Consider the following 57,671-nt stretch of genomic DNA (forward strand, 5'->3'; position numbering starts at 1 on the left):
TCCCCACCCTGCCCCCTGCCGTGGGCGACGCACTCGCCGCCGGGGGCCTCGATGCCGCGCTGCATTATTCCCGCCGCAGCGCGGCCGTCGCGCTCGCGCTCGCGGATGGATCGGGGCACGGCGGAGCTTTCCGCCGCCTGAGGCATTACTGCCTGTCTGTTGATGTCGCGTTCCCCCTGGAAGCCGCCGGCATCGCGGTCCATTTCGTCGCGGCACGGCCGCGGGAAACGGACCTGCTCGATGCCCTCGCGCCACGCTTCGGTGGCGGCGCGCGGTGACAGCGGGACAGAGCCGCCGTATCTCGCCCTCGCGCCCGGTGCCGCCGCGGTGCTACGGGGGCGCGGCGACGCCGAAGAGTTGGAGGACTTGCCCGTGACGCCACCACCCAGCGACGCCGACAAGCCCGGAGCCGGCGGTCCGAAGCCGGGCGGCGCTCCGTCCACGCCTGCGCAACCCGATCCGGGCCGGACCGAGTCCAGGCCCGGTGCGAAGTCCCCCGCCCCCGCGGTGGGCGGGGCCAAGCCCGCGCAGGGCGCACCGAATCAGCTGGGTACACCCGGCACGGGATCTCCGGCGGCCGCCCCGCCCAAGCCGGCGACCGACCCGGTCTCGGCCGCCAAGCCGGGCAGCCCCGGCGCGGCCGACGGCAAGCCAGAAGCCGGCAAACCACTTGGCGACGGCGCCAAGCCGGGCGCCGCTGCAACGGATCGCCCCGGCGAGGCCAAGCCTGCGGCGTCGCAGCCGGGCGCCACGGCCTCGTCGGGCTCAGAATCCGCCAAGATGGCTTCCGGCATCGCCGGGCCGAAATCCGAACCTGGCAAGCCCGAACCTGGCAAGCCCGAACCTGGCAAGCCCGAACCTGGCAAGCCCGAACCCGGCAAATCCGAGGCGGCCAAGCCTGATCCCGCGAAGCCTGATCCCACCAAGCTGGATCCCACCAAGCTGGATCCAACGAAGTCGGCCCAGCCGGGTGCGGGCGCGCAGGGTGGCGGCGGTCCCCGCCCCGGCGCCACGGCCACGGGTGCCGCGGCCGCCGCGGTCACGGCTGGGCCGATCCTTGACTTGAAGGCCAAGCGCATTCCCGATCCGACGCCGCCCGGCAAGGACGCGCCGAAGGATGCGCCCAGGGACGGGTCGAAGGACGCCGCCCGGGAAACAGCGAAGGACGCCGCGAAGGAGCCTCCGAAGGGCTCCGGTACGACGGCCCTGACCCCCGTGACCCCGCCGGCCGGGCGGGCGCGGGCCGGTTTCGGCTCCCTGGCGGCGGCCGGCCTCATCGGCGGCCTGATCGGCGCGGGTGCGCTGTTCGGCGCCGAGCGTGCCGGCCTCGGCAATCTGCGTCCGAACGCCTCCGATCCGACCCTGTCCGGACAGGTCGCGTCCCTCGACAAGCGGGTGGACGGGCTCGCCCCGCGTGACGCCGTCGCCGACCTCGACAAGCGGGTCGCCGCCGCCGAGGCCGCGGCCCGGCAGGCTCTGGAGAAGGCCCCGGCCCCCGGCGGCGCTGCCACGGACGGGCAGGCGCCTGCGGCGAATGCCGCCGTGCCGACCGATTTCGCCGCGCGCCTCGACAGCCTCGATCAGCGGGTCGCCGCGCTTCAGGAGGAGCCCGGCCGGGATCAGGGGGGCGATGCGAAGCTCGGCGCGGCCCAGGCCGCCGATCCCAAGCAGGTCGCCGATCTGGATGCGCGCGTGAAGGCGCTCGAGGCCGACCAGCCCGACAAGGGGGCCGCGGCCGAGGCGTCGAAGACGATCGCCGCCCTGCAGGGCGAGGTCGAGCAGCGGACCAAGGCCAATGCCGAGGCCGACGCCGCGCTGGGCCAGCGCCTCGACGGCCTTCAGCAGGCCCTCGATGCCCGCGTGAAGGCCGCCACCGAGGCGGTTCAGGCGGCCACGCAGGCGAGCCGTACCGCCGCCGAGGCCGGCCAGACCCAGGCCGCCGAGGCCGCGAAGGCGGTCGACCGCCGTCTGCAGGAGCAGGCCGACAAGATCGCCGCGCTCGACAAGAGCGTGTCCCAGCGGGCCGAGATCTCCACCGTTCAGGCGGCGCTGCGGGTGGTGGTGGCCGACCGCGTCGCCTCGGCGCTCGCGGCCGGCATGCCCTACGCGGAGCCGCTCGCGACCCTGCGCAAGCTGGATCCGGGTGCGGAAGCCCAGGCCACGGCGCTCGCGCCCTTCGCCGAGACCGGCGCGCCGACCACGGCCCAGCTCGCCAACGCGTTCCGGCCGGTCGCCGAGCAGGTCGCCGCCAAGCGCCGGTCGCAGCTGTCCAGGAGCGCGGCCGAGACCGGCGATTTCCGCACCAAGCTCCTGAGCATGGCCGACGGCCTCGTGCAGGTGCGCAAGGTCGATGCGCCGGCCGCCGCCCCGGAGGCGTCCGACGAACCCGAGGCGAAGGTCCAGGCGGCGCTGGACCGCGGCGACCTGCCGGCGGCGTCGGCAGCCTTCGCGGCCCTGCCGCCCGAGATGCGCGACCAGGCCGGCGACTTCGCCGCCAAGCTCAAGGCCCGGGCCGCCGCCGAGGAGTCCGTTCGGGCCCTGCTCGCCGGCGCCTTCAAGGCCCTGCCGACGGATGCGGCCTCCGGTGCCGCCCCGGCGGCGTCCGGCCGCTAGACAGTGACGGCGTCGACCCGCGCGTCGCGCGGCTGCATCTTCTCCGGTCGGGCGCCCAGGCGCCCCGCCTCTCCCGCACCCAGCGGTGGCCGCCCGGCGGCCGCCGACAGGAGACACTGACCCCATGTGGCGCGCCCTCGCCTTCCTGGCCCTGCTCGCACTCGCCGCCTTCGGGGCGGTCTGGATCGCCGACCGGCCCGGCACCGTCACCGTCGTCTGGAACGGCTACCAGATCGGCACCAGCCTCGCGGTCGCCCTGGTCGGCGTGATCGCCGCGGCCATCGTCCTGGGCCTGCTCTGGGCGATCGTGCGCGGCGTGATCGGCCTGCCCGAGGCGCTGGTGCGCGGCTCGGCCGAGCGCCGCCGGGCGAAGGGCTTCTCCGCCCTCTCGCGCGGGATGGTGGCGGTGGGCTCGGGCGATCCGCTCGCCGCCCGGCGCTACGCCGGGGATGCCGAGCGCCTGCTCGGCCCCGAGCCGCTGACCCTCTTGCTCAAGGCCCAGGCGGCACAGATCTCCGGCGACCGCGACGCCGCCGAGAGCGCCTTCCAGCGCATGGTCGACGACCCCGAGACCCGGGTGCTCGGCCTGCGCGGCCTGTTCGTGGAGGCGCGCCGCCGCGAGGACGAGACCGCCGCCCGCGCCTACGCGGTGGAGGCAGCTCGCCTCGCCCCGAGCGTGACCTGGGCCAACGAGGCGATGCTGGAGGCGCAATCCGCCGACGGCGACTGGGGCTCGGCCCTGGAGACCATCGAGCGGCGCTCCTCCCTCGGCCTGATCGACAAGCCGACCGCCCGGCGCCAGCGGGCCGTCCTCCTGACGGCGATCGCCGGCGAGCGCGAGGCCGGCGAGCCGGAACTCGCCGCCGAGCGCGCCCTGCAGGCGGTCAAGCTCGCCCCCGACCTGGTTCCGGCGGCCTGCATCGCGGGGCGCCTGCTGTCGCGCCGGGGCGACCTGCGCAAGGCCGCCAAGGTCGTCGAGACGGCCTGGAAGACCAATCCGCACCCCGACCTCGCCAAGGTCTATCTCGGCTTGCGCCCCGGCGATTCGGTCCGCGACCGCCTGGCCCGGGCCGAAACCCTGGCCAAACTCTCGTCCTGGGATCCGGAATCCCGCCTCGCCGTGGCCCAGGCGTCCCTCGACGCGCGCGAATACGGCCGGGCCCGGGAGGCCCTGAAGCCGCTGCTCGCCGACCGCCCGACCGTCCGCTCGAGCCTGATGATGGCGGCGATCGAGGAGGCCGAGCACGGCGCCGCGTCCGGCCAGGCCCGCGAGTGGCTGTCCCGGGCGGCGCGGGCGCCGCGCGACCCGGTCTGGATCGCCGACGGCATCGCGTCCGACACCTGGGCGCCGGTCTCGCCGGTCAGCGGCCGGCTCGACGCCTTCGCGTGGCGCGAGCCGCCGAACACGCTCGCGCCCTCCGCGCCCGCGGTGGAGCAGGAGGAGCCCGAGATGCCGAAGCCCGTCCTCGTCCCGGCCGAGCCGACGCCGTCGGCCCCGCTTCCGACCATCATCCCCGCCGCCAGCCCGCCGGCTGGTCCGGGAGCCGACGCGGTCTCCGCCGGCATGGCGTCCGCAGCGGTCCCGGCCTCGGGGGAGCGGGCGGCGCGGCGGACGGCGTGACGGATCGGTCGGTCCAGCCTTAGCCAGGTAACTAGAGAGGAATCGGAGATATCAGTCTTGTGCTGAACTTTTCCCTCGCTCGCGCGCTTACGTTGACGTCACTTGCTGATACTGCGTACCTTGTTGCTGATGCATGCCCGCGCCGACCGAGGATCAGACGATCTGCTCTCCGCTTCAAATCCCTGTCGCGCCGTCGATCCGGCGGGGCACAATGCGGGTTCCGACCCGGCCGGTCCTGCCGTGACGGCCGCGGTCGAGGATACGACTGAACCGCGCCGGCAGGTGGGTGTCCTGCCGTTCCAGCAGGGGCGCGACGGCGAGAACCGGATTCTCCTGGTGACCTCCCGGGAAAGCCGGCGGTGGGTCATCCCGAAGGGGTGGCCGATGAAGGGCCGCAAGCCGTTCGAGGCAGCGGCGCGCGAAGCCTACGAGGAAGCCGGCCTGCGCGGCGATGTCGGCAAGCGTCCGCTCGGCTACTACGTCTACCAGAAGCGCCTGAAGAACCTCGACGCGGTCCTGTGCCAGGTCAAGGTGTTCCCGCTCAAGGTTCGCAAGCAGCTCAAGAACTTCCCCGAGGTGAACCAGCGCGAGCTGCGCTGGTTCACGCCCGCTGAGGCTGCCGAGGCCGTGTCCGAACCGGGCCTCGCGGCGATCATTCGCGCGACATGCCGGCAAGTTAAGGCGACGGACGCGTAACCCACCGTTGCCAAGCCGGCGATGATCCGTTATTGCCCCTCTCAGCCGGACGGACACGCCCCCAAGCGGGGTCGCCACGGCGCTTGCTGCGGTAGCTCAGTGGTAGAGCACTTCATTGGTAATGAAGAGGTCGACAGTTCAATCCTGTCTCGCAGCACCAGAATTTCTCCTGACTGACTAATCGTTTCAAGGGTGCGATGGGCTTTCACGCGAAGCCTTGCGCCGATCTTCGGGCTCGGGGCACGGATCGCCGGAAAGGCGTCGTCGAGCCTGTCGGCGTCTCGCGGTGCCTCGGATGGCGCGCCGTTCCATCCGTTTGGGGATGATGCGGAATTGAACACGACGGCCCTCTTCACCATGCTGGGTATCGTCCTCGGCTGGGTCGTCCTGGCCGGGGCCGCGCTGCTGTCGGGCCGGATCGCCACCTTCGCGTTCATGGTCCTGACGGTGGTGGCGCTGTTCCTCTACGTGCCCTGGGTCAGGCTGCGCGCCAGCGGGATCGAGGGCTCGAGCCGGCCGGTCCGGTTCTGGACGAATGTCGCGATGCTGGTGGTCAGCCTCGCGGCCGGCCTCGCCTTCGCGGTGATGCTGGCCCGGCGGATGGGGTACTTGTAGCCGGAGGCTCGCCGCGAGCACCGCCGGACGATGTCTCGCGCTGCTTCATCCTCCCGTCAGCGGCATCGGAGTCTCGGCGTCTCCTGCAGGACGTGCAGCGATGCCGAACGCCGAACCGAGCCGGCGTCCGCGGGCCTCAGTGCTTCGTCAGGCTGTCGAGGGTCTCGTTCTGCCCGAGCGTGTCCGAGAACCGTCCGAGGCGGCTGAGGCTCGGCTCGTTCAGGCCGCCGGCGTTGGCGAAGGTGGCCAACGCGATGCCGACCAGAAAGCTGGCTTCCTCGGCGGTGACCGCCCGACCGCTCAGCGTGCTGGCCGCCCCGCGCACGGCGAGCACGGCCTGCTGGAACGCGGGGTCGTTCTGCAGCTCCGCCAATCGAGTCATCTGAGGCTTTCTCCTGGATCACTGTGTGATGTCTGCGGCTTCGCCGGAGCCTGTGGACCACGGGCGCGGATGGCTCAAGCGGTGCCGCGCCTGCGTCCCGGAACCGGGACCATGCCGGCGGCTCTGGTCTGTCTCGAAACCGGATGATCGACCATCATAAGCGTCACGCTAGGCGGGTTTCACATCATGGATCAAGGTTTCCATCCGGCCGTCTGACGATCCGCAACGGATCGGAACCGTCGAGATCGTGGCGCGGGGACGTCGGCTCCGGCCCGCGGCACCGCAGGCCTCGCCCCCCGGATGCCCGGCCCGGGGTCACGGCCGGTAAACCCTTCCGCGTGAGGATAGCCGGGCCACCATTCAGGCACAGGATCGTTGTTCCAGCATGTCGTCACGCGTGTTGAGTTACGGGACCGCCGCGCTCCTCGGCGTTCTGCTGCTGCCCTGGCCGTCGGCGGCGCGGACGGGGGTCTCGCCCGCAGTGCGCATCTGGCTGTCCGGCCTCGTCACCCGGATTGACGCGGTCGATCGCACCGATCGGCACGCGAACACCCGCAGGGCGGCCGGCACCGTGCTGGTTCGGATCGAGATCGCCGCCGACGGTACGGTCCGTCAGGCCGAGATCGAGCGCAGTTCGGGCTCCCGCGGCCTCGACCGGCGGGCGCTCCGGGCGGTGCAGGGCGCGAGCCCGTTCAAGGCGCCCCCGGCCGAGCTGCTGGCCGAGGACGGGGTCGCCGACCTCAGCGTTCCGGTGCAGTTCGGGCGCTAAAGCATCGTTCCGAACGCCGGCCGCCGCGGCTTTCGCAAACAAGACGATGCGCGAGCCTCGGCCTCGGAAACGCGCGGCGCCGGCCTGAAACTTTTTTCGAATCGCCCCCGTTCGCGTCTGCAATCAGAAGGCGCGTCCGGGAGGTTGATGGTGAGAGACACATTCGCGCGGCTGCGCCGCGACGAGACGAAGCGGCCGCCCCTGCCCCTCGTGGTCTCGTGGCTGGCGGTGTCGGTGGGGATGTGGGTCGTGATCTACGCCTATTCCGGCCGCGTGATCTGGACCTGGTGACCGGGTTCAGCGGTCGTCGTGACCGCGCGCGCCGATGAAGGCTCCGATCAGGTATCCGGATTGGTGGGCCGCCAGATAGGCGAGCAGAACCAGGACTTTCACGGCATCGATCGTGGACGTCAACGCCCAGAGGGGCAGGCAGACCAGGGCGATCAGCACCGAACTCGCCACGACGGCCGGGGCCCGATAGAGCCAGCCTTCCACGATTCCCGCCGTGCATAAAAGGGCCGCGATAAGCAACAAGCAGCACCTTGTTCGGCGTAATAGTGAGATTTATAGCTCAATCCTACGCATATTGCTATATTAAGCTTCTTAAATTCGATTTTGCCCGCGGGACGTATATTTTTCCCGGCGGGTCACGGCAGCACGAAGCCGGAGACGCCGTAGATCAGCGCCGCGACCAGTGCCGCGGCCGGCATCGTGACCACCCAGGCGATCACGATGCCCTGGGCGATGTTCCAGCGCACCGCCGAGACCCGCTTGGCCGCGCCGACCCCGATGATCGCCCCGGTGATCGTGTGGGTGGTCGAGACCGGGATCCCGAACGCGGTGGCGGCGAACAGGGTGATTGCCCCGCCGGTCTCGGCGCAGAAGCCCTGCATCGGCGACAGCCGGGTGATCTTCGAGCCCATCGTGTGGACGATGCGCCAGCCGCCGAGCAGCGTGCCGAGCGCCATGGCGGTCTGGCAGGACAGCACCACCCAGAGCGGTACGTGGAACGCCCCGCCCTCCTCCCCGTGGGCGTAGAGCAGCACCGCGATGATGCCCATGGTCTTCTGCGCGTCGTTGCCGCCATGGCCGAGCGAGTAGAGCGAGGCCGAGACGAACTGCATCCCCCGGAACAGCCGGTCCACGGCGTGAGGGGTCGAGCGCACGAAGATCCACGACACCGCCAGCATCAGAAGCAGACCGAGGCCGAAGCCCAGGGCAGGCGAGAGCACGATGGCGGCGCTGGTGGCGATCACGCCGGGCCAGACGATCGCGCCGAGGCCCGCCTTGGCGATGCCGGCTCCGAGCAGGCCGCCGATCAGTGCGTGCGAGCTCGAGGATGGGATGCCGGCGTACCACGTGATCAGGTTCCAGCTGATCGCGCCGCCCAGCGCCCCCAGGATCACCCGGTCGGTCACCACGTCGACATCGACGATGCCCGACCCGACCGTGCCGGCGACGTGCAGGCCGAAGATCAGGAACGCCACGAAGTTGAAGAACGCCGCCCAGATGACGGCGTAGCGGGGTGCGAGCACCCGGGTCGACACGATGGTGGCGATCGAGTTCGCGGCGTCGTGCAGCCCGTTCAGGAAATCGAAGACCAGGGCGACGGCGATGAGGACGATCAGGAGGGTCACGCGGTGGGCTCAGACATGCTCGACCACGATGCTGCTGATCTGGTTGGCGACATCCTCGAACCGGTCCATGACCTTCTCCAGGTGGTCGTACAGTTCGGACCCGACCACGAAGGCCATGGGATCCTGCCGGGAGGCCTTGAACAGGGCCTTGAGCCCGGCATTGTGCAGGTCGTCGGCCCGGCCTTCGAGTTGGATGACCCGCTCGGTCAGGGTGTTCAGGACGGTCGCGTTCTCGCCCAGCGCCCGCAGCTTCGGCATCGCCTCCGCGGTGGCTGCGGCGGCCTCCTGGATCACCGCCCCCATCTCGCGCATCGACGGCTCGAAGGCGGTGACCTCGAACAGCTGCACCGTCTTGGCGGTCTTGAGCATCTGGTCGATGGCGTCGTCCAGGGAGCCGACCAGGGCCTGGATGTCGCCCCGGTCGAACGGGGTGATGAAGGTCCGCCGCACGGCCAGCAGGGCGTCCCGGGTGATCGTGTCGGCCTCGTCCTCGTGGTCGGCGATCGCCTGGCAGGCCACCGGCACGTCCTGGGTGCCGTCGAGCAGGGCCCGGAGTGCGGCCGCGCCGCCGACGAGGGTGGCGGCATGGCGCTCGAACAGGTCGAAGAACCGGTCTTCCCTCGGCATCAACGCACGAAACCAGCCCAGCATGTGACGTCCCGGTTCGAGGATCAGTATCCGTGCAAGCTCGACTGCCAGAGACGCCTAGCATGACGATCCGCGGTTCGCATCAGCCGGCACCGGTCAGGTCATACATTCGGGCTGTGTCAATCATTGACGATATCGATTTCCATTATCGATCCGATCTGTTTGGATCATGACGCAGTGCAACGTAAATAGTGCCTCGACACCGGGCGTCGGACCCGGACAGCAAGAGGTATCCCACCATGACCACGCGTTCCCTGATCCTGGCCGCCCTGGCCTCCGTCCTGGCCTCCGTGCCGACGATCGGTTCCGCCCTGGCGGACGAGGCCATCAACCTGACGCCGCCGCTCTATCGGGAGCAGGCCCGGGTGATCTCGACCACCCGTCCCGCGACCGAGCTGGCGACCACGCCGCGCCTCGTCCCGGCGGCTCCGACCACCACCCGGGTCATCACCGCGACCGCGATGCCGACCCGCTGATGCGGGCCGGACGCCTCACGGCGCCTCCCCATGGCACATCGCTAAAACGCATCCCGGAGCACGCAGACCCGCTCCGGGATGCCGCCGACCGATCGCATCACCCGAGCGCCCGGCGGGTGCCGGACCGGCGGTCCCGGATGCAAGATCCCGAGGCCGCGTGAGCGCGTGACCGCATAAGACTCCGTCGGAATCGCGGATCTGCCCGATCAGTCACGGCGACGGGCTCGCCCTTTCGGGTCGGGCTCTTTGAACGGGGACGGCTCGATCGGTAGGCAATCGATCCTCGGGCCTGCTCCGGCTTCAGCCAACGGGCGTCCGAAGGCCGGCCACCATCGGCTCCCGGCACAGTCACGGGCGGGCCCGGATCGTCGCACCTACGGCTTCGTATCGAGACCCCACAATTCTCCTCGAATCCGATCCGCTCGACCTGAGCCCGGCGGGATCCGAGTTGGGCAGGATCCGCCCCACCCGATACGAATCGACGCCGCGCAACGACCGCACGCCCGTGACGGCGCGGGGACCGGCCCGCAGGATAACCCGCTCTCGGCGCAGGATTTCATCCGCCGAGCCTGGCTGCCGGATCGGCGATCGCAGACGACACCGGTCTCCATCGCGCCAGGTCTCGGACGGACCGGCGGTAGGAAGATAGGCTTACGCGCGGTATGGCTCGACAGCAACTGTCAATCCCGAATGCAGCATCGAACGAGCATGATCTGCATACGTCGAAATCGGGATCTTGAATGCTGCACAAATACAAATCTTGACAGCAGCGCAACCACGTACGTAATGTTTCCACAGTGTTAAATTTAGGAAAAATAGCTGAGTAGGTTGCCCGTCCACTCGGGTGGCTGACGCGACGTAGGCAAGCTCTCTTGTGCTGCGATGGATCAATCGCGCCCTGCTGCAAGTCTGGGGAAACATTCATGGTCGACTTGACCGGTTATAAACTAACCTTCGACGAAGAATTCAACACCCGCAGCATTTCACAGACCGGCGCGGGGACCACCTGGGCCGATATCCGCGCGCAAGACCGCGGCGACGCGAACGCCGATGTCGGGTTCGGCCATTCGTCCTTCGTGGACAAGGGGTCTGGCTACGACCCGTTCCAGCTCCAGAACGGCGCCCTGTCGATCACGGCGGTCCCGGACAGGACCTCGTCCGGCGTGCCGGGCAGCTGGGAATCCGGCCTGCTGACGACCCAGGGCAACTTCTCGCAGACCTACGGGTATTTCGAAGTCCGGGCCGACTTCTCCGAGCAGGTCGGCGCCTGGGACGCGTTCTGGCTGCTGCCCAACCAGCAGAAGCCCGACCCCTATAACGCGGGCCAGCACCAGGAGCTGGACGTCGTCGAGCGCTACGGCGACGGGCCGAGCACCGTCTACAGCACGATCCACACGACGGACCAGACGCCGAACATCCCCTGGCAGCAGAACCGCCAGGTCACCAGCGTGATGCCGGACAAGAACGGCTACCATACCTACGGCATGAACTGGCAGGCCGACCGGATCAGCTTCTACGTCGACGGCCAAATGGCCGGCTCGCAGGCGACCCCGTCGGACCTGCACAGCCCGATGTACATGCTGGTCAATCTGGCCACGCAGGGGGGCGGCAGCAACAACGCCGATCTCGCCGGCGTGCCGATCAGCTCGAAGATCGATTACGTCCGCGCCTATTCGAAGGATCCGACCGCGGTCGCCGTGAAGCTCGACACCGTGTCGAGCCCGGACGGCCGGGACCCGGGCCTGTACGGCGCCGCCTCGGCCACTTCGACGACAACCGCCGCGACCACGGCGAGCGCGGCGAAGGGCACGACGAGCACGGCCACCAGCGCCACCGGCTCGGCCGCGCCCTCCGGCACGACCACGAGTTCCGCTTCGTCGGGGGCTACCGCGACGACGGCCACCAAGCCGGCGACGGGTTCGACCACAACCACGGCATCGGGAACGACCAACCCGACGACCGGCTCGGCCACCCCGCCGACGACGGGCTCCACGGCCACGATTGCCGCGACCCCCAAGCCCAGCGTCTCGACCGCCCCGACGACGGGGTCCGGTACCTCCACGCCGTCGGCCGTTCAGAACCCACCGGTCGGCGCGTCTTCGGGCTCGACCAGTGCCACGCCGGGAACGAGCGCGCCCACCGCCAGCGCGGCGCCCACGACAGCACCATCGGCGGCACCGTCTACGGCCCCTGGCGCGAGCACCACCCACACGACGGCGCAAACCAGCGCCGCGGCCGCGCCGAACAGCACTGCTTCGAGCGCAACCGGCAGCGCGAACGGTGGAACGCATGCGCCCACCACGGGCGCGACGGCGCCGGCTGCAACCTCCACGACGAATGCGGGTGGCTCAACGACTCCGGCTGCGGGTTCCGCCGTCTCGTCTCCGCCGGCCAGCACCGCTCCCGCCACCGGAAGCGGGACCGGCACGGCAGGCGGCCATGCGACGACGGGGGCCCAACCGACCACCGTCAGCGCAGCGCCTGCCGCGCCGACGCCGAATGCCGCCGGCACGACAACCGCGACGGTGACCTCCAGCGCGCCGACCCGTGCCGCTCCCAGCTCGGTGAGCAGCGCGAACGGCGGATCGCACACGAGCGCGGGCGCGTCGCCGCAGACCGCCGCGGAGACGACCCATTCGGGCGGCGCGACCATTGCGGCCCCGGGTTCGGCGCCGCCTCCGACCACCGTCAGCGCAGCACCCCAGGCTCCTGCCCCGACGACGGGCTCTGCGGGGACGGCGAACCTGTCCGCGTCCCCCGTCTCGGCTCAATCCGCGGCCGGCTCGGCCTCGACCACGCCGGCAAACGGCATGGCCCACACGCCGACCACGGGACCGGGCGCCGCGGCCCCGGCGAACCTCGGCACGACGGCGGTGACGACCCCACCCGGCGGGGCCAGCGCAAACGGTGTCGCCACCCCCGCCGCGAGCCCGGCGAGCGTGGCCTCGGTGACGACCAGCGCCACCGCGCAGCCGGCCATGGCCACCGCTCCGACCAACCCAGCCTCGACCGTGGCCTCCGCCTCCGGCGGTGCGGCGCGGCCGGCGCTCGGCAGCGCCACCCGGCCTCCAGCGGGCACTCAGAACCCGTATCCGCCGAACGGCAACCCGATCGCCCCCGCGCCGACAGCCCCCATCAATTCCGGCAGCGCAACGAGCGCGTCCCCGGCCGCATCCGCGGGCGCCACGAACCCGCAGGGTTCAGCCGTCCCGGCGGCGGTGAGCAAGGCGCCCGCGTATGAGACGTTCTCCGTCCCCGAGAGCCAGCGGAAAGCCGCGATCGCCATGATGGCGAAGATCAATAAAGGCGAAGCCAGCCCACCTGCGACCACCGACTGGTTCACCAGGCTGTCCAACATCCTGATGCATCTCTGGTAGGCGCGGCTTCCGAACGCGGTTTCGGAGGCGCCTGCGAGCGCAGGCCGCTTCGCGCGCCGGGACCTGTGGATCTCCGCAGCCGGTGGGATGGTGCGTGGTGTGACCTTGCGGTTCGCGCTTGGCACCTGCCAGCGCAGTCCGGCCCGTTGCTGACCGACCCGGTCCGCAACGGGCCGGTGCCCGCCGTTTCCCAGTATGAGAAGCTCGCCGGCGGCTTGGCCACCGGGGCGACCGCCGCCCGATGGTGCCGCGCGGCAAACCGCAAGACGGCGGCCGGGCGCAGTTCCACGTCCTCTACGCATCGCGCTCGCCCGCGCCGAACCGGCATCCACGTTGCCGGCGAGCGGCTGGGGTCGGAGCGGGTCCGCCCCGATGGGAGGCCCCGACTCGGGCCCTCATGCGCCGGGCTCGATCGGTGACGCGGAGACGCCAGCCGCCTCCCGGCAGCGGGTCGGCCACCGTTCCGATCCGTCGGGCTGCACGGGCTGTCTCGCGACGCGGCCTGCCTCGCCAGCATCGGCAGCGCGCCGCATCCGGAAGCGCCCCCTCGCAGTCGCGGTGCTCGATACGCTCGTGCCGGCGGATCCGACAGGGGCATGCGTCTACGACGGGATGCGGTGCCTCGAATGCAATAACGTCGACCTGCCGGCTCAGTACGGCGGTCGTTCTGCCATCCGGAAAACGGTGCCTGGTGACCAGCCCGGCGCCTGGGCTTCAAGAGTGGCATTTCACATTCGGTAATCAATTCAGAGAAAGCCGATCGTTTCCGCGGCGCGAATGACAATTATCAGTAGAAATCCACTCTGATGGCTCGCCTTTCGAGGTCGGCGCGCGTGTAGCCTGTGGTATCCCTTGCGAACCGGCGGCCGAATCGGGTTTGTCCTGCGCAGAGACACCGCGGCATCGCGGGGCGCGACACCTGAGGAGGATGGCCGCGGCTTGGATCGATCGGTTGGCCCGGTCGGCGCAGTGACCGGAGGCGTATCGACGATGATGATCGCTATTCCCGCCTTGCTGATGGGAGCGACCCTGGCGGTGCCGGTCGCGGACCGCATGCCGGCCTTCGATGTCGGGCCGGGGTGCCGGGCGGCCACCACGCTGATGACCCTCGATCCCAAGCGGCAGAAACTCTGCCTCGACGACGAGGCGTCGGCCCGCGCGCAGGTCGCCCAGCAATGGGCGCGCTATCCGGCCGGCGACCGGACGCGCTGCACCGCGGAGGCCCAGCTGGACGGCCTGCCGAGCTACGTCGATCTGCTCGAGTGCCTGACCCTCGCCCGCGAGGCCAAGGCGGAAGACAAGTGGTAGCCCCGGCAGGATCTCCGCCCACGACCGTCCCGTAACGATCCCAGTCGAGGGGCCGCCCGTGCCGATCGCGCTACAGTTTCCCGGCCCTGCCCGCCTCCTGGTCGTCGCGACCCTCGCGGCGCTGGCGGCCGGGTGCCACGACACCAACCAGTACGTTCCGCCGCCGCCCCCGAGCGTCTCGGTGGCGCAGCCGGTCGCGCGCACGGTGACGCGCTACTTCGAGCTGACCGGCAACACCAAGGCGTTCGCGGCCGTCGATCTCGAGGCCCGCGTCCAGGGGTTTCTGGAGGGGATCAGCTATACGGACGGGGCCGTGGTGAAGAAGGGCGCGCCGCTCTTCTCCATCCAGCGCAACACCTACGAGGCGCAGCTCAAGCAGGCGCAGGGCGCCCTGGCCGCGCAGCAGGCCGCCCTGGCCAACGCCCAGTCGGAGTACCAGCGCCAGTCCACCCTGGGACGGCAGGAGTTCGCCTCGCAGGCGCGGGTGGAGGATGCCAAGACCAAGCTGGACCAGGCCACCGCCGCCGTGTTGGAGGCGCAGGCCAACCTGGATATCGCCGCGATCAACCTCGGCTACACGCAGGTCTCCGCGCCCTTCGACGGGGTGGTCACCAATCACCTGGTGGATGTCGGGGCGCTCGTCGGCATCAGCGGGCCGACCAAGCTGGCGCAGCTCGTGCGCATCGACCCCCTCTATATCTACTTCAACGTCAGCGAGCAGCAGGTCCTGCTGGTCAAGCAGCACCTCCTCGCGACGCAGCGGACGTTGGGCGACCTGTCCAAGATCCCGGTGGAGATCGGCCTGCAGGACGAGGCCGGCTATCCGCATACCGGCAAGCTGGACTACCTCGCGCCGCAGGTGGACCCGTCCACCGGCACGCTGCTGGCGCGGGCGCTCATCGACAACGCCGATCACGCGCTCCTGCCGGGCCTGTTCGTGCGGGTCCGGATCCCGGTCGGACGCGACGACAAGGCCCTGCTGGTCCGCGACGACGCCATCGGGACGAACCAGCAGGGCAGCTACCTGCTCACGGTCGGGGCCGACGACACGGTCGCGCAGCGGGTGGTGACGCTCGGTCCGCGGGACGGGCGCGACCGGGTGATCCTGACGGGGCTCAAACCCGACGCGTGGGTCGTCACGGACGGCATCCAGCGGGCCATCCCGGGGGCCAAGGTCGCGCCCCGGAAGGTGGCGCCGGCCGACGCTTCCGCCGACCCGGCGCCGGTTCAGCGGTGAGACGCCGGCCGTCGGCACCCGTCGATCCGCGCTCCCGCCCGTCCGGCGGGCCGCCCCTGAGACGTCGGCACCGAGGGCCAACGGCATGATCTCGCGCTTCTTCATCGAGCGGCCGGTCCTGGCCAACGTGCTCGCCCTGGTGATGGTGCTGGTCGGCGCGGTCTCGCTGTTCAACCTGCCCGTGTCGCAATACCCCAACGTCGTCCCGCCGACGGTCCAGGTCACCACGCGCTATCCGGGGGCCAGCGCCCGCACGGTGATCGACACGGTGGCGCTGCCGATCGAGCAGCAGGTCAACGGCGTCGAGGGCATGCTCTACATGCAGTCGACCAGCGCCAGCGACGGCACCTACACCCTCACGGTCACCTTCGCGATCGGGACGGACGGCGACCAGGCCCAGGTGCTGGTGCAGAACCGCGTGGCCATCGCGATGTCGTCGCTGCCGCAGGCGGTGCAGGTCCAGGGGGTCACGACCCAGAAGAAGTCCACCGCGGTCCTGCAATTCGTGACGCTGTCGTCCCCCGACGGACAGTTCGACAGCCTGTTCCTGTCGAATTACGGCGTCATCAACGTTCAGAACGAGCTGGCCCGGCTTCCGGGCGTCGGCAACGTCACGGTGTTCGGCGCCGGGCAGTACGCGATGCGGATCTGGCTGGATCCCGACCTCGTGCAGGCTCGGGGTCTCACCCCCGACGCCATCATCACCATCGTCCAGCAGCAGAGCCAGGAGGTCACCGCCGGGGCCGTGGGCATGCCGCCGGTCCCGGCCGGTCAGGACTTCCAATACACCCTCAACGTCAACGGGCGGCTGAACGACGCCCCGGATTTCGAGAACATCGTCATCAAGGCGGATGCGCAGGACGGCGGCCGCATCACCCGTCTGCGCGACGTCGGCCGGGTCGAGCTCGGCGCGCAGACCTACAGCCAGTCCTTCACCCTGAACGGCCAGCCCGCCGCCGGCCTCGGCATCTTCCAGCTGCCGGAGGCGAACGCGCTCACGGTGGCGGAGGCGGTCCGGACCCGGATGGGCGAGCTGGCCAAGAGCTTCCCGCCGGGCCTCGTCTACAGCATCCCGTTCGACACCACCGGGTTCGTGCAGGCCTCGATCCACGAGGTCTACACGACGCTGTTCGAGGCCGCCGTCCTGGTCCTGATCGTCATCCTGGTCTTCGTCCAGGACTGGCGCGCCATGCTGGTACCGGCGACCACGGTCCCGGTGACCATCATCGGCGCCTTCGCGGCCATGGCGGCGATGGGCTTCAGCGTGAACCTCTCGACGCTGTTTGCCATCGTGCTGGCCATCGGCATCGTGGTGGACGACGCGATCGTGATCGTCGAGGGGGTGGCGCACCACATCGACGAGGGCCTCTCGCCCCGGGCGGCGGCCGAGAAGGCGATGGAGGAGCTGTTCGGCCCGATCATCGGCATCACCCTGGTGCTGATGTCGGTCTTCGTTCCGGCCGCGTTCCTGCCCGGCCTGACCGGCCAGCTCTACAAGCAGTTCGCCCTGGTCATCGCCGCCACCGCCCTGATCAGCGCGGTCAACGCCGCCACGCTGAAGCCGACCCAGTGCGCCCTGTGGCTGCGCAAGCCGGTGCCCCCGGAGAAGCGCAACGTGTTCTACCGCGGCTTCAACCGCGTCTACGGCGTCGCCGAGGATTGGTACGCAAGGCTGATCGGCCACATGGTCCGGCGAAGCGGCGTCATGGTCGCCGTCGCGCTCCTGCTGATCGGCCTGGCCGGATGGGGGCTGACCCGCCTGCCGACCGCCTTCCTGCCGACCGAGGACCAGGGCTACGTCCTGATCGGGGCGCAACTGCCGGACGGCGCCTCGAAGGAGCGCACCGACGCGGTGATGCAGCGTATCAGCGCGCAGGCGAAGGCGACGCCCGGCGTGGACAACGTCCTCACCATCAGCGGCATCTCGGTCCTCGACGCCAACGCCACCCTCCCCAATGCCGGCGTCGCCTACGTCGTGCTCAAGGATTGGGACGCCCGGGGCAAGGCGAAGGGCCAGGACCTGCGCAGCCTCTACGAGCGCTTCAACGCGATGCTGGAGGAGGTGGAGGGCGCCTCGACCTTCGTGCTCATCCCCCCGCCGATCCAGGGCATCGGCAATGCCAGCGGCTTCACCATGCAGGTGGAGTTGCGCAACGGCGACTTCGACTACCCGCTGCTGGAAAGCCTCGCCCGGACGATCGTCGCCGACGGGACCGCGCAATCCGGGCTGCAGAAGCTCAACACCTCGTTCCGGGCCGGCGTGCCGCAGATCGCGATCGCGGTGGACCGGGTCAAGGCCGAGGCCCTGGGCGTGACGGTCGGACAGGTGTTTTCGACGCTGTCGAGCTACGTCGGGTCGTCCTACGTCACGCAGTTCAACAAGTTCGGCCGGACCTTCCAGGTCTACGTGCAGGCCGCGCCCGATTACCGGCTGCGCCCGGAGGACATCCAGAACCTGAAGGTGCGCGCCGGCAACGGCGTGATGGTGCCGCTCGGCACCGTCGTCGAGATCAAGTCGGTCCAGGGCCCATCCCTGATCAGCCTCTACAACCTCTACCCGACGGCCACGATCGTGGGCGGGGCGGCCCCGGGCTTCAGCTCCGGGCAGTCGCTGGACCTGATGCAGCAGATCGCCGCCAAGGTGCTGCCGCCGGGCACGGGCTACGACTGGACGGCGATGTCGTATCAGGAGAAGGCCGTGGGCTCCCAGATCTACTGGGTGTTCGCGCTGGCCATCGTGCTCGTCTACCTCGTGCTGGCCGGGCAGTACGAGAGCTGGATCCTGCCGCTGGCGGTCCTGCTCGGGGTGCCGCTGGCGCTCCTGGGCACGGTCGGGGCCCTGCTGACGCTCGGGGTCGCCAACAACCTCTACACGCAGATCGGCCTGATCCTGCTGATCGCGCTGGCGAGCAAGAACGCCATCCTGATCGTCGAGGTCGCCCGCGAGAAGCGGCAGGCCGGGCTCGACATCGCGGTGGCGGCCGTGGAGGCGGCGCGGCTGCGCTTCCGCCCGATCCTGATGACCTCGTTCGCCTTCATCCTCGGCGTGCTGCCGCTGGTCACCGCCTCCGGGGCGGGGGCGGCGGCGCGCAAGTCGATCGGCATCGCGGTATTCAGCGGCATGCTCGCCTCGACCTGCCTGGCCGTGCTGTTCGTGCCGTCCTTCTACGTCATCCTGCAGCGCCTCGAGGAGCGCCGCGCGCGGGGCCCGCGCCCCGCACCGGCCGGGACGGTATCGGCGGCCTCGGAGAGCCTCTGACCGCGACGACGCCCGGCCCGGATCTCAGAAGCCAAGCGGATCCGGTGAAGCCTGGCCGCCGACGCAGCAATGCGCGTGGTTCGTCCCGCGGTGGAAACGCCTACCTCAGCGTGCAACAATAGACCTCGCATTCGCCCTTCCCCTTGAGGGCGACCTTCCCGACGGGACGGATCGCGCCGCCGTCCCGCACCCGGGTCGAGGCCTCCTCCGACAGGTGGACGGCGCATCCGTCGCCGAGCGCACAGAGGCGCGCGGCCACGTTCACGGTGTCGCCCCAGAGATCGAAGGTGAACTTGGACCGGCCGACGATGCCGCCGACGACCGAACCGATGTGGATGCCGGCCCGGATCCGCCAGCCGGTCGGCCCGTCGCCCGCGATGGCGACCATGTCCCGGGCGCAGCGCACCGCCGCGGTCACCGGGTCGGCATGGGGCGACAGGAGGTTGGCGGTGGCCATGAACGCGTCGCCGATCGTCTTGATCTTCTCCATGCCGTGCGTGTGGGCGACCACCTCGAACGCCTCGGCGAGGCGCTGAACCTCGGCGACGACGGCTTCGGGGCCTTGGGTGTGGCACCAGGCCGTGAAGCCGACGAGATCGATGAACAGCACCGCGACGTCGTCGAAGAGCCGGGGCTTGACCTGCCCGGTCGTCATCAACTCGCTCACCGCCGCCACGGGCAGGATCGCGTGGAGCAGGTCGTCGGCGCGCTTGCGCTGCCGCTCGATGGTCTCGAGATGCGCCATCTCCCGGTCGTGGAGCCGCTTCCGGTCGAGGCACGCGCGGATCCGGGCTTCGAGCAGCACCGGCTCGAAGGGTTTTGGCAGGTAATCCTCGGCCCCCATCTCGATGCAGCGCACGATGCTGCCGATCTCGGTCAGCGCCGAGATCATGACCACCGGGGTATGGCGCAGCCGCTCGTGCGCCTTGATGCGGTCGAGCACGGCGTAGCCGTCGAGGATCGGCATCATCACGTCGAGCAGGACCAGATCGAACGGCTCCGCGTCCAGCAGATCGAGGGCCACGCGCCCGTTGGAGGCCCGGACGCTCGCATGGCCGAGAATCTCCAGTTCCTGCTCCAGCAGGTCGAGGTTGAAGGCTTCGTCGTCGACGATGAGGATGCGCGCTGGGTCCACGGGTCTCGCTCTCTCCGGGCCGAAGCCTCTCTGGGGCCGCCCGCGCTCAGTCGAGCCAGTGATGCAGCTTGGCGAACAGCAGGTCCTCGTCGACGGGCTTCGTCATGAAGTCGTCGCAGCCCGCGGCCCTGGCCTTGTCGGCGTCGCCGCTCATCGCGTTGGCGGTAATCGCGATGACGGGGATGCCGGCCGTCGCCGGGTCGGCCTTGATCCGCCGCGTCGCCTCCCAGCCGTCGATGACCGGCAGGGAGAGGTCCATCAGGATCAGGTCCGGGGTGTGGCTCGCCGCCATCGCGACGCCGGCGGCGCCGTCGACCGCCATCACCAGCGCGTAGTCGTCCTCCAGGAGCTGCATCAGCAGATCGCGGTTGAGCGCGACGTCTTCGACGATGAGGATGGTCTTCATCCGCCGACATCCTCGCGGGCTGCGTGCGGGTGATGCATCGGTTCTTCCGCGGCCGTTTCGCCAGCAGCGCTCATTGCGTGACCTCGGCCGCCGGGTTGTCCGCCAGCGGCAAGGCCCGCCTGACCTCCCGGACCAGGGCGTCGCGGTCGAGGCCCTGCTTGTCGATCAGTCCGCGCACGCGCTCCCGCAGCATGCCCTGATCGGCCGCGTTCAACGATGCCGCCGTCAGGACGACGACGGGGATCGTCCGGCCGACGGGATCGGCCTGGAGATGGTCGAGGAAAGTGAGGCCGTCCATGCCCGGCATCAGCAGGTCGAGGAGGATCACGCTCGGGCGCGCCTGCGCGATGCGCTCGAGGCCCGCGGCGCCGTCCGGGGCCCAGTCGATCGTGCAGCCCTCGGTGTCCAGTAGCTGGCGGACGAGGTCGACCACGTTCGGGTCGTCGTCGACCACGAGGATGCGCTCGCTGTTGGGGGCGGCGCGGCCGAGGGCGCCGATCAGCGACTCGCGCTCGAACGGCTTCACGATGTAGTCGCTGGCGCCGAGGTGGAAGCCGAGTTCCTTCTGATCGACGATGGAGATCAGGATGACCGGGATCTCGCGCGTCAGCGGGTCGGTCTTGAGCGCGTGCAGAACCTGCCACCCGTCCGTGCCCGGCATCATGATGTCGAGGGTGATCGCGCGCGGCTGAAGCTCGCGCGCCTTGCGCAGGCCGTCCTCGCCGTTGGGGGCGCCGACCACCTCGTAGCCGGCGTCCGACAGGTTCTCCTGCAGCAGGTAGACGACGTTCGGGTCGTCATCGATCGCGAGCACGAGCCTGGATCCGGTCCGGGGCGCGGCATCCGTCGCGGGCGCCGTCGGCTTCGGGCTCGGCTGAAGTTCGAGGGCGCCCTCGACCCGCTGCGGGATGGTGAGGGTGAAGGTCGAGCCCACGCCTTCCCGGCTCTCCACCGCCACGTCCCCGCCGAGCATCCGCGCCAGCCGGTGGCTGATGGCGAGGCCGAGCCCGGTGCCGCTGTGGGCGCGGCTCGCGGAGTTGTCGACCTGCTGGAACTCCTCGAAGATCACGGTCAGCGCCGCGTCCGGGATGCCGATGCCGGTATCCGAGACCGCGAGCGCGATCCGGTCTCCGACCGCGCGGGCCCGCAGCGTCACCGAGCCGGTCTCGGTGAACTTGATGGCGTTGCTGAGGAGGTTGATCAGGATCTGCTTGAGCTTCTCCTGGTCGGTGAAGACCGTCTCCGGCAAGCCCTCCACGTCCTTGACCAGCCGCACCCGCTCGCTCTTGACCAGGGGCTCGACCGTTCGGAGGCAGAGGTCGAGGGTGGGCTCCAGCGCGAACTGTGCCGCCTTCACCTCCATCCGCCCGGCCTCGACCTTGGCGAGGTCGAGGATGGTGTTGATGAGCGACAGCAGGTGTTCGGAACTCGTCAGGATCTTTTCCAGGTTTTCGAACTGCTTCAGGGGCAACACGTCCTTGGCCCGGCGCATCACCAGCCGCGTGAAGCCGATGATCGCGTTGAGCGGCGTGCGCAGCTCGTGGCTCATGTTGGCGAGGAAGCTGCTCTTGGCCCGGCTCGCGTTCTCCGCGGCGTCCTTGGCCTGACGCAGGTGCTCCTCCGCGCGCTTGCGCTCGATCACCCGCCCGAGCTGGGCGCCGATGTTGCCCATGACCTTCAGCAGCGCCGGATCCGGCGTCCGGGCCTCGCAGGCGAAGAACTCCAGCACCGCCACGACCTCGCGCCCGATCGTGACCGGGAAGGCGAAGGCGGCCCGGATCCCGTCCGCTGCCGCGGCGGCGGCGCGGGGGAGGCCGGGCTCCGGCTCGGCATCGAGGACCCAGGCCGCCTCGCCGGAGGCCAGCACCCGCCCCGGCAACCCGACGGCGGCCAAGAGCGGCGTCCGCGCCGTGACGTCTCGGAACCGCGCGAAGCGCTCCGGCGCGTCGCAGTGCCAGAGGCCGGTCGGCACCAGGGTCCCGCTCCCGTCTTCGGCCAACCGATAGGCGTGCCCGAGGGGCCATCCGGTATGGGCCGCGACCCGATCCAGGCAGAACCGCACGGCGTCCTCGACGGTGGCGGCTTCGTTGGCCGCGGCCGCGGTGACCTGCAGCAACTCGACGAAGGCCGTCTGCTCCCGGAGCGAGAACTCGGCCGCCTTGCGCTCGGTGATGTCGCTCCACGACTCGACGACCTCGACGGGCTCGCCGTCCGGACCCCGGACGAGGCGCTGCTCGTCCCGGACCCAGCGATAGGCGCCGTCCTTGCGCAGGAATCGGTACTCGATGACGTTGTGGCCGGTCTCCAGCAGATGCGGGAACTCGGCCAGGACCCGGTCCCGGTCCTCGGGGTGCAGCCGGTCCAGCCAGAATTCGGGGCCGGCGAGGTAATCGCTCGGCTCGTAGCCGAGGAGGTCGCGCACGTTCTCGCTGATGAAGGTGGGCGCGTTGCGGCCGCCCACCTCGAAGCTGCAGATCATCGAGGGCGACGCGGTCAGGAGGTAGGTCAGCCGCCCCTGCGTCGTGAGCAGGGCCTGCTCGGTGCGCTTGATCTCGGTGACGTCGGTGTAGACCGCGACCGTCCCGCCGTCCCGGGTCCGGCGCTCGTTGATCTGTATCCAGCGCCCATCGCGCTGCTGCTGGAGGATCGGCCCGCGCGGATCGCGGAAGAGCGCGAGCCGGCTTTCGAGCCACGCGTCGCCGGTGACGCCCTCCTCCCGCACGACGCAGTTCTCCGCGGCGGCGCGCGCTATCGCGGAGAACGCGGCCCCCGGGGCGATCACGGCGTCGAGGCCCGGATGAAAGTCGCGGAAATGACCGTTGCAGAGGCGGAGGCGGTCTTCGGCATCGAACAGGGCGAAGCCGTCAGAACTGCTCTCGATCGCCTCGATCAGACGTTGCCGCTCGCCGTCACGCGACGCCGTTTCCGTGTCGAAGGCCATCATTCTGTGCCCTGCCGCCTCGAGCTTCCGACGCTGGGTTCTCGGGCCTTCCTCGGACATGAACCAGCGTCATCGATCCATGAGATCGACGCGCGATATCAAGTCACTTTGGAGCGGGGATCCGGAAATCACAATACCGAACGGTTTCCCCACAGGGGCTATCGCGAGTCTGTTGTGCGTCTACTGATCTGTTTTCTGGGTTGATCGGTATGATCCCGGATCGGCCGCCGTATCCGACCGGGGACGGGCGCCGATCATGCCGCGTCTGGCGCCGCTGCGGGCGGCCGGGGTGCGCGGGTTCGGGCCGCTGGGTCGTGGAATTGTCGAGACGCTTAGGATGGGGACTCGCCCGCCCCTGCCACCCGCTGCCGACGCTCGGTCGAGGTTGACCACCGTGACGCCATGGGACGCGCAGGGCTACCGAAGTCGCCGACCTTCCGCGCCATCGGACTGGATCGCCGGCCCGGAGATTCAGAGGTGCTGCACGTCGATCTTCGGGCGACGGCTCATTCGGGCAGCCGCCCGCGACCAGAGCCGGTGCGACGCCTTGTACGCACGGGCCGCACGCAGCATCACACCCACCGACAGGCTCAGCACGCTCGCCAGGAGCAGCAATGGTCGGGAGGGTGCCGTCTCGGCCTCGGCGTAATCGTACCAGAGCGGGTTGTCGTCCTGCATGGCTCGGTCCCTCGGAAGCGCGGCCACGCTACTTGCTGCCGCGCTGGGCGAGCACGGCCGGGACGGTGCGCAGCATGATCGCGATGTCCCGGCGCAGGCTCCAGCGGCTGGCGTAGTCCAGGTCCAGCGCCACGCGCTCGGCGTAGCTGGTGTCGGAGCGGCCCGAGACCTGCCACAGGCCGGTGACGCCGGGCGGCACGGCAAAGCAGGTCGCGAACGCCCGGCCGTAGCGGGCGACCTCGGCCTGCACGATCGGGCGCGGCCCGACCAGGCTCATCTCGCCGCGCAGGACGTTCCACAGCTGCGGCAGCTCGTCGAGCGAGGTCTTGCGCAGCACCTGGCCGATGGCGGTGATGCGCGGGTCGTCGGACAGCTTGTGCGTGGCGGCCCACTCGGCCCGGGCGCGCGGGCTGGCGGCCAGGTGCGCGGCCAGCACGCCCTCGCCGTCCGTGACCATCGAGCGGAACTTCAGGCAGCCGAAGCTGCGTCCGTCCCGGCCGAGCCGCATGTGCCGGAAGATCGGCGCCTTGCGGTCGCCGGCCCAGACCAGCACGGCGATCAGCAGCATCAGCGGCAGCAGCAGGAACAGCGCGGTCGCCGCCACCCCGATGTCGAGCCCGCGCTTGGCCGCCCAGTCGAGCCGAAGCCCCCGCGCCACGAACGGCGTCTCCGGCAGCACAGCCTCCGCAACAGCCTCGGCCGCCTCGCTCACCTGACCGACCGTGAGGTCAACCGTCACGGCACAGCCGCCGACAGGCGCAGCCCGACGAGCCGCGAAATCGGCCGTATCACGTCGATGTAATACACTGTGCAGCATAGTTCCGGCCTCTGGGTAGCGACGGTTGCCTTGGGTATTGGCTGGATGGTTAATCAATCATTACGTCTAAAAGCGGGTAAATCACGGATGCCGATATGAGACTAGAGGCGATATTTAATTCAAATGCACTTAGTTAACTGGTCTATGGCGGCGTACGTAGTTGGGCGATGCCGTCGAAGGAAAACAGGTCCCCGCCCGCCTGCCGCAGTGTTCGGCCGCTGAAGCCTACGTAGTTTCGGATCGGAGAGCCCCGTCTGCCCGGATCGATCGTACGCGACACAGATACGGATGCGTCGGACGGCAGCACCCACTTCAAGCGAGCCCCATCGGTCGGGCTCTCTACGGGCACGCCGGCAGGAAGACCTGGCCTCCCAACACCAGAACCAAGTCATCGATGGCGATCCGTCGATCGCGAGCGGACCCGCGGTGCCGCTCATGTCGGCGACAGCCATAGCCCTGATCGCTTGGGCTACGGGTGGCGTGAAGCCCGATGCAGGCGAGGTTCGGCACACGGTTCGTCGCGCGCACTGAGACATCCGCCGACGGGATCGAAGATACGCCCTGGTGAACGTCGACGATGGTCGGCCGTATGCTGGGCGCGATCATGCTTGCGCCACCGGTGCACAATAGAAAATGCCGCCGGTCTCCCCGATGATCTCCACAACCCAGTCCCATGTGGAATCGCAACGGGCGGCCCCGGTCCTACGGCACGCTGCAGCCACCCGGTCGGCGACGCCCATCGCCTCGTCGAAGACTTGCGTCTCCAGCACGAAGGGGGCGCACCGGATCTTTGTGCTCGAGGACTTGATCTGCAATTTAAACACGATGTCTGGCCGCACATAAAAGCAAAGACGATGCAATGACCGCATAGGCGGTTATGAACAGGTCCGCAGTGCCCTTACAGACACTGTAACCCGCCAAGCTAACCAATTGAGGCGGGAAAAACGGCAGGACAAAAGAACGGGACGCCGAGACAAACGCGGACGCGTCGGCGCCGGATGCGGGCCAGCCCGCGACAGCGTCGCCGGTCCGATCGCCGGGATACCGCTATCGCGAACGGTCCGGCCTCGACGGCGTACGAACGGCGCCGCCGACCAGGGCGAGGACAGACCCCAGCGCCGAGACGGGGACGAACACGGTCAGCATCGCCAGTCCGACGCCCTCGGCGCCGAAGATCCGATCGTTGAGGATACCGACGAGGAATGGACCGAGACCGAAGGCGATCAGCGTGACGCCGGACACGAAAAGCGCGTTGACGCGTCCGCGGAAGGCTCTGGGTGTCAGGACCTGAAGGCTGGCCAATATGGGTGCGCTGGTCATGCCGAGAAGCGCCACCAGGACGGTCAACGCCGTCAAGGACACATTGAGGTCGGAGGCGAGCGCGGTCGCGGCGACCGCGGGACCCGTCAGCGCGAGGGCGGCCGCGAGGATGAGAGATCCGGGTCTGCGTCGTCCGCGCGCGCGCCAACGATCGAGCAACCGCCCGGCCGTGAGATGTCCGGCCGGTGCCGCGACGAGAACCAGCAGGCCGATCCGTATGCCGCTCTCGGCGGGCGTGAGATGATGGACCCGCACGTAGAAGGTCGGGATCCAGGCCGTCAGCGTCTGTCCGATCAGGACGGCTGCGACGGCGGTCCCGAAGAGCGGCAGATACTGCGCGCGCCGCCGACACAGCCACGCCCGGAGCCGCGTCTCGCGCGTTGGCGGCGCGGGTGACGGTTCAACGATGCGGAGGGCGCCGACGAGCAGCAGGACGTTGGGGAGGCAGGCCAGGATGAACAGGGCGCGCCATGGCGGCAGGGCGGCCTCCATCCCGGGAAGCCGGAAGCCGCCGATCCCCGTCATCCAAGCCAGCACCGTTCCGCCCAGCAGGAGGGCGGAACTGCGCCCGACGCTTCCACCGGCCGTAAACCACGAGATGCCCCGTCCGAGCCGATGCCTCGGCAAACGATCGGACAAGAGCGAGAGCGCGACGGGCGTGATCGCCGCCTGCCCGAGGCCGAGGAGCGCGCGGGCACCCAGGAGCAGCACGAAGGTGTCTGACAGGCCGCACGCGAAGGTCGCCGCGCCCCACACGACGATGCTGGCGACCAGCAGCGCACGCCGATGGCCGCGATCCGCCAGGACACCCATGCCGGGCATGGCGAGCGCATTCACCAGCGCGAACGCCGACCCTTGAACCAGCCCGAGTTGCGCATCGCTGAGGCCGAGATCCACCTTTAGGGGCTGCGCCACGAGGGTGATCAGAAAGCGATCGCCGAAGGCGACCAGCTGGACCGCCGCGAGCAGCAGGACCAGAGGCAGCCCATCCCGGTCGCGCCAGGCGCGACCGGGCCGAGTGCCCCCGCCCTCGGCGCCCCGCATCAATACAACTCGGCAACCCAGCGCGCGAGGACCGGGTCGGGGGCAACCCCGTCCCTGGCTCCGGTCGAGCGGGCCTGCCGGATCTCCGTGCGGAACCGGCCCGGCGGCGCCCCGTAGGCGCCCGCGAAGACGCGGCTGAAATGGCTTTCGTTGGCGAACCCGTGCTCATGCGCCAGGCTAGCCAGGGGGCGATCCTCGCCGGGCCGCAGCAAGGCCTTCCGCACCGCCTCCAGCCGGCGCTGCTGGATGTAGCGCGCGATGCCGCCGTCCACGCCGAAAACCTTGTAGAGGGCCGAGCGCGACATCCCGATCCCGGATGCGACGGCCTGTACGTCGAGCCCCGCGTCCATCAGGTGTGCCGCGATGAACGCTTCGGCCCGCGCTCGACGCACGGGGTCGGCCGCCTCGTGCGACAGCGCCCGATCCGTGATCGGCAGGTTGGCGAGGCCGAGGCCCAGGAGCTCCGTCACGGCGCGCGCCGCGTGGCCGGTGCCGTCCGGCGGCAACGTCGCCACCCGCCGGACGAACGAGGACAGAAAGTCGGAGAGCAATCCGGCCGCCGCCGCCGGGAGGATCGCCCCGTGGATGTGATCGATGGTCCCGAGCACGCTGCGCACGTGCTCACGCGCCAACTGCACGGAGATGAGCCGGGCGCGCTCCATCTGCGACCGGTGCGGCCGCGAGGTGTCGACGATCATGATCTCCCCGGGACTGAGCCGCCGCTCGTCCTCGATCGGACCCGACACCAGCTCACCGGAGAGGAGGAGGTGCAGAACGAAATGGTCGAAGCCGTCGCGTCGAACGCGCGCGGCGTCCCGGCTGTGCCGAAGGCCGCTGATCCGACGATCGAACACGACCATCCTGGGCTCCCGCACGATCCGGACGGTGGCGTGGAAACAGCCGTCGGTGCGCGTGACGTCGGTGCCCGAGCTGTAGAGTCGCCGATACGCATCGAAGCTGCCGCAATCTGCGGCGGCGCGCGCGTCAAAGGTCAGCGCTTCGACAGGCATGAATCGGCATATCTCCCGGACGGTCGAGGGAAGGATCTTCGTCGGATCACGACTGCGCGCGCGGCCAAGCACGCGTTCGCAGCGGCCCCATCGATCCCCGCTCAGGTGCGGCGACCGCACTGCGATACGAGCGACGGTTCGAATGGTTCCCGGGATGCCAACCGGCTTAAACCGACGCAAGGGTATCGGCGGCGTCCTCGCGCAACCTTGATTCAGGGCCTCCCGAACGGCCGACCTGCCATATCCGGCCGTAACAGGCCTTGAGCCACCCACGGTCACAATCCGGTGACCTCGCAGCAGCGGGGCGCGAGCGATTGGCGAGCCGCGGTCCGTCCCCTGTCCGGGTAGCGAGCGTCGACCGCACTGCAGCGGGATCCGCGCCGACAACCGCGAGCCGGCTGCGCCAGCGCGGAACGCTGCTCGCAACGACCGTACGATCCGGAACGTCACTGCTCGACGGGAACGTCGATATAGGGCCGATCTCAATCTCTGACCGTAGTGCGTACCACTTTCGCATGTTACGCGCGTGTCATCGATTGCGTCTCGACGCACGCGCAGCGCCTTTCGCCATCCGGCATTCATCCGAAACGTCGGGTAGGCTCACACGACCATGTGCGTGACCGACGGCCCTCCGGAGCCATGATCCGCCACCGTGCCGCTTGCGGCGTCATCGCACTTCTCGCGGCCTCCCCGCTGTGCACCGGCGCTGGCGCTGCTCCGGCAACACGCCCCCTTGTCCTGGAGGAGTTGTCCGTCGTGGGCGACGCGCACCCGCCCACTGGACAGCCCGCAGCCAGCCCCCTGATGGACGACCGAGACCGGCCAATCCGAGAACCGGCGGGAGCGCCGACGACCCGGCTGGGCGCGATTGCGAATCGGCCCGCGGCCGACATCGGCCAGGTCCTGATCGACAGTCCCGGCGTCACGATCCGTCAGGGGACGGGTGGCCGCGATGTGATCGTGTCGATCCGCGGCAGCAATGCCCGGTCGACAGGCACGAACAGGAACATCGTCGTCGTGGAAGACGGCTTCTCCCTGACACAACCGGACGGTGTTTCCCGCTTCGATCTGACCGACCCGCACGCCTACAGCCGCATCGACGTGTTCCGCGGACCGCAATCGGCGTTGTTCGGCAATTACGCCACGGGGGGCGCCATCGCGTTCCAGACCCGGACCGGCCGCAAGATCGACGGCTACGAGATCGGCACCGACGCCGGCAGCTTCGGATACCTCAACACCTATTTCACCGTGGGCGGCGCCAGCGGGCCGTTTGAGATCAGCCTGTTCGCCAGCGATGTCCGCGCCAACGGCTATCAGGATCATTCGAGCTACGACACGCAGACGATCAACCTCTTGGCGAACTATACCCCGACCCCGGACAATCGCTTTACTTTGAAGGTCATCGACAACACGCTCAACGCGAACCTCGCGGCCCGCTCCTCCCTGGCGCAGTACCGGATCAACCCCTACCAGCGCGGCTGCGCTGCCGCCGCGACCGCTGCGCCGGGCTGCACGACGGTCGCGTATTTCGTCAACGGCGCCTTCGGACCGACGGCGGCGGTCACGGCGAGCGAGGCGGCCCTGTTACGCGCCGACCAGCGTTCGGTGGCGGCCGCGCGCTGGGAGCACGACCTCGACGCGTCCACGACCATGCGCACGCAGCTCGGTTTCGATGAGCGAGCCTTCAACCAGCCGTTCACGACGGCGGCACCGCGCGGATCGTACCCCGCCTGGAATGTCCTCACCGACCTGAGGCGACAGGATACGCTGTTCGGGCTCCCGGCGGTCGGCTACGCGGCGCTCACCTACAACACGATCGACGGCCACGCCGCCATCTTCAACAGGGTGCCGTACGGCGGCCCGCGCCTGGGGGCCCTCATCGGCGATCAGCGCACCGTGCAGGACAATCTCGGCGGGCGGGCTCGGATCGAGCTGACGCTCGGAGAGCACTGGACGGCCGTGGCGGGTTTCGGTGTCGAGCGTACGGCCATCACCGGGCGGAACGACACGTTCTCGACCAGCGCCGCCGGCACGGTCGGCACGGTCGTGCGCGTGGATCGCAGCTTCCTGAACGTCGCGCCGGAGCTGGCGCTGGTCTTCAGCCCCGCTCGCGAATGGCAGGTTCGCGGCCGGGCGGCCGTCGGCTACGGGACGCCTGCGGCGACCAACCTGTTCATCACACCCGCGGGGCAACCGGGCGACAACGTGCAGCTTCAAGCCCAGAGGAACCTGGGGTTTGACCTCGCGGTGAACTGGTCGCCCGCACCGGACTTGCAGCTGTCCGTGACGGGCTTCTACGAACTGTTCCGCAACGAACTGCTCTCGCAGTCACCCGGGGCGGGCCTGTTGCCGTATGTCTTCAATGCTCCAGCCTCGGAACACCGGGGTATCGAGATCGGTGGCCGCTGGATTTCACGGGACGGCTGGCGGGCCACATTGGCCTACACCCACGACGACCAAGTCTACACGAACTTCGTGGAGCGACTCAGCGCCGGAACACGGGCCGCCCGCTTCGACCGTGCGGGCAACCACATCCCCGGCGTGCCCACGGACGCAGCCTTGATCCGGCTCGGCTACGAGCAGACGGATGGGCCGTGGGCGGGCGTGGGCCTGTTCGTCGAGGCGGTCTCCCAGAGCAGCTTCTTCATCGACAACGCGAACCTGCTGAAAGCGGCCGGTTTTGCCGTCGTCAACCTCAACCTGCACTATGACCGGGCCTTGACGGGCGCCGCGGACACAGGCTTCGCCCGGCGGCTGAGCCTCTACCTCGAGCTGCGCAACCTGCTCGATCGGGTCTACACCAACTCGGCACAGAACCTCGCCGATACCATCAACGCCAACACCGGCGTTCAGAACGGAGCGGGCATCCTCGCCCAGACGACAGGCTCGATCTTCGCCGGCGCCCCACGCACGCTGATCGGCGGTATGAAGCTCGCGTTTTGAAGACTCGGCGGATCGAGAACTTGTTCGCTCCGGCTGGTCTGGGAGCGGGGCAAGACATGCGTCCCTGTCCGTTTCGGACAACGGACCTCCCGAGTGAACTTGGACGGCGCGGTCGGCCCGGGTGGGTCCGATAACAGCCGGAGAGTCAACGGCCGGCTGAGAATCACAGGACTTTGGCTGGGGCGCCAGGATTCGAACCTGGGAATGGCGGTACCAAAAACCGCTGCCTTACCACTTGGCGACGCCCCACCGTGGGCCGGGGCTGTCTAGACGGGCAGCCCCGGCCTGGCAAGCGGTCGTTCGGGCGCGGACGGCGGGGTTCGAGCCTGCGGCGCGCGGGGATGGACGGCTCGCGCCCGGCCCCGCGGCCCTGGGGCTTTCAGCGGCGCTCGAGGGTGCCGTCGAGCCGGCGCGGGAGGTTGAGCGGGTTGGCCTCCTGGAGCGCTGCAGGCAGCAGGGCGTCGGGGAGGTCCTGGTAGCTCACGGGCCGGAGGAACCGGTCGATCGCGAGGCTCCCCACCGAGGTCGTGCGCCCGTCCGAGGTCGCCGGATACGGGCCGCCATGGACCATGGCGTGGGCCACCTCGACCCCGGTGCCGAAACCGTCGATCAGGATGCGCCCGACCCGACGCTCCAGCAGCGGGAGCAGCCCGCGCACGGCCGCATGATCCTCTTGGGCGATGTGCAGGGACGCCGTGAGCTGTCCCTCGAGTCGCTCCAGCACCGCCCGCATCGCGGCGAGGTCGGGGCAGCGCACCACAAGGGCCGCCGCGCCGAACATCTCCTCCTGCAACGCCGGCTCGGCCAGGAAGGCGTCCGAATCGGTGGCGAACAGGGCTGCCCGGCCCTGGGTGGCCGTACCCTCCGGCCCTTCGGCGAGCCGCGTCACGGCGGCGTGCCGGCTCAGCCGCGCGACGCCCTCGCAATAGGCCCGGTGGATGCCAGGGGTCAGCATGGTCGCGGCCGGGCTCTCCCGCAGGGCGGCCGTGGCCGAGGCCAGGAAGGCTTCAAGGCCGGGGCCGGGCACCGCCAGGATCAGGCCCGGATTGGTGCAGAACTGCCCGGCTCCGAGGGTCAGCGAGGCCGCGAAGGCTCGCCCGATCGCCTCGCCCCGCGCCGCCAGGGCGCCCGGGAACAGCAGGACCGGGTTGATGCTGCTCATCTCGGCATAGACCGGGATGGGGCGGGGACGCTTGGCCGCGATCTCCATCAGGGCGGTGCCGCCCCGGCGCGATCCGGTGAAGCCGACCGCGGCGATCCGGGGATCGGCCACCAGCCCCTGCCCGATCGACTGGCCGGCATCGAACAGCAGCGAGAAGACGCCCTCCGGCAGGCCGCTCGCGGCGACCGCCTTCTGGATCGCCCGGCCGACCAATTCCGAAGTGCCGGGATGGGCCGGGTGCGCCTTGACGATCACCGGGCAGCCGGCCGCCAGCGCCGAGGCGGTGTCGCCGCCGGCCACCGAGAAGGCGAGCGGGAAGTTGCTCGCGCCGAACACCGCCACCGGTCCCACGGCGAGCATCCGCAGGCGCAGGTCCGGCCGCGGCAGCGGCTTGCGGTCCGGCAGCGCCGGATCGATCCGGATCTGGAAGGCGCTGCCCTCGCGCAAGACGCCGGCGAACAGGCGCAGCTGACCCACGGTGCGGCCACGCTCGCCCTCGATCCGCGGCCGGGGCAGGCCGGTCTCCGCCATGCAGCGGGTGACGAGATCGTCGCCGATGTCGAGGATGTTGGCCGCGATCGCCTCCAGGAAGGCCGCCCGGGCCTCCGGCGCGGTCTCGCGGTAGGTGTCGTAGGCCGAATCCGCCAGGGCGCAGGCCCGGTCCAGATCGTCGAGGCTCGCGCCCGGGAACTCGGGTTCCAGGGTGTTGCCGGTGGCCGCCTCCACGGCCCGGAACTCGGCTTGGGTGCCTCGCCGGGCCTGAGCGCCGATCAGGTTCTCGCCACGCACGGTCATAATCGACTCCTGTTCGAAACGGGTGCGGATGCTCCGCACCGGGTCGGTGAAACGGGGCCTCTCAGCCCTCGCGTGCCGCCAGGGCCTTCGCGCGGATCGCCGCGAGGGTCATGGTCGGTGTCAGCGCCTCCGGGTCGACGAGGCAGTGGATCATCGCCGGCAGGCCGGCGGCGAGGCTGCGCTCGAAGGCGGGGGCGAACGCCTCGGTGCGCTCGACGCGCTCGCCATGGCCGCCGCAGGAGCGGGCCAGGGCGGCGAAATCCGGATTGCGCAGTTCGGTCGCGGAGACCCGCCCGGGATACTCGCGCTCCTGGTGCATCCGGATCGTGCCGTACATGCCGTTGTCGAGGACCACGATCACGATGGCGATGCCGTACTGCACGGCGGTGGCGAATTCCTGCACGGTCATCATCACGTCGCCGTCGCCCGCGAGCGCCACGACGATCCGATCCGGTAGGCTGCGCTTGGCCATCACGGCCGCCGGCAGCCCGTAGCCCATCGACCCCGATGTCGGGGCAAGTTGCGTCCCGAAGGCTCGGAACCTGTAGTAGCGATGGATCCAGGTGGCGAAGTTGCCGGCGCCGTTGCAGATCACCGCATCGCGCGGCAGCCGCTCCCGCAGCCAGGTGATCGCCTGGCCGTACTGGAACGCCCCGGGCTTGGGGTCCGGCGCCTCCGACCAGGCGCGGTAGGAGGCATGGGCCTCGGCGGCGCGCCCCACCCCCGGCGCGTCGTAGCCCGGCAGGGCGGCGCAGAACGCCCCCGGGCTCGCCTGGATCGCCAGCGCCGGCTGATAGACCCGGCCGAGTTCCTCCGGATCGGGATGGACGTGGACCAGCGGCAGGCCGGGATCGGGGATGCCGAGCAGGCCGTAGGATTGCGCCGGCATCTCGGAGAGGCGGCCGCCGACCATGAGCAGCAGATCGGAGCCCTTGATCCGGGCCAGAAGATCCGGGTTCGGCCCGATCCCGAGTTCGCCCGCAAAATTCGGGTGGTCGGCATCGAACAGGTTGGCCCGCCGGAACGAGACCGCCACCGGCACGTCGTGGTGCTCGGCCCAAGCCGCCAGGGCGGCGCGGGCGGATTCCGTCCAGCGCGCGCCGCCGAGCAGGACGACCGGCCGCCGCGCCGCGGCCAGCATCGTGCGCAGCCGCTCCACATCCTCCGGCGACGGGGCGGGCTCGGCCGGGACCACACGCGGCGCGTCGGCGACCGCCGCGACATCGTCGAGCATGTCCTCCGGCAGGGCGATCACCACCGGCCCGGGGCGGCCCTGCAGCGCGACCCGGAAGGCCCGCGCGAGGATCTCCGGGATGCGGGCCGCGTCGTCGATCTCCACCGCCCACTTGGCCAGGCCGCCGAACATCTGACGGTAATCAACCTCCTGGAACGCCTCCCGGCCCCGCATCGCCCGGCCGATCTGCCCGACGAACAGGATCATCGGCGTCGAATCCTGGCGCGCGATGTGGACGCCCGCCGAGGCGTTGGTGGCGCCGGGCCCGCGGGTGACGAAGCAGATGCCCGGACGGCCGGTGAGCTTGCCGGCGGCCTCCGCCATGATCGCGGCGCCGCCCTCCTGCCGGCACACGAGCACGTCGATGCCGCTGTCGCGCAGGGCGTCGAGCACCGCGAGGTAGCTCTCGCCGGGGACGCAGGTCACCCGTTCGACGCCCTGGACGAGCAACTGATCGACGAGCACCTGCGCACCGGTGCGTGGGGGCAATCCGCTCAAGCCGTTTCTCCCTGGCGATGATGCCGCCCGGAGGAGGTCTCCAGGGGCGGCCGGCCTGTCGCGGCCCTGCGCCTTACCGATGCCGTGTCCTGGGATGCGACTGATATGTCAGCTTCAGGGTAGGGCTGCGGGTGGCCCGGTCAACCTGTCAGACCAGAGGCCGGCGGTCGAGGGCCCGGCGCGTCATCTGATCGAGGAGATCGAACAGCGTCGCGATTCCGGCAAGGGCCTTCTCGGCGTCCCGGGCGGCGATGCCGGCCACGATCGTGGCGTGGATCCCGGCGCAGTCTCGGAAGCTGGCGGTGGGCTCGTGGCTGTACCAGAAGCGCCGGGACTGGGCGTGAAGCGGGCCCATCGTGCCGGTCAGCGTCTGGTTGTAGGCCGCTGCGACCATCGCCTCGTGCAGGGCGCGCTTGAGCCGGAAGTAGACCTCGCGGTCCCGGGCCCCCGCGGCCACCAGCAACCCCTCGGTATGCCGCTGCAGGGCGTCGAGGTCGTGGTCCGAGGCACGGGCGACGATGCAGCGGGCCATCGTCTCGTCCAGCGGGCGCCGGACCTCCAGCAATTCGAGGTGGCGGATGACGTCGACCGGGGTGACGAGCACGCCGCGGCGCGGATGGACCTCGACGAAGCCGATCGTCTTGAGCCGCGCCAGCGCCTCGCGGACCGGGGTGCGCCCGAGCGCCAGTTCCGCGCCGAGTTCGCCCTCGGACACCATCGCACCCGGCGCGAGGCGGCGGCTGATGATCATCTGCTCGATGGCGTCGTAGGCGGTCTCGGCGAGGGACCGAGGCCGTCCCGCGTCGGTCGCGATCGCGCGCGCGTCGGGGCTCGCCGTCAAGCTCCTCGCATCCCCCAACCCGATCCCCTCCCGAAGCCTTGGCTTGCTTCAGTTGACAATGGCTCCAGTCGGCGCACTACTCAAGCGCTGAGATATCAGGGGTCGCCCAGGGCGCAACTGCGCCGACCGGATCCTCGACGATCCGGGCTCGATGGCGACCGCCTTCATGGGAGGAGATGCGGATGGCCGGGCTGTCCCCTGCGACGCGCGACAAGCTCAAGACCGTCAGCACGGCGACGCTGATGACCGCGCTGTTCAAGCGCGGCCTGCGCAACCAGATGATCCAGGGCGTGCGCCCGCTGAAGGCCGGCGGCGGCACGATGGTCGGCGAGGCGTTCACCCTGCGCTACATGCCCGCCCGCGAGGACCTGAACCCGATCACGGTGTTCCGCGACCGCGCGCATCCGCAGCGCAAGGCGGTGGAGGAGTGCCCGCCCGGCGCCGTGTTCGTGATCGACAGCCGCAAGGACGCCCGGGCGGCCTCGGCCGGCTCGATCCTGGCGACCCGGCTGATGGTGCGGGGCTGCGCCGGGCTCGTCACCGACGGCGGCTTCCGCGACGCCGACGAGATCGCCCAGCTCGACATGCCGAGCTACCACGTGCGCCCCTCGGCGCCGACGAACCTCACCCATCATCAGGCCATCGACATCAACGTGCCGATCGGCTGCGGCGACGCCCCGGTCTTCCCGGGCGACGTGATCGTGGGCGACGGCGACGGCGTGGCGGTGATTCCGGCCCATCTCGCCGACGAGGTCGCCGACGAGGCGGTGGAGATGACCGCCTACGAAGATTTCGTCACCGAAGAGGTCCGCAAGGGGCGCTCGATCCTCGGCCTCTACCCAGCCACCGACGAGCAGAGTCTCGCCGACTTCGCCGCGTGGCGGAAGCAGACCGGGCGCTGACAAAGGCTGGCCCCGGTACGGTGACGCGTGCAGCTCTAGCAGGACGTCCGTGAGACGCTCGGGATCGACTGTGGGCGGTTCGGGTCGACCGGCGTGCAACACCAGTGCGCCGGCGAAGACAACGATACCATCCCGACGGAGGCCACTGGCACCTGCGAGGCCAGACTGTATTTCTCGGCGGCCTGCGCGGTCAGCTCCAGCATGTCGCCTTCTTTGCGGCCCGCTCCGCTGTGGTGGCCAAGGCGTCGCCGAAGCCGAACCGATCCACTCAGCCCGACCGAACGCGTGAGACCGGAGACCGCTTGATGACCGCACACAAGAAGACCCTCGGTGATCTGCGCAGTCAGCGCTGGTTCGGCGCCACCGACCTGCGCAGCTTCGGCCACCGCTCGCGGATGCTTCAGATGGGCTACGAGCGCGCCGACTTCACCGGCAAGCCGATCGTCGGGATCATCAATACCTGGAGCGACATCAATCCCTGCCACCAGCATTTCAAAGCGCGGGTCGAGCACGTGAAGCGCGGCGTCTGGCAAGCGGGCGGGTTTCCGATCGAACTCCCGGCGCTCTCCTTGTCCGAAAACTTCGTCAAGCCGACCACGATGCTCTACCGCAACCTCCTGGCCATGGAGGTGGAGGAGCTGCTGCGTCAGCACCCGGTCGACGGGGCGGTGCTGATGGGCGGTTGCGACAAGACCACGCCCGGCACGGTGATGGGCGGCATCTCCATGAACCTGCCGATGATCTTCCTGCCGGCCGGGCCGATGATGCGGGGGCATTCCGGCGGGACGATCCTCGGCTCGGGCTCCGACGTCTGGAAGTACTGGGCCGAGAAGGAAGCCGGCGCCATCACCACGCAGCAGTGGAACGACATGGAGGCGGGCATCGCCCGCTCGGCCGGAACCTGCATGACCATGGGCACGGCCTCGACGATGACGTCGATCACCGAGGCTCTGGGCCTGTCGCTGCCGGGCTCGGCCTCGATTCCCGCTGCCGACGCCGACCATCCGCGCATGGCCAGCGCCTGCGGCCGGCGCATCGTCGAGATGATCTGGGAGGACCTGAAGCCGTCCGACATCCTCGACCGGCGCTCGATCGACAACGCCCTGGTGGTCCACAACGCGCTCGCCGGCTCGACCAACGCGATGATCCATCTGGTGGCGATGGCCGGGCGGGCCGGGATCCCGATCAAGCTCGCGGAGTTCGACGAGTTCGCCCAGAAGGTGCCGGTGATCGCCAACCTGCGGCCCTCGGGCCAGTGGCTGATGGAGGATTTCCACATCGCCGGCGGCATCCGGGCGCTGATGGTACGGCTGTCCCCCCTCCTCCACCTCGACGCCCGCTCGGTCACGGGCGGTACGGTCGGCGACGGGCTCGCCGGCATGAGCGTCTATAACGACGACGTGATCCGCCCGCTGGACAAGCCGATCGTGACGACCGGCGGCACCGCGATCCTGTACGGCAACCTTGCGCCGCATGGCTGCGTGATCAAGCCGCCGGCCGCGGATCCGCGCTTCCTCAAGCATACCGGCCCGGCCCTGGTGTTCGACGATTACGACGCCATGAGCGCGGCGGTGAACGACCTCGACCTCGACGTCACCCCGGACCACATCATGGTCCTGCGCAACGCCGGCCCGATCGGCGGCCCGGGCATGCCGGAATGGGGCATGCTGCCGATCCCGAAGGTGCTGCTCCGGCAGGGCGTGCGCGACATGCTGCGGATCTCGGACGCGCGCATGAGCGGCACCAGCTACGGCGCCTGCATCCTGCACGTCTCGCCGGAATCGGCGGCCGGCGGGCCGCTGGCCGCGGTGCGCAACGGCGACCGCATCACGGTCGACGTGGCCGAGCGGCGCATCCACCTGCACCTCGGCGAGGCCGAGATCGCCGCCCGCGTGGCCGCGTTCGTACCGCCGAACCGGGCCTATCCGCGGGGCTACAACCGCCTGTTCGCCCAGCACGTCCGACAGGCGCACGAGGGCTGCGACTTCGATTTCCTGGAGGGCGCCGGCGGCATTCCCGAACCCGAGATCCACTGACGCCAGCCCGCCGGACGCGGTCCCAGCCCGGCGCAAGAAAGCCCGTCGAAAGAGCGGTCCGTCGGCGATGGCCGGCGGATGATAAGAACCGGGAGGATACATGGCCACGATCGCACGCAGGGGCCTGCTCGCGGGTGCGGCATTGCTCGGAGCCGCGCGGGCGGCCGGAGCCGGATGGGAGCCGTCGCAGCGTGTGCCCGACCCGGCCGTGGAGGTGCTCGATCCGGCCTTCGCCAAGTACCGCCTGGCTTCCGCCACCGTGGAGCGGGTCGCCACCGGCCTGCGCTGGGCCGAGGGGCCGGTCTGGTTCGGCGACATGGGGGCGCTGCTGTTCAGCGACGTGGTCAACGACCGCATCATGCGCTGGGACGAGGCCTCCGGCGCGCTCACGGTGTTCCGCAAGCCGTCCGCCTATGCCAACGGCAACACCCGGGACCGGCAAGGGCGCCTCGTCACCTGCCAGCACAAGACCCGGAGCGTCACCCGGACCGAGCATGACGGCTCGATCACCACGCTGCTCGATCGGTTCGACGGCAAGCCGCTCAATTCGCCCAACGACGTGGTCTGCCATTCCGACGACGCCGTCTGGTTCACGGACCCGGCGTTCGGGCCGAACCCGCACGAGTCGATGGCGGCTCCGGAGCTTCCAGGCAACGTCTACCGCATCGACCCGGCCACCGGGCAGGCGAGCCTGGCGGTGGCCGGGCTCGCGGGACCGAACGGGCTGGCCTTCTCACCGGACGAGTCCAAGCTCTACGTCATCGAGGCGCGCGCCAAGCCGAACCGCCTGATCCGCGTCTACGACGTGGTCGAGAACGGCACCAAGGCCGCCAACGGACGGGTGTTCTTCGACGCCGGCACCGGCACGCCGGACGGGTTCCGGGTCGACGTCGATGGCAACCTGTGGTGCGGCTGGGGCATGAGCGAGGCCGAGGACGGCGTGCTCATCCTGTCGCCGCAGGCCAAGCCGATCGGCCGGATCCGTCTGCCCGAACGCTGCGCCAACCTCTGCTTCGGCGGCCTCAACCGCAACCTGCTGCTGATGGCCGCCTCGCATTCGGTCTACGCGCTCTACGTGAACACGCGCGGCGCCGGGACCTGCTGAGCCCAGCCGCGCGGCGTTCCTCCGAAAGAGCCGAAACGCATCGTCATTCCGGGGCCGCGCAGCGGAGCCCGGAATCCAGAGCCGCCGAGCTTGCCGGCTTTGAGCAACCCGCCTCGCATTGTTCGGGCTCGCCTGTGGTTCTGGATTCCGGGCTCTCGCCTGCGGCGAGCCCCGGAATGACGACGCGGGTGTTCAGGCACCGCAAGGCGTCCCTTGCAACTGATGCCCGCCGAGCCCCCTACTCCGCGGCTTCCGCCAGGTACCGCGTCGGGTCGTAGTTCAGGATCGGCCCGAGCCAGCGTTCGACCTCGCGGATGTCCATGCCCTTGCGCAGGGCGTAGTCCTCGACCTGGTCGCGCTCGACCTTGGCGACGCCGAAGTAATGCGCCTGCGGGTGCGCCAGGTAGAGGCCCGAGACCGAGGAGCCCGGCCACATGGCGTAGGACTCGGTCAGCTTCACCCCGATCCGACGCTCGGCCTTCAGGAGATCGAACAGCTGCGTCTTCTCGGTGTGGTCGGGCTGGGACGGGTAGCCCGGGGCCGGACGGATGCCGGCATAGGGCTCGCTCGTCAGTTCGGCGGGCGTGTAGGTCTCGTCCGCCGCGTAACCCCAGAACTCCCGGCGGACGCGCTCGTGCATGCGCTCGGCGAAGGCCTCGGCGATCCGGTCGGCCAGCGCCTTCACCAGGATCGCCCGGTAATCGTCGTTGGCCCGCTCGAACCGCTCGGCGATCCGCACCTCCTCCAGGCCGGCCGTGACCACGAAGCCGCCGACGTAATCGGCGATGCCGGTCTCCGCGGGGGCGACGAAGTCCGACAGGCAGGTGTTGGGCCGGCCGTCGCGCTTCGAGAGCTGCTGGCGCAGGCCGTGGAAGGTCGCCAGCCGGTCGCTGCGGCTCTCGCCGGTGTAGAGCACGATGTCGTCGCCGACGCTGTTGGCCGGCCAGAAGCCGATCACACCCTTCGGGTTGAACCAGCGCTCCGCCACGATCTGCTGGAGCATCTCCTGCGCGTCCTCGTAGAGGGCGCGTGCCGCGGGACCCTGGTCCGGGTCGTCCAGGATCGCCGGGAAGCGACCCTTGAATTCGTAGGTCTGCAGGAACGGCGTCCAGTCGATGTAAGGCACGAGGTCGGCGACCTCGTAGGACCCGAACACCCGGGCATCCGTGAAGGCCGGCTTCTTCGGCGCGTAGCCCGACCAGTCGACCTTGAACGCGTTGGCCCGGGCCTTGGCCAGGGGCAGGCGCTGCTTGTCGAGTTCCGAGCGGGCATGGGCGGCCGAGACCTTGGCGTACTCGGCGCGCACCTTCTCGATCGTCGTGTCGCGGGTCTCCTTGGACAGCAGGCTCGACACCACGCCGACCGCACGACTCGCGTCCGTGACGTAGACTGCCTGGCCCTTGGCGTAGGCCGGATGGATCTTCACCGCGGTGTGGACGCGGCTGGTCGTGGCGCCGCCAATCAGCAGCGGCACGGAAAAACCCTCGCGCTCCATCTCGCCCGCGACATGGACCATCTCGTCGAGCGACGGCGTGATCAGGCCGGACAGGCCGACGATGTCGACGTTCTCCTTGCGGGCCACGTCGAGGATCTTGGCGGCCGGGACCATCACGCCGAGATCGATGATCTCATAGTTGTTGCAGGCCAGCACGACGCCGACGATGTTCTTGCCGATGTCGTGGACGTCGCCCTTCACGGTGGCCATCAGCACCTTGCCGGCGGCCTGGCGCTTGCCGTCGCCGCCATTGGCGCGCTTCTCCTCCTCCATGTAAGGCTCGAGATAAGCGACCGCCTGCTTCATCACCCGGGCGGACTTCACCACCTGGGGCAGGAACATCTTGCCGGCGCCGAACAGGTCGCCGACCACGTTCATGCCGGCCATCAGCGGGCCCTCGATGACGTGGAGCGGGCGCTCGACGCCCTGCCGCGCCTCTTCGGTGTCGGCGATGATGTACTCGGTGATGCCGTTGACCAGCGCGTGCTCGATGCGCTTGGCCACCGGGGCCTCGCGCCAGGTCAGGTCGGCGGTCTTGGCCTGGGCCGAGGCGCCGGTCTTGAAGCGCTCGGCCGATTCCAGCAGGCGCTCGGTGGAATCGTCGCGGCGGTTGAGGACGACGTCCTCGCACAGCGCGCGCAGCTCCGCCGGGATCTCGTCGTAGACGGCCAGCTGGCCGGCGTTGACGATGCCCATATCCATCCCGGCCTGGATGCAGTGGTACAGGAACACCGCGTGCATCGCCTCGCGCACCGGCTCGTTGCCGCGGAACGCGAAGCTGAGGTTCGAGACGCCGCCCGAGATGTGGGCGTGCGGCAGGGTCTCGCGGATCGTCCGGGTCGCCTCGATGAAGGCGACGCCGTAGCCGTTATGCTCCTCGATGCCCGTGGCGACCGCGAAGATGTTCGGATCGAAGATGATGTCTTCCGGCGGGTAGCCGACCTGCTCGGTCAGGATCCGGTAGGCCTTGGTGCAGATCTCGACCTTGCGCTCGTAGGTGTCCGCCTGGCCCTGCTCGTCGAAGGCCATCACCACCACGGCGGCGCCGTAGGAACGGCAGACGCGGGCCGCCTCGATGAACTTCTCCTCGCCCTCCTTCATGGAGATCGAGTTCACGATCGCCTTGCCCTGGATGCATTTCAGCCCGGCCTCGATCACCTCGAACTTCGAGGAATCGACCATCACCGGGACCCGGGCGATGTCGGGCTCGGCGGCGACGAGGTTCAGGAACTCGACCATCGCCTTCTGCGAGTCGAGCAGGCCTTCGTCCATGTTGACGTCGATGATCTGGGCGCCGGCGGCGACCTGATCGCGGGCGACGTCCAGGGCGGCGGCGTAGTCGCCGTTGGTGATGAGCTTCCTGAACTTGGCCGACCCGGTGACGTTGGTGCGCTCACCGACGTTCACGAACGGGATTTCCTTCGTCAGCACGAAGGGCTCCAGCCCCGAGAGCCGCATCAGGCGCGGGATCTCGGGGATCTGCCGGGGCGCCTTGCCGGCGACCGCCTCGCTGATCGCCCGGATATGGTCCGGCGTGGTGCCGCAGCAGCCGCCGACCATGTTGACGAGGCCGGCTTGCGCGAACTCTCCGACCAGCGCCCCCATGGCTTCCGGGCTCTCGTCGTAGAGACCGAACTCGTTGGGCAGGCCGGCATTCGGGTAGGCGCAGACCAGGGTGTCGCAGATCCGCGACAGCTCGGCGATGTGGCCGCGCATCTCGCGGGCGCCCAGCGCGCAATTCAGGCCGAAGGTCAGCGGATCGGAGTGGCGCAGCGCGTTCCAGAACGCCGCCGGGGTCTGGCCCGACAGCGTCCGGCCCGACAGGTCGGTGATCGTGCCGGAGATCTGGATCGGCAGGCGGATCCCGGTCTCCTCGAACACCGCCCAGCAGGCGGCCACCGCCGCCTTGGCGTTGAGCGTGTCGAAGATCGTCTCGATCAGGATCAACTCGGCCCCGCCGGCGATCAGGCCGCGGACCTGCTCCATGTAGGCGGTCTTGACCTGATCGAAGGTCACCGCGCGGTAGCCGGGATTGTTCACGTCCGGCGAGATCGACAGCGTGCGGTTCGTCGGGCCGATGGCGCCGGCGACGAAGCGGCGGCGGCCATCCTGTTTCTCGGCGAGCCGCGCGGCCTCGCGGGCGAGGCGCGCGCCCTCCCGGTTCAGGTCGTGGATGATCGATTCGAGGCCGTAATCGCCTTGCGCGATCGTGGTGCCGGAAAACGTGTTGGTCTCGCAGACGTCGGCGCCGGCCAGGAAGTAGTCGAGGTGGATCTGCCGGATCGCGTCCGGCTGCGTCAGGATCAGGAGGTCGTTGTTGCCCTTCTGATCGTTCGGATGATCCTTGAAGCGGTCGCCGCGGAAATCCGCCTCGGTCAGCCCGAGCCGCTGGATCACGGTGCCCATCGCCCCGTCGAGGACGAGGATCTTTTCCGACGCGCGCTGACGCAGCGCGGTTGCGATCTCGGTGCCGTCGACGGGCGGAAAGTCAGTCATGATCGGTCCCAACAGACCACCTCATCCTGAGGTGCCGGAGCGAAGCGGAAGCCTCGAAGGAGGCGTCGAGATTTTTGTGGGTCCCTGGAGCCTACCTGCGATGCCGTTGCGCGGCACCCAGGATGAGGCAGAGGGTGGAGTTCTCGTTTCGGACCAGCCCGGAAATGGTCCGGGTCAGCCCGCTTTCTCCAGGGCGGCGAGCCGCTTTTCGAGGGCGTCGAGGCGCTCTTCGACCTGGGCAGCCGCGTAGCGTCCGAGGACCGATTCGCCGTTAACGGCTTCCCGCAGATTGTCGAACCGACGTTCCAGCTTGTCGAAGCGGGTATCATGCTCCTCAAGCTTGCGATCGATGCGCTCGAATCCAGAGTGGATCTCGGTCCGCATCTCCCGAAGAAGCGGAAGAATCATATCTTGCGGTTCAGCCATAATCCTGCCCCCTGCTGCGCCGTGCGGGCGCAGCTGAATTTAGGCCGCCGCCTTCTCCGCTGCCAGCTTCGGCGCCTGCGCGCGCAGGCCCAGCAGATGGCAGATCGCGTAGACGAGGTCGGAGCGGTTCATCGAGTAGAAGTGGAAGTCCTGGACCCCCTCGTCCACCAGGTCGAGCACCTGCTCGGCCGCCACGGCGGCGGCGACGAGCCGGCGGGTCTCCACGTCGTTGTCGAGACCCTCGAAGCGGGCGGCCAGCCAGTAGGGCACCGAGGCGCCGGTGCGGCGGGCGAAGTTGGCCGACTGCTTGAAGTTCTGCACCGTCAGGATGCCCGGGATGATCGGGATCGTGATCCCGGCGGCACGGACCTTCTCGAGGTAACGCAGGTAGACCTCGTTCTCGAAGAAGAACTGCGTGATCGCCTGGTCGGCCCCGGCATCGACCTTGGCCTTCAGGGCATCGATGTCGGCATCGAGGGTGGCGGCCTCCGGGTGCTTCTCGGGATAGGCCGAGACCGAGACCTTGAAGTCGCCGATGCGCTTGATCCCCGCTACCAGCTCGGCGGTCGTGGCGTAGCCTTCAGGATGCGGCCGGTAGGCGTGGCCGACGCCGTCGGCCGGATCGCCGCGCAGGGCCACGATGTGGCGGACGCCGACATCCCAGTAGGACTGCACCACCGCGTCGATCTCCTCGCGGCTGGCATCCACGCAGGTCAGGTGCGCGGCGGGCTTGAGGGTCGTCTCGCGGATCATCCGGGCGACCGTGTTGTGGGTCCGCTCCCGGGTCGAGCCGCCGGCCCCGTAGGTCACGGAGACGAATTTCGGCTGAAGCGGTGCCAGCCGCTCGATCGACGACCACAGGACCTTCTCCATCTCGTCGGTCTTGGGCGGGAAGAACTCGATCGAGACGCGGATCGGGTGGTAGCCGTCTCGGCTGGCGCGGTGGGCGGGTCGGCGCATCGGGTCTCGTCCTCTATGTCGGTCGGTTCAGACGATAAGGGTGATGGGTTGTGCGGAGGTCGCCGGATTTCGGGGTCAGGCGACCGCGCGCTGGAGCGGTTCGGCGGCGCGGTCGAGGCCTGCCTGCCGATGGCTGGCTTCCTGCGCGAGCCAGAGCGTGACGGTCAGCTGGCCGGCCTCCCGGGGCACCAGATCGCGGGTCGCGACCGTGGCGAGCCCGGCCTCGGCCAGCCAGCCGGAGACTTGATCCGCGGAGAAGCCGAGCCGGCGATGGGCCTGGCTCGTCCGCAGGAATTCGAGATCGTGCGGCGCGAAATCCACCACCAGGAGCCGTCCGCCCGGCGCCACGAGACGCACGGCGCCCCGCAGGGCGCGGGCCGGATCGTCGAGATAATGAAGCACCTGATGCACCACCACCAGATCGAAGCTCGCCCGGGCGAAGGGCGGCGCATGGATGTCGCCCTGGCGTAGGTCCACCCGCGACAGGCCCCGCCGCTCCAGGTTGGCCCGGGCGACCGACAGCATGGCGTGGCTCGAATCGAGGCCCGTGGCCCGGGCGGCCCGCGGGGCGAGCAGGCCGAGCATCTTGCCGGTGCCGGTGCCGAGATCGATCAGGCTGCCGAGGGGGCGCTCACCCAGCGCGTCGAGGACCGCCGCCTCGACCGTGGCCTCGGGGACATGCAGGGAGCGTAGCTCGTCCCATTTGGGCGCGAGCCGGGCAAAGAAGGTCTGGGCCGTCTCGGCCCGCTGGGTGCGGACCGCGTCGAGCCGGGCACGATCTTCCGAGAGAGGCGGCGTGCTCCGGTCCAGCCCGGACAGGAGCGGGTCGGCCAGGCCGGCCCGGGACTCGGACAGGCGGAAGAACGCCCAGGCTCCTTCGCGATGACGCTCGACGAGGCCGGCCTCCACCAGGAGCTTGAGATGGCGCGAGATGCGCGGCTGCGACTGGCCCAGGATGTCGGTGAGGTCGGAGACCGACAATTCACCGTCGGTGAGCAGCGCCAGGATGCGCAGGCGGGTCTCCTCGGCCGCGGCGCGCAGGACGCCCAGGGCTTCCGGAAAAGGGATCGATCCCGCCGTTCGACTCTCAGCGCTAGACATAAAGATATGTTTATGTCCGTTTTATCGGAGGCGCAAGGGTGATGTTGCGGCGTCGACGCATTGTCTCGGCGCCGGGTGCCGGATCGGCGCAGGCGCGTTGACCGCGCGTACTCGGAGGCGCGCATGTCCCAGACCAAGCTTCCGCAGATCACCCTGGTCCGCCACGGCGAGACCGCCTGGAGCTTGTCCGGGCAACATACCGGGCGCAGCGACATCCCGTTGACGCCGGCGGGTGAGGCGGCGGCCCGCACCCTCGCGCCGCGCCTGGCAGCCGGAGCCTATGCGGCCGTCTGGTCGAGCCCGTCGAGCCGCGCGGCGACCACCTGCGCGCTTGCGGGGTTCGGCGCGGACCGCACGATCGATCCGGACCTCGCCGAGTGGGATTACGGCGCCTACGAGGGCCGGACCACGAAAGAGATCCTGGCCGAGCGCCCGGGCTGGCGGTTGTTCCGCGACGGATGCCCCGGCGGCGAAACGGCAGCCGATGTCGGCGCCCGGGCCGATCGGGTCATCGCCCGGATCCGCGCCCTGGATGCGGATCTGATCCTCTTTTCCAGCGCCCATTGTCTGCGCGTGCTCGCCGCCCGCTGGATCGGCCTGCCGACGGAGGGCGGCGCGCTGCTGGTGCTCGGCACCGCCAGCGTCAGCGTCCTTGGCTATGAGCACGACCGGAGCGAACCGGTCCTGCGGGCCTGGAACGGCTGATCCCGACGCTACCGCAGCCAATACCCGTCCGGTGCCAGCGGCGCCGGCATCGGCTCGTCCAGCGCGTGGTGGACGATGCGGTCGACGGCCCGGACCATCGCGTCGAGGGGCAGGTCGTTCGGCTCGGTGCCGAAGGGCTCCTCCAACTCGTCGCCCAGGGCGTCGAGGCCGAAGAACGTGTAGCCGACGAGCGCCACCACGACCGGCGTCGCCCAGCCGAGTGAGCCGGTGAGGCCCACCGGCAGCAGCAGGCAGTACAGCCAGGCGGTGCGGTAGACGAGCAGCGTGTACGCGAAGGGCAGCGGCGTGTTGGCGATCCGCTCGCAGGCGGTGTGCACCCCGGACAAAGCCTCGATCCGCGCCTCCAGAAGGCCGAACTGGATGTCGGTCAGGCGCCCGGCCCGCATCAGCCCGGCGAGGTCGCGGGTCAGGGCGGCCAGGACCGAGTCGGTCGGGTTCGGGCCGCAGAGGTCCGAGCCCGGCGCCTTTCCATCCACGGCCTTGGCTTCGTCGAGACCGCGCAGGCGGGCATGCAGGCCGTGCGCGAAGGCCGACAGGCGCCGCAGCTGGGGCGCCGCCTCGGCGGCCGGCAACAGGGCCGGCAGCAGGCGGGCGAGGTTGCGCACCTCGCCGATCAGGCTGCCCCAGGCTTTGCGGGCCTCCCACCAGCGCTCGTAGCAGGCGTTGTTGCGAAAACTCAGGAAGATCGACAGGGCGAGGCCGACCAGCGTGAACGGCGCGACCCCGGCGGTCACCGGGAAGAAGGCTGGCCAGCGCGCCTCCGCCCAGACCACCAGGCAGGAGACCGCGACGATCCCGACGAGTTTTTGGGCCACCCGCGGCAGGATCGAGCCCTGCATCGTGAACAACAGGGTGAACAGGTTGGGCCGGGTGCGGACGATCATCGGGGCTTCGCGGCGAAGGGCCGGCCCTCCTGCCCTGCCCTCCCGGCTGCGGCAAGGGGCCGGCCGGACACGACCCCGTGGTCTCCCGCCGCCCGGGGCTGGGCTGCCCCGCGCGCGTCAGCCCCGAAGGTGACGCCGGGGTTGCCGCGATCGGCCTGACCTCTCCTGTAACTCCCGCGCCTCAAGACGGGATCTGGGATGGAAGTCGTGGTTCGGCGGGGCCGTCGGGGTGGCCTCCTAGAACGCCGATCCGCGCAAAGCCTCCGGCGGGGCGATCGTCTCCAGGCGATCCAGCGCGGCCAGCATGCGCACCGAGACGGGCGACCAGCAGGCGGGGCGCTTGTGGACGAAGGCGCTGCGGGCGCGGTGATAGGGCGCGTCCGGCTGATGGAAGTTCCGATCCATCTGCGTCAGCTCGTGCCGGCGATAGGCATCGAGCGGCCGGCGATCCTCGTCCTCGGCTCGCTGCAGGCGCTTGCGGTCCGTGAGCGCGGCGTGGCGTTCCGCCTGCCCTGCGGCGAAGGCCTGGACGGTTCTGGCGAAGTGCTCGGCATCACCCCGGATCGCCTCGTCCGCTAAGCCGATCTCCGCGGCCCGCCGGCCGCTGATCGGCAGGCATCCCTCGGTCAACTGGACGGCGCGCTCCCAGCCGACCCGGCGGGGCAGGAGATAGGTCCAGTATTCCGAGCCGTAGAGCCAGCCCATCGTGCGGTAATGCGGATTGAGCACGATACTGTCCCGGACCAGCACGAAATCCGCGGCCAGCGGCAGGATCGCGCCGCCCGCGCCGGCATTGCGGCCGAGCGCCGCGACGACGATCATGTCGGTCGCGGTGATGATCTCGCGCACCAGGTCGTCCATCGCGACGATGTTCGCCCAGGATTCCGCGGCCGGGTCGGCGCTCGCCTCGATCGCGTTGAGATGGATGCCGTTCGACCAGTGGTCGCCGCCGCCCGCCAGCACGATGACCTTGGCGGAACTCTCCGCCGCCTGCCGGAACGCCGCTTGGAGCCGGCGGCATTGTACCGTGCTCATCGCGCCGTTGTGGAAGTCGAAATGCAGGGTGGCGACAGTGCCGGCCCGCTCGACGCGCACCTCTTCGACCGGGTTGGGATGCGCTAGCCCGGCCGGGGCGGCGACGGGCAGGTCGGCCGGGATCCGGTCACCCAGCACGTCCACGGCGCTGCGCTTGATCCCGCCGCCGCCCTCCAGCTTCGGCTTCAGGCGGCCGATCCAGACCGCGCCGTCGACCGTCGCGCGGCAGATCGCGCCGCTCTCGGATTGGGCGATCACCTGGCCCGGCGCGCCGCGCAGGTCCGGCTCCGCGCAGGCGGCGTGGAGGAAGACAGGGAGGCCGTAGATCGCGTCGAGCACGCCCGGCATCCCGTCGGCCGCGTGGATCCGCGCCAGGATTTCGGCGGTCCCGCACCGGTTCCAGTCGATGCACCGATCGGCCTGCTTCATCGACGGACGCAGCCGGCCGAGCGCGGTCGGGGCGGCGTAATCGAGCGGCCTCGGCCGGAATCCCGGCGTCTGGAGGTTGGCGAGCGCCTCCCACAGGCAGGCGATTGCGGCGTCGATCGCCTCGCGCCGGTAGACGCTGCTCTTGGGCGCCTGGCGCAGCGGGAAGGTGCGCGTCGCCCAGATCGGGCCGGCATCCATCTCGGCTTCCGCCTGAAGCAGGGTCACGCCCCACCGGTCCCATCGTTCCTGGATGGCCCAGTCGAGCGCCGAGGCGCCGCGGTCGCCCTCGATGCCGGGATGCACGATCAGCGTCAGGTGCTGGCGCCAGATCCGGTCCGGGATCGCGCGGGTGAGGAAGGGGGCGATGGTCAGATCCGGCCGGAACGCGGCGAACGCCTCGTCCAGGCGCTGCTCGTCGCCACCGTAGATCTCGACGGCGACCTCGTATCCGGCATCGGACAGATCGACGAAGAAGCGCTGCGTCATGCTGTTGAACGCAGACGAGACTAAGAGGGCGCGCATCGCAGGTATCCAAGACATCGACAGTGAGTTCGAGTCCCGTCCCGGATTTTCCCGCCCTTATGACCTCTGGTTATCGATTGTGATTGCCGAAAAGGTGAATTTTTTGAGAATAACCGTAAAAACGAAGCGATTCCCTGCAGCGATCAAGAACTAGTCTGCGGGAAGACATGGGGCAAGCCGTAAATCCGCTTGCCCGGCATGCGTTTCACACGGCCGATGGTACGGTGTCTTCACCGATCCGAATAGAAGGACGGCCGCGCAACGGGGTTTGCTTGTCCGCGGTGCCGAAAGCCACCGATGTCCTGAGAGCCGGCGGTGACCGTTCGAGCTGGCGCCCTCAGTCGGCTTCCCACAGCCAGGCCGCCCCGCGCACCCCGGAGGCGTCGCCGTGAAGGCTGGCGCGCACGGGGGTGTCGAAGGCGTCGGAGAAGACGTGCGGGGCGATCGCACCGGGCAAACCGGCGATCAGCTCGGGGATGCGCGACAGGCCGCCGCCGATCACGATCACGTCCGGATCGAGCAGGTTGACCACCTGGGCCGCGGCGCGCCCGAGCCGGTCGAGATGCGTCGCGAGGGTTTTCCGCGCGTCGCCGTCACCGTCGCGGGCGGCGGAGACGACGGCCTCGGCGGTGCCATGGCGGCCGTGACGCCGGGCATGGTCGGCGGCGAGGCCGGGCCCGGACAGCCAGGTCTCGACGCAGCCCCGGCGACCGCAATAGCAATCCGGTCCGGGCCGCTCGTCGGGGGTGGGTGCCGGCAGGGGGCCGTGGCCCCACTCGCCCGCGATGCCGTTGCGGCCGGTGAGCACGCGGCCGTCGATGGCGATGCCCGATCCGACCCCTGTGCCCAGGATCACCGCCCAGACCACCCGGGCGCCGGACCCGGCGCCGTCGACCGCCTCCGAGACCGCGAGGCAATTGGCGTCGTTCTCGATCCGGACCGGGCGGTCGAGCCGCCGCGCGAGGTCGATCCCGAACGGATGACCGTTGAGCCAGTGGGAGTTGGCGTTGCGCACGAGGCCGGTCGCCGGCGACAGGCTGCCGGGCATGCCGACGCCGACGCTGCAAGGCGCGCGGGACGGGGTGCCGGCTTCGGATTCCAGGCGCTCCACCAGGGCGGCCAGGGCCTCGAGGGTGCCCCGGTAATCGCCGCGCGGGGCCGGGACCCGGGCCTCGGCCAGGGTCGCGCCGCGGGAATCCAGCACGATCCCGGCGATCTTGGTGCCGCCGAGATCGATGCCGAGGCGCGCCCGCCCGCTGGGCGCCGGCATCACTCCGCCGCGGCGACCTTGGTGACCTTGGTGTCGGTCCCCATCGGCTGCGGCGCGTGGTCGGAGATGTCGGTGCCGATCGCGACCGGGTGGGCCATGACCTCGTTGAGCTTGGCCATGTCGAGCTCGCCCTCCCAGCGGCTGACCACCACGCAGGCGACGCCGTTGCCGACGAGGTTGGTGAGCGCGCGGCACTCGGACATGAACTTGTCGATACCGAGCACCAGGGTCATGGCAGCGACCGGGACCGGGCTGTTCGGGATCGCCGAGAGCGTGGCCGCCAGGGTGATGAAGCCGGCACCCGTGACGCCGGAGGCGCCCTTCGAGGTCAGCATCGCCACCAGGATGATCGTCGCGTATTGCGCGAAGGTCAGGTCCGCACCCACCGCCTGCGCGAGGAACAGCGTGGCGAGCGTCATGTAGATGTTGGTGCCGTCGAGGTTGAACGAGTAGCCGGTCGGGACCACGAGGCCGACCACCGAATCCGAGGCGCCGAGCCGGCGCATCTTGGTCATCAGCTGCGGCAGCACGGTCTCCGATGAGGACGTGCCGACCACGATCAGCAACTCGTCCTTGATGTAGGCGAGGAAGCGGAAGATCGAGAAGCCCGCGACCTTGGCGATGCTGCCCAGCACCACGACCACGAACAGGATCGCGGTGACGTAGAAGGTGCCGACCAGCCAGGCGAGGTCGTAGACCTTCTGGATGCCGTACTCGCCGATCGTGAACGCCATGGCGCCGAAGGCGCCCACGGGGGCGAGCTTCACCACGATGCCGATGATCTTGAAGAAGATCTGCCCGGCGGTGTCGATCGCGCTGTTCACCGCGGCGGCGCGCGCGCCGAGGCTGGTGACGACGACGCCGGTGAGGATCGAGATCAGCAGCACCTGCAGCAGGTCGCCGGTGGCGAAGGGATCGAAGAAGCTTTTGGGGATGATCGCCAGGATGTGGGCGACGGTGGAATCGGCTGCCGCCTTGTTGGCGTAGCTCGCGACCTTGCTGGCATCGAGCTTCGTCGGGTCGGCGTTGAAGCCTGCGCCGGGCCGGATCACCTCGCCGACCAGCACGCCGATCAACAGGGCCAGGGTGGAGACGACCTCGAAATAGACCAGCGCCTTCACGCCGACCCGGCCGACCTTCTTGAGGTCGCCGACCGACGCGATGCCGTGCACGATGGTGCAGAAGATGATCGGCGCGATCATCATCTTGATCAGGCCGATGAAGGCGTCGCCGAGCCACTTCATCGCCTTGCCGGTGGCCGGGTCGTACCAGCCGAGCAGGACGCCGAGCACGATGGCGATCAGGACCTGGATATAGAGGACCTTGTACCAGGGCTCGCGGGGAGCGCCGGGCGCAGTGGTCGCGTGGGTTGCGTGTGCCATATCCATCCCGTGCACGGTTGCCGTGCAGCCTCCCGATTTGCCGGCACGCTAGCGATAATCGTTCCCCGCCTCAACGGCGGCTCCGCCTCACTCCGCGAACGAAGTGTGACAAAAACCTGTCGATCCCCGGCCGAAAGATGTCTGCTGCGGATATTCATCCGCCAACCTAGTCGATCCAGGCCAGCCGGATCGAATCAAGGTTTCGAACGCGACTGCCGGATATGCATCCTCGTCCCCACGCGCCTGCGGCGCCGGGGGCATGGCCCAAGAAAACCCAATCGCGCCGGACGCGGGATGCCGCGGGAACCCAGGTGTCGGCCAGATACGCGCGGGATCACTCCCGCAGCGCCGACGGACAGGTGACGGCTAATGAGAACAAAATAGGAATATTGTCTAGATCGGCGTGCCAGTCGATGGGTCTGCATCCGCGAACGCTCCGCTCGGTTGCCGCGCTGCGCCCGCGATGGCGGCGGAGACCGGGGAGCGCTCCTTACCCCACGCGCTCGAGCCGGCTCGCGAAGAAGCCGTCCAGGCCGCCGCGGGCGCCCGGGACCTCGGGCAGGTGGCACGGCAGGGTGCGCAGGTCGCCGTTGCCATCGATCATCTCGGTCGCGCCGCCGATCTCCTCCGGCCGCACCGGCACGCGCGCGAAGCGGGTGTCCCGGGCCAGGAAGGCGGCGATCTGCGCCTCGCCCTCCTCGGGCTCCAGCGAACAGGTGCAGTAGACCAGCCGGCCGCCCGGGCGCACCAACTCGGCCGCGCTCTGGAGGAGCCTGACCTGGAGCAGCGACAGCCGGATGATGTCGGACTTCGACTTGGTCCAGGCCACGTCGGGGTGGCGCCGGATCGTGCCGGTGGCCGAGCACGGGGCATCGAGCAGCACCGCGTCGTGGTCCTGGGCCTGGAAGGCCAGGGCGTCGGAGACCGCGATCTCGACGTCGAGGCCGAGCCTGGCGACGTTCTCGCGGAGGCGCTCCAGCCGCGGTGCCGAGCGGTCGACCGCCGTCACCCGCGCACCGGTGGCGGCGAGCTGCATCGTCTTGCCGCCCGGCGCGGCACAGAGATCGAGCACCCGGGCGCCCGCCTGCGGGGCAAGCAGCCGCGCAGGGATCGCCGCGGCGGCGTCCTGCACCCACCAGGCACCCTCTTGGAAGCCGGGCAGGTCGGGGATCGCCGGCCCGTTTTCCGGCAGCCGGAGGGAGCCGGTCGGCAGGCGCACCGCACCGAGCGGCTCGACCCATGCGGCCGCGTCGCCGCGCGGGGTCAGGTCGATCGCCGCCCCGGCGAGATGGGCCTGCGCGATGGCGGCCGCCCGCTGCGGTCCGTAGGCCGAGACCCAGCGGCTCGCCAGCCAGTCCGGCGTGTTGACCGCCAGCGCGTCGGCGGAGGCGGCCAGGATCGCGTGGCGCTCCCGCACGACCCGGCGCAGCACCGCGTTGACCAGGCCTGCGAGATGCGCGGTGCGGTTGTCTCCCTTGGCGAGTCGCACCGCGCAATCGACCGCGGCGTGGTCGGGGACCGCAAGGTCGAGGATCTGGGCGGTCGCGGTGGCGAGCAGCGCGGTCAGCCGGGGCTTGTCGACCGGCAGCCCGCGCTCGAGCCGGGCGGCCAGGGCCGCCCGGATCAGGCCGTAGCGCCGGAAGGTCGCCACCGCGATCGCCCGGGCCAGGCCCGCGTCGGCGGGGCTCAAGGTCTCCGTCCGGATCGCCTGGGCCAGGGTCTCCTCGAGGGCCGGGGGGCGCTCCTGGCCGATGATCTCGGCCACCGCATTCAGGGCGGCCCGCCGGGCGCCGAGCCCCGCGGTGTCGGGCGTACCCGTCGATGTCTCGACCGGAATGTTGCGGCCTGTGTCCCGCGATGCCACTTCTACTCCTGAACCCGATGATCCGCTGACACACGCCCTCACACCCGAGCGACCGCGATGCAAGACCCGAACGGACAGGATGCGACCGATGGCGCCGCCGCGGCCCCGCGCAAACTCAGCCCTGCGGCCGAGCGTGCCCTGGCCGAGGCGGCCGAGCGCCGGGCCGCGATCGACGCCCGCGCGGCCGCGATCCGTGCCGCTCCGGAGCATCTCGGCCGCGGCGGCCTTGAGCCGGTGCGCTACCAGGATTGGGAGGTGAAGGGTCTCGCGGTCGATTTCTGAGCCGCCCCCCGACCCTACTCCGCGGGCACGCCGTCGAAGACCGTCGGCGGCGGCTCGGCCCGGGCCTCCGCCGCGCCGGCTCCGAACCGGCGGTACCAGAGCCCGGTGAGGATCGGCACCAGGATCGACGTGACGATGATGCAGATCGTCACCAGCACCGTGGCGGTCTGCGCCGCCGGGGCGAATTGCGGCGCCACCGCCGCGATCGCCAGCGGGTTGGCGGCGGCCGCCCCGGCGGTGGACGAGGCCGCGAGCCCCGCCGTCCCGGTTCCGCCCCCGATGGCCCTGTCGGCCAGGATCAGCGGGATGCCGGTGAGCACGATGACCGCCAGCGCGAGGACGATCCCGAGCCCGGCGAGGGGCGAGAGCAGGTTGTTGAGATCCACCGTGTTGCCGAGCGCGAAGGCGAAGAACGGGATCATCAGCTGGCCGCCCGGGGCGAACAGGGCGCGCAGCTTCGGATCGAGGTTGCCGAGCAGGAAGCCGACCAGGAACGGCAGCACTGCGCCGGCGAAGATCTGCGGCTCGAAATGGGCCGCCCCGGAGGCGCCCAGGATGATCATGCTCATCAGCGGGCCGGACTCGATCGAGGTCAGGATGAACGCGCCCGCCTCCTCCCGGCTGCCGTAGGTCTGCATCAAAGAGGCGTAGAGGCCGCCATTGGTCATATCCATCGCGCAGACGATCGCGAGGATCGACAGCCCCGCGAAGAAGCCGGTCTGGATGCCCTCGGGCGGGATGAACAGCGCGGCGACCAGCACGATCGCCCAGGCCGACAGCAGCTTGGTCAGCACCAGGGTGCCGGACTTGCGCAGGACGGTGCCGGTCGCCTTCAAGCTGACCGACGCGCCCATGCAGAAGAACCAGACCGCCAGGATCGGGATCACCCCGATCATGATCCCTTGCGTGAAGCCCTTGAAATAGGCCGGCGCTCCCGGCGCGAACGTCTTGCACAGGGCGCCCAGCAGGAGCGGGACCAGCATGAGGCCGCCGGGAATCCTGTCGATCGCCGCCTTGATCTGCATGGCGCGTCCCTCCGGTCGGTTCGTCGACGCGCCGGACCCGGGCGGATCCGCGGCGTCGCGCCGGCCCACGCCTCTGTCGGGCGCCTTGTCGAACCGGTTCCACATCCTGTTGTCGCCCTCGGGGGCCGTCAAGCGGCGACCCGGGCCGAGGCCGCGACACCGGGCGCGGAACGTCGCGGGCCGGGCGCCGTTGGGCTGGTTCACCGACAGGAGACGATGATGGCGACGAAGGTATCGGCCCACGGCGCGGCCGCTGGACCGCACGGCGAGATCACCTTGGCCCGGGGCGAGCGACTCGGCATGCGCATGTGGCGGGCCGAGGAGCCGAACGCCGACAAGCCGATGACGTCCTCGCCCCACGAGACCGTGGGCTACGTCATCAGCGGCCGGGCCGAGCTGGTCGTCGGCGGCGAGACGGTCGCGCTCGCGCCGGGGGATTCCTACTGTGTGCCGGCGGGCGCCGAGCACACCTACCGGATCCTCGAGACCTTCACGTCCGTCGAGGCGACGGCGCCGCCGGCGAAGTGAGGGCGATCACATAAGGGCGGGCCCGGATCCCTGTGGCTTGTTCCAGGGATCCATGATCACGGATGCATGCGGGCTGAGCCCGCGTGCTGTATACTTGCGGAATGAGCCATGCGCTTGCTCCGGACCGTCTGTCGCCCTCGCTCGCTGCAATCGTAGCGCGTCTGCGTAGGGTCGCACCCGTCGAGCGCGTGATCCTGTTCGGCAGCCGTGCCCGGGGAGACCACGACGACCACAGTGACTGGGACCTGTGTGTTCTGCTGGACGACGATATTCCGTCAGGCCGCTATACGCCGGCGTCCCTGTGGGCGGCCGTTCGCGATCTCGGCACGTCGATCCAGCTAGTCCCGATGCGCAGAAGCGTCTTCGAGGCCCGCCGTCTCGACATCAACGCACTCGCGCATGACGTCGCCGAGGAGGGTATCGTCCTCTACGACAAGGCGGCGGAGGCCCCGCTTTGAGCGCGTCGGATCCCGGCGCGTGGGTTCGGAAGGCGCAACAGGACACGCGATCCGCGCCCCGGCTGCTCCTGGATCCGCCGGAACTGGAGGACGCCGCCTTCCACGTGCATCAGGCCGTCGAGAAGGCTGCGAAGGCGATCCTCGTGGCGGAGGGCATCCGGTATCCGCGCGGCCGGGGAGCCGGACATGACCTCGATGCGCTCACCGCGCTCATTCCGAGCACCAGTCCTCTCCTCGTACAGGCCCGGCAACTGGCGGGATTGACGCCCTGGGCCACCGCTTTCCGTTACCCGGCGGAGGATCCGCACACCGCCGAGCCCATGCCGTCGAAGGAAGACCTCGAACGTCATTGCGACACGGCGGAGGCGTTCGTGGAAGCGGTGGCACGCCACGTCAGTGAGATGTCCTGATCACACCGATGTGCTGGCCCTCACCGGGTCATGTAGACCTGCGCGCCGACATCGACCCGGGCGTAGAGATCGACCACATCCTGGTTGTACATCCGGATGCAGCCATAGGATGCGTAGGTGCCGACCGAGTTCGGCCGGTTGGTGCCGTGGATCGCGTATTCGCCCCCGGCCAGCGTCATCGCGGCCGCGCCCATCGGGTTGCTGGGTGAGCCGCCCGCGATGACGTTCGGCAGCCGGGGGTTGTCGCGCTTGACCTCGGCCGGCGGCGACCAGGCCGGGGCGACGTACTTGCCGTCGATCGCGGCCGTGCCGAACCATTGCTTGCCGGGCTTGCCCACCGCCACGGGATAGCGGATCGCGGTGCCGTCGCCGTTCACCAGATAGAGCTTGCGCTGGGACACGCTGATCACCACCGAGCCCGGCGCGACGCCGTTCTGGAACGGCACCACCTCCCGCGCCTGGGCCGTCCCGAAGCAACCCGCCAGCAGCGCGCCGGCCAAACCGAATAAAGCCGCCACCCGACCCGACATCCTGGACTTCCTCGACAAGCGTGAGCGTATGCCGGCCAGTAATCCACGGCCGCGCTTGCCGTTCCCTTGAAAGCTATGGTTGACGCTCTGCTTCTCCCGGGAAGTCTTGGGGAGGGTAAAGAAGTAGCCTCAATCCTGAGGTCGGACGGCTCAGCGCTCGAACAACTCGGTGCCGCGGGGGTCTTCCGCCTGCCAGCCGTGGCGCTCCAGTTCCGGGTCGCGATGCTCCTCGACCGGATGGCCGACGCACAGATAGGCGACGAGCCGCCAGGTCTCCGGCACAGCCAGGATCCCGGTGACGCGGGCCGGCTCCAGGATCGAGACCCAGCCGACCCCGAGTCCG

Annotated in this window: 46 protein-coding genes, 2 tRNA genes and 1 pseudogene (1 of these 49 running past the window's edge); 22 read left to right on the forward strand and 27 right to left on the reverse strand. The window is 69.8% G+C overall.

Annotated elements, in window-relative coordinates; genetic code table 11:
- The 6 genes and pseudogenes from FV233_RS06775 to FV233_RS06800 form a co-directional block, all read left to right on the forward strand.
- Window positions 1-278: pseudogene (locus FV233_RS06775) on the forward strand (uroporphyrinogen-III synthase); the annotation flags it as partial.
- A complete protein-coding gene (locus tag FV233_RS06780; protein ID WP_147897006.1) occupies window positions 241-2,613 on the forward strand; it encodes a translation initiation factor 2 in 2,373 nt (790 codons plus the stop codon). The pseudogene FV233_RS06775 and the gene FV233_RS06780, both read left to right, overlap by 38 nt.
- Before the next feature lie 124 nt (window positions 2,614-2,737).
- The gene (locus tag FV233_RS06785) at window positions 2,738-4,234 is read left to right on the forward strand and encodes a heme biosynthesis HemY N-terminal domain-containing protein (protein WP_147897007.1); all 1,497 of its coding nucleotides are present in this window, start codon (window positions 2,738-2,740) and stop codon (window positions 4,232-4,234) included.
- Window positions 4,235-4,474: 240 nt separating this feature from the next.
- Entirely contained in the window at window positions 4,475-4,930 is a 456-nt protein-coding gene (locus FV233_RS06790) for an NUDIX hydrolase (RefSeq protein ID WP_147852963.1), read from the forward strand.
- Window positions 4,931-5,015: 85 nt separating this feature from the next.
- Window positions 5,016-5,090, forward strand: a tRNA-Thr gene (locus tag FV233_RS06795).
- 173 nt (window positions 5,091-5,263) lie between these two features.
- Window positions 5,264-5,545, forward strand: a complete 282-nt coding sequence (locus tag FV233_RS06800) for a hypothetical protein (protein WP_147854702.1) — start codon at window positions 5,264-5,266, stop codon at window positions 5,543-5,545.
- Window positions 5,546-5,681: 136 nt separating this feature from the next.
- Here FV233_RS06800 and FV233_RS06805 read toward each other — a convergent pair whose 3' ends face one another.
- Window positions 5,682-5,927, reverse strand: coding sequence for a hypothetical protein (locus FV233_RS06805; RefSeq protein ID WP_147854703.1), 246 nt, complete (start codon window positions 5,925-5,927; stop codon window positions 5,682-5,684).
- 385 nt (window positions 5,928-6,312) lie between these two features.
- Between FV233_RS06805 and FV233_RS06810 the strand changes: the two genes are divergently transcribed.
- Together FV233_RS06810 and FV233_RS30180 are read left to right on the forward strand one after the other, a co-directional pair.
- Window positions 6,313-6,696, forward strand: a complete 384-nt coding sequence (locus tag FV233_RS06810; protein WP_147897008.1) for an energy transducer TonB — start codon at window positions 6,313-6,315, stop codon at window positions 6,694-6,696.
- Window positions 6,697-6,846: 150 nt separating this feature from the next.
- Window positions 6,847-6,987, forward strand: a complete 141-nt coding sequence (locus FV233_RS30180; RefSeq protein ID WP_187278065.1) for a hypothetical protein — start codon at window positions 6,847-6,849, stop codon at window positions 6,985-6,987.
- A gap of 6 nt (window positions 6,988-6,993) precedes the next feature.
- Here the strand turns inward: FV233_RS30180 and FV233_RS06815 are convergent, their stop codons facing one another.
- The 3 genes from FV233_RS06815 to FV233_RS06825 all read right to left on the reverse strand — a co-directional run bounded on the left by FV233_RS06815 (window position 6,994) and on the right by FV233_RS06825 (window position 8,984).
- Window positions 6,994-7,191 (reverse strand): hypothetical protein, encoded by a 198-nt coding sequence (locus FV233_RS06815; RefSeq protein WP_238260554.1) that lies wholly within the window; start codon window positions 7,189-7,191, stop codon window positions 6,994-6,996.
- Between the two features lie 152 nt (window positions 7,192-7,343).
- Window positions 7,344-8,333, reverse strand: coding sequence for an inorganic phosphate transporter (locus tag FV233_RS06820; RefSeq protein ID WP_147854706.1), 990 nt, complete (start codon window positions 8,331-8,333; stop codon window positions 7,344-7,346).
- Window positions 8,334-8,342: 9 nt separating this feature from the next.
- Window positions 8,343-8,984, reverse strand: a complete 642-nt coding sequence (locus tag FV233_RS06825; protein ID WP_147897009.1) for a DUF47 domain-containing protein — start codon at window positions 8,982-8,984, stop codon at window positions 8,343-8,345.
- Between the two features lie 236 nt (window positions 8,985-9,220).
- On the opposite strand from FV233_RS06825, the gene FV233_RS06830 reads away from it, so the two are divergent.
- The 5 genes from FV233_RS06830 to FV233_RS06850 all read left to right on the forward strand — a co-directional run bounded on the left by FV233_RS06830 (window position 9,221) and on the right by FV233_RS06850 (window position 18,638).
- Window positions 9,221-9,457 carry a hypothetical protein gene (locus FV233_RS06830; RefSeq protein WP_147897010.1) on the forward strand — a complete coding sequence of 79 codons (237 nt, stop codon included), beginning with the start codon at window positions 9,221-9,223 and terminating at the stop codon, window positions 9,455-9,457.
- 923 nt (window positions 9,458-10,380) lie between these two features.
- Window positions 10,381-12,834, forward strand: a complete 2,454-nt coding sequence (locus tag FV233_RS30875) for a glycoside hydrolase family 16 protein (protein ID WP_210249476.1) — start codon at window positions 10,381-10,383, stop codon at window positions 12,832-12,834.
- 990 nt (window positions 12,835-13,824) lie between these two features.
- Complete coding sequence (locus FV233_RS06840; RefSeq protein WP_246689923.1) at window positions 13,825-14,142, forward strand: hypothetical protein; 318 nt, start codon at window positions 13,825-13,827, stop codon at window positions 14,140-14,142.
- Window positions 14,143-14,200: 58 nt separating this feature from the next.
- Window positions 14,201-15,379, forward strand: coding sequence for an efflux RND transporter periplasmic adaptor subunit (locus FV233_RS06845; protein WP_147897011.1), 1,179 nt, complete (start codon window positions 14,201-14,203; stop codon window positions 15,377-15,379).
- 85 nt (window positions 15,380-15,464) lie between these two features.
- Complete coding sequence (locus tag FV233_RS06850) at window positions 15,465-18,638, forward strand: multidrug efflux RND transporter permease subunit (protein ID WP_147897012.1); 3,174 nt, start codon at window positions 15,465-15,467, stop codon at window positions 18,636-18,638.
- A gap of 100 nt (window positions 18,639-18,738) precedes the next feature.
- On the opposite strand, the gene FV233_RS06855 is transcribed toward FV233_RS06850, so the two are convergent.
- From FV233_RS06855 to FV233_RS06885, 7 genes are all read right to left on the reverse strand, one after another.
- A complete protein-coding gene (locus tag FV233_RS06855) occupies window positions 18,739-19,773 on the reverse strand; it encodes an adenylate/guanylate cyclase domain-containing protein (RefSeq protein ID WP_147897013.1) in 1,035 nt (344 codons plus the stop codon).
- A gap of 46 nt (window positions 19,774-19,819) precedes the next feature.
- On the reverse strand, window positions 19,820-20,179 hold the full coding sequence (locus FV233_RS06860; protein WP_147854468.1) for a response regulator: 360 nt from the start codon (window positions 20,177-20,179) through the stop codon (window positions 19,820-19,822).
- Between the two features lie 70 nt (window positions 20,180-20,249).
- Window positions 20,250-23,123 (reverse strand): response regulator, encoded by a 2,874-nt coding sequence (locus FV233_RS06865; protein ID WP_147897014.1) that lies wholly within the window; start codon window positions 23,121-23,123, stop codon window positions 20,250-20,252.
- 468 nt (window positions 23,124-23,591) lie between these two features.
- Complete coding sequence (locus FV233_RS06870) at window positions 23,592-23,798, reverse strand: hypothetical protein (protein WP_147854466.1); 207 nt, start codon at window positions 23,796-23,798, stop codon at window positions 23,592-23,594.
- 28 nt (window positions 23,799-23,826) lie between these two features.
- Window positions 23,827-24,537 carry a sugar transferase gene (locus FV233_RS06875; RefSeq protein WP_147897015.1) on the reverse strand — a complete coding sequence of 237 codons (711 nt, stop codon included), beginning with the start codon at window positions 24,535-24,537 and terminating at the stop codon, window positions 23,827-23,829.
- 1,125 nt (window positions 24,538-25,662) lie between these two features.
- A complete protein-coding gene (locus FV233_RS06880) occupies window positions 25,663-26,979 on the reverse strand; it encodes an MFS transporter (protein WP_147897016.1) in 1,317 nt (438 codons plus the stop codon).
- Window positions 26,979-28,061: a helix-turn-helix domain-containing protein gene (locus FV233_RS06885; RefSeq protein ID WP_187278063.1), complete on the reverse strand. Its 1,083-nt coding sequence runs from the start codon at window positions 28,059-28,061 to the stop codon at window positions 26,979-26,981. The genes FV233_RS06880 and FV233_RS06885 overlap by 1 nt, the downstream gene beginning before the upstream one ends.
- 567 nt (window positions 28,062-28,628) lie before the next feature.
- Here FV233_RS06885 and FV233_RS06890 point away from each other — a divergent pair.
- Window positions 28,629-30,932 carry a TonB-dependent receptor gene (locus tag FV233_RS06890; protein WP_147897018.1) on the forward strand — a complete coding sequence of 768 codons (2,304 nt, stop codon included), beginning with the start codon at window positions 28,629-28,631 and terminating at the stop codon, window positions 30,930-30,932.
- Window positions 30,933-31,106: 174 nt separating this feature from the next.
- On the opposite strand, the gene FV233_RS06895 is transcribed toward FV233_RS06890, so the two are convergent.
- The 4 genes from FV233_RS06895 to FV233_RS06910 form a co-directional block, all read right to left on the reverse strand.
- A tRNA-Gln gene (locus FV233_RS06895) sits at window positions 31,107-31,181 on the reverse strand.
- 130 nt (window positions 31,182-31,311) lie between these two features.
- Window positions 31,312-32,889, reverse strand: coding sequence for an aldehyde dehydrogenase (NADP(+)) (locus tag FV233_RS06900; protein WP_147897019.1), 1,578 nt, complete (start codon window positions 32,887-32,889; stop codon window positions 31,312-31,314).
- Between the two features lie 61 nt (window positions 32,890-32,950).
- Complete coding sequence (locus FV233_RS06905; RefSeq protein WP_147897020.1) at window positions 32,951-34,621, reverse strand: thiamine pyrophosphate-binding protein; 1,671 nt, start codon at window positions 34,619-34,621, stop codon at window positions 32,951-32,953.
- Between the two features lie 148 nt (window positions 34,622-34,769).
- Complete coding sequence (locus FV233_RS06910; RefSeq protein ID WP_147897021.1) at window positions 34,770-35,462, reverse strand: GntR family transcriptional regulator; 693 nt, start codon at window positions 35,460-35,462, stop codon at window positions 34,770-34,772.
- Window positions 35,463-35,644: 182 nt separating this feature from the next.
- Here FV233_RS06910 and FV233_RS06915 point away from each other — a divergent pair, with 182 nt between their 5' ends.
- The 3 genes from FV233_RS06915 to FV233_RS06925 all read left to right on the forward strand — a co-directional run bounded on the left by FV233_RS06915 (window position 35,645) and on the right by FV233_RS06925 (window position 39,505).
- Window positions 35,645-36,364 carry a ribonuclease activity regulator RraA gene (locus FV233_RS06915; RefSeq protein WP_147856414.1) on the forward strand — a complete coding sequence of 240 codons (720 nt, stop codon included), beginning with the start codon at window positions 35,645-35,647 and terminating at the stop codon, window positions 36,362-36,364.
- A gap of 305 nt (window positions 36,365-36,669) precedes the next feature.
- Window positions 36,670-38,400 (forward strand): L-arabinonate dehydratase, encoded by a 1,731-nt coding sequence (araD, locus tag FV233_RS06920; protein ID WP_147897022.1) that lies wholly within the window; start codon window positions 36,670-36,672, stop codon window positions 38,398-38,400.
- Window positions 38,401-38,500: 100 nt separating this feature from the next.
- Window positions 38,501-39,505: an SMP-30/gluconolactonase/LRE family protein gene (locus FV233_RS06925; protein ID WP_147897023.1), complete on the forward strand. Its 1,005-nt coding sequence runs from the start codon at window positions 38,501-38,503 to the stop codon at window positions 39,503-39,505.
- Window positions 39,506-39,743: 238 nt separating this feature from the next.
- Here the strand turns inward: FV233_RS06925 and metH are convergent, their stop codons facing one another.
- The 4 genes from metH to FV233_RS06945 form a co-directional block, all read right to left on the reverse strand.
- The gene (gene metH, locus FV233_RS06930; protein WP_147897024.1) at window positions 39,744-43,496 is read right to left on the reverse strand and encodes a methionine synthase; all 3,753 of its coding nucleotides are present in this window, start codon (window positions 43,494-43,496) and stop codon (window positions 39,744-39,746) included.
- Window positions 43,497-43,670: 174 nt separating this feature from the next.
- On the reverse strand, window positions 43,671-43,922 hold the full coding sequence (locus FV233_RS06935) for a hypothetical protein (RefSeq protein WP_147897025.1): 252 nt from the start codon (window positions 43,920-43,922) through the stop codon (window positions 43,671-43,673).
- A 39-nt stretch (window positions 43,923-43,961) separates the two neighbouring features.
- Window positions 43,962-44,882, reverse strand: coding sequence for a methylenetetrahydrofolate reductase [NAD(P)H] (gene metF / locus FV233_RS06940; RefSeq protein ID WP_147855421.1), 921 nt, complete (start codon window positions 44,880-44,882; stop codon window positions 43,962-43,964).
- Between the two features lie 75 nt (window positions 44,883-44,957).
- Window positions 44,958-45,983 carry a metalloregulator ArsR/SmtB family transcription factor gene (locus tag FV233_RS06945; RefSeq protein ID WP_147897026.1) on the reverse strand — a complete coding sequence of 342 codons (1,026 nt, stop codon included), beginning with the start codon at window positions 45,981-45,983 and terminating at the stop codon, window positions 44,958-44,960.
- Between the two features lie 123 nt (window positions 45,984-46,106).
- On the opposite strand from FV233_RS06945, the gene FV233_RS06950 reads away from it, so the two are divergent.
- Complete coding sequence (locus FV233_RS06950; RefSeq protein ID WP_147897027.1) at window positions 46,107-46,688, forward strand: histidine phosphatase family protein; 582 nt, start codon at window positions 46,107-46,109, stop codon at window positions 46,686-46,688.
- Window positions 46,689-46,696: 8 nt separating this feature from the next.
- Here the strand turns inward: FV233_RS06950 and FV233_RS06955 are convergent, their stop codons facing one another.
- The 5 genes from FV233_RS06955 to FV233_RS06975 all read right to left on the reverse strand — a co-directional run bounded on the left by FV233_RS06955 (window position 46,697) and on the right by FV233_RS06975 (window position 54,095).
- Entirely contained in the window at window positions 46,697-47,593 is an 897-nt protein-coding gene (locus tag FV233_RS06955) for a bestrophin family protein (RefSeq protein WP_147897028.1), read from the reverse strand.
- 237 nt (window positions 47,594-47,830) lie between these two features.
- A complete protein-coding gene (locus tag FV233_RS06960; protein WP_147897029.1) occupies window positions 47,831-49,579 on the reverse strand; it encodes an enoyl-CoA hydratase-related protein in 1,749 nt (582 codons plus the stop codon).
- A gap of 337 nt (window positions 49,580-49,916) precedes the next feature.
- Window positions 49,917-50,849 (reverse strand): ROK family protein, encoded by a 933-nt coding sequence (locus FV233_RS06965; protein ID WP_147897030.1) that lies wholly within the window; start codon window positions 50,847-50,849, stop codon window positions 49,917-49,919.
- Window positions 50,849-52,231 (reverse strand): dicarboxylate/amino acid:cation symporter, encoded by a 1,383-nt coding sequence (locus FV233_RS06970; RefSeq protein WP_147857033.1) that lies wholly within the window; start codon window positions 52,229-52,231, stop codon window positions 50,849-50,851. Before FV233_RS06970 ends, FV233_RS06965 begins: the two co-directional genes overlap by 1 nt.
- Before the next feature lie 490 nt (window positions 52,232-52,721).
- Entirely contained in the window at window positions 52,722-54,095 is a 1,374-nt protein-coding gene (locus tag FV233_RS06975; RefSeq protein WP_246689924.1) for an RsmB/NOP family class I SAM-dependent RNA methyltransferase, read from the reverse strand.
- A gap of 57 nt (window positions 54,096-54,152) precedes the next feature.
- On the opposite strand from FV233_RS06975, the gene FV233_RS06980 reads away from it, so the two are divergent.
- Window positions 54,153-54,377, forward strand: coding sequence for a DUF1674 domain-containing protein (locus FV233_RS06980; protein WP_147897031.1), 225 nt, complete (start codon window positions 54,153-54,155; stop codon window positions 54,375-54,377).
- A 14-nt stretch (window positions 54,378-54,391) separates the two neighbouring features.
- Here the strand turns inward: FV233_RS06980 and FV233_RS06985 are convergent, their stop codons facing one another.
- A complete protein-coding gene (locus FV233_RS06985; RefSeq protein WP_147897032.1) occupies window positions 54,392-55,402 on the reverse strand; it encodes a 2-keto-3-deoxygluconate permease in 1,011 nt (336 codons plus the stop codon).
- Window positions 55,403-55,621: 219 nt separating this feature from the next.
- On the opposite strand from FV233_RS06985, the gene FV233_RS06990 reads away from it, so the two are divergent.
- From FV233_RS06990 to FV233_RS07000, 3 genes are all read left to right on the forward strand, one after another.
- Window positions 55,622-55,930 carry a cupin domain-containing protein gene (locus FV233_RS06990; protein WP_147856879.1) on the forward strand — a complete coding sequence of 103 codons (309 nt, stop codon included), beginning with the start codon at window positions 55,622-55,624 and terminating at the stop codon, window positions 55,928-55,930.
- A 101-nt stretch (window positions 55,931-56,031) separates the two neighbouring features.
- Window positions 56,032-56,388 carry a nucleotidyltransferase domain-containing protein gene (locus FV233_RS06995; protein ID WP_147856881.1) on the forward strand — a complete coding sequence of 119 codons (357 nt, stop codon included), beginning with the start codon at window positions 56,032-56,034 and terminating at the stop codon, window positions 56,386-56,388.
- Window positions 56,385-56,798 carry a HEPN domain-containing protein gene (locus FV233_RS07000; RefSeq protein ID WP_147897033.1) on the forward strand — a complete coding sequence of 138 codons (414 nt, stop codon included), beginning with the start codon at window positions 56,385-56,387 and terminating at the stop codon, window positions 56,796-56,798. The genes FV233_RS06995 and FV233_RS07000 overlap by 4 nt, the downstream gene beginning before the upstream one ends.
- Before the next feature lie 20 nt (window positions 56,799-56,818).
- On the opposite strand, the gene FV233_RS07005 is transcribed toward FV233_RS07000, so the two are convergent.
- Window positions 56,819-57,328: a L,D-transpeptidase gene (locus FV233_RS07005; RefSeq protein WP_147897034.1), complete on the reverse strand. Its 510-nt coding sequence runs from the start codon at window positions 57,326-57,328 to the stop codon at window positions 56,819-56,821.
- A gap of 150 nt (window positions 57,329-57,478) precedes the next feature.
- Window positions 57,479-57,671, reverse strand: partial view of a 5,6-dimethylbenzimidazole synthase gene (gene bluB / locus FV233_RS07010; RefSeq protein WP_147897035.1) — the end only. The gene runs 446 nt beyond the window's last position; only the last 193 of its 639 coding nucleotides appear in the window; its start codon lies off the right edge, out of view; the stop codon is at window positions 57,479-57,481.

The sequence above is a fragment of the Methylobacterium sp. WL7 genome (assembly GCF_008040085.1).
Classification (GTDB): domain Bacteria; phylum Pseudomonadota; class Alphaproteobacteria; order Rhizobiales; family Beijerinckiaceae; genus Methylobacterium; species Methylobacterium mesophilicum.

Excerpts from the sequence above, each read along its gene's own strand:
- FV233_RS06890 (WP_147897018.1), top strand. The coding sequence starts at position 28,629 with ATGATCCGCCACCGTGCCGCTTGCGGCGTCATCGCACTTCTCGCGGCC.
- FV233_RS06945 (WP_147897026.1), bottom strand. The coding sequence starts at position 45,983 with ATGTCTAGCGCTGAGAGTCGAACGGCGGGATCGATCCCTTTTCCGGAA.
- FV233_RS06870 (WP_147854466.1), bottom strand. The coding sequence starts at position 23,798 with ATGCAGGACGACAACCCGCTCTGGTACGATTACGCCGAGGCCGAGACG.
- FV233_RS06925 (WP_147897023.1), top strand. The coding sequence starts at position 38,501 with ATGGCCACGATCGCACGCAGGGGCCTGCTCGCGGGTGCGGCATTGCTC.
- FV233_RS06950 (WP_147897027.1), top strand. The coding sequence starts at position 46,107 with ATGTCCCAGACCAAGCTTCCGCAGATCACCCTGGTCCGCCACGGCGAG.
- FV233_RS30875 (WP_210249476.1), top strand. The coding sequence starts at position 10,381 with ATGGTCGACTTGACCGGTTATAAACTAACCTTCGACGAAGAATTCAAC.
- FV233_RS06810 (WP_147897008.1), top strand. The coding sequence starts at position 6,313 with ATGTCGTCACGCGTGTTGAGTTACGGGACCGCCGCGCTCCTCGGCGTT.
- FV233_RS06830 (WP_147897010.1), top strand. The coding sequence starts at position 9,221 with ATGACCACGCGTTCCCTGATCCTGGCCGCCCTGGCCTCCGTCCTGGCC.
- FV233_RS06990 (WP_147856879.1), top strand. The coding sequence starts at position 55,622 with ATGGCGACGAAGGTATCGGCCCACGGCGCGGCCGCTGGACCGCACGGC.
- FV233_RS06980 (WP_147897031.1), top strand. The coding sequence starts at position 54,153 with ATGCAAGACCCGAACGGACAGGATGCGACCGATGGCGCCGCCGCGGCC.
- metF (WP_147855421.1), bottom strand. The coding sequence starts at position 44,882 with ATGCGCCGACCCGCCCACCGCGCCAGCCGAGACGGCTACCACCCGATC.
- FV233_RS06825 (WP_147897009.1), bottom strand. The coding sequence starts at position 8,984 with ATGCTGGGCTGGTTTCGTGCGTTGATGCCGAGGGAAGACCGGTTCTTC.
- FV233_RS06850 (WP_147897012.1), top strand. The coding sequence starts at position 15,465 with ATGATCTCGCGCTTCTTCATCGAGCGGCCGGTCCTGGCCAACGTGCTC.
- metH (WP_147897024.1), bottom strand. The coding sequence starts at position 43,496 with ATGACTGACTTTCCGCCCGTCGACGGCACCGAGATCGCAACCGCGCTG.
- FV233_RS06860 (WP_147854468.1), bottom strand. The coding sequence starts at position 20,179 with ATGAAGACCATCCTCATCGTCGAAGACGTCGCGCTCAACCGCGATCTG.
- FV233_RS06985 (WP_147897032.1), bottom strand. The coding sequence starts at position 55,402 with ATGCAGATCAAGGCGGCGATCGACAGGATTCCCGGCGGCCTCATGCTG.
- FV233_RS06865 (WP_147897014.1), bottom strand. The coding sequence starts at position 23,123 with ATGATGGCCTTCGACACGGAAACGGCGTCGCGTGACGGCGAGCGGCAA.
- FV233_RS06805 (WP_147854703.1), bottom strand. The coding sequence starts at position 5,927 with ATGACTCGATTGGCGGAGCTGCAGAACGACCCCGCGTTCCAGCAGGCC.
- FV233_RS07005 (WP_147897034.1), bottom strand. The coding sequence starts at position 57,328 with ATGTCGGGTCGGGTGGCGGCTTTATTCGGTTTGGCCGGCGCGCTGCTG.
- FV233_RS06900 (WP_147897019.1), bottom strand. The coding sequence starts at position 32,889 with ATGACCGTGCGTGGCGAGAACCTGATCGGCGCTCAGGCCCGGCGAGGC.
- araD (WP_147897022.1), top strand. The coding sequence starts at position 36,670 with ATGACCGCACACAAGAAGACCCTCGGTGATCTGCGCAGTCAGCGCTGG.
- FV233_RS06960 (WP_147897029.1), bottom strand. The coding sequence starts at position 49,579 with ATGCGCGCCCTCTTAGTCTCGTCTGCGTTCAACAGCATGACGCAGCGC.
- FV233_RS06970 (WP_147857033.1), bottom strand. The coding sequence starts at position 52,231 with ATGGCACACGCAACCCACGCGACCACTGCGCCCGGCGCTCCCCGCGAG.
- FV233_RS06880 (WP_147897016.1), bottom strand. The coding sequence starts at position 26,979 with ATGCGGGGCGCCGAGGGCGGGGGCACTCGGCCCGGTCGCGCCTGGCGC.
- FV233_RS06935 (WP_147897025.1), bottom strand. The coding sequence starts at position 43,922 with ATGGCTGAACCGCAAGATATGATTCTTCCGCTTCTTCGGGAGATGCGG.
- FV233_RS06840 (WP_246689923.1), top strand. The coding sequence starts at position 13,825 with ATGATGATCGCTATTCCCGCCTTGCTGATGGGAGCGACCCTGGCGGTG.
- FV233_RS06995 (WP_147856881.1), top strand. The coding sequence starts at position 56,032 with ATGAGCCATGCGCTTGCTCCGGACCGTCTGTCGCCCTCGCTCGCTGCA.
- FV233_RS06965 (WP_147897030.1), bottom strand. The coding sequence starts at position 50,849 with ATGCCGGCGCCCAGCGGGCGGGCGCGCCTCGGCATCGATCTCGGCGGC.
- FV233_RS06785 (WP_147897007.1), top strand. The coding sequence starts at position 2,738 with ATGTGGCGCGCCCTCGCCTTCCTGGCCCTGCTCGCACTCGCCGCCTTC.
- FV233_RS06780 (WP_147897006.1), top strand. The coding sequence starts at position 241 with ATGCCCTCGCGCCACGCTTCGGTGGCGGCGCGCGGTGACAGCGGGACA.
- FV233_RS06915 (WP_147856414.1), top strand. The coding sequence starts at position 35,645 with ATGGCCGGGCTGTCCCCTGCGACGCGCGACAAGCTCAAGACCGTCAGC.
- FV233_RS06955 (WP_147897028.1), bottom strand. The coding sequence starts at position 47,593 with ATGATCGTCCGCACCCGGCCCAACCTGTTCACCCTGTTGTTCACGATG.